Origin of the sequence: Faecalibacterium sp. AF10-46, from assembly GCF_003604105.1 — a bacterium.
Lineage (GTDB): Bacteria > Bacillota > Clostridia > Oscillospirales > Ruminococcaceae > Faecalibacterium > Faecalibacterium taiwanense.
The window spans coordinates 1-54688 of the sequence record NZ_QVGY01000014.1 but is presented as its reverse complement, the minus strand read 5'-3'; the positions used below and the strand labels follow the sequence as shown (position 1 = coordinate 54688).

63 protein-coding genes and 5 pseudogenes are annotated in these 54688 nt (G+C 49.9%); 16 read left to right on the top strand and 52 right to left on the bottom strand.

The genetic code is table 11. The annotated features are described in order from the left end of the window. Nucleotides 1-667: 667 nt before the first annotated feature. Genes DWV57_RS13245 through DWV57_RS13235 form a run of 3 tightly spaced genes read right to left on the bottom strand, consistent with a single transcriptional unit; the run spans nt 668 to nt 3084 of the window. Nucleotides 668-1402 carry an ABC transporter permease gene (locus DWV57_RS13245; protein WP_097779986.1) on the bottom strand — a complete coding sequence of 245 codons (735 nt, stop codon included), beginning with the start codon at nt 1400-1402 and terminating at the stop codon, nt 668-670. A 4-nt stretch (nt 1403-1406) separates the two neighbouring features. Beyond that, entirely contained in the window at nt 1407-2156 is a 750-nt protein-coding gene (locus DWV57_RS13240) for an ABC transporter permease (protein ID WP_120021017.1), read from the bottom strand. 1 nt (nt 2157) lies between these two features. After that, nucleotides 2158-3084: an ABC transporter ATP-binding protein gene (locus DWV57_RS13235; protein ID WP_120021016.1), complete on the bottom strand. Its 927-nt coding sequence runs from the start codon at nt 3082-3084 to the stop codon at nt 2158-2160. 165 nt (nt 3085-3249) lie between these two features. Between DWV57_RS13235 and DWV57_RS13230 the strand changes: the two genes are divergently transcribed. From DWV57_RS13230 to DWV57_RS14845, 7 genes and pseudogenes are all read left to right on the top strand, one after another. Beyond that, entirely contained in the window at nt 3250-3969 is a 720-nt protein-coding gene (locus tag DWV57_RS13230) for a response regulator transcription factor (RefSeq protein ID WP_120021015.1), read from the top strand. Next, nucleotides 3966-5330: a HAMP domain-containing sensor histidine kinase gene (locus tag DWV57_RS13225; protein WP_120021014.1), complete on the top strand. Its 1365-nt coding sequence runs from the start codon at nt 3966-3968 to the stop codon at nt 5328-5330. The genes DWV57_RS13230 and DWV57_RS13225 overlap by 4 nt, the downstream gene beginning before the upstream one ends. A gap of 616 nt (nt 5331-5946) precedes the next feature. Continuing rightward, nucleotides 5947-6102 (top strand): annotated as a pseudogene (locus DWV57_RS14605) (DUF6061 family protein); the annotation flags it as partial. A gap of 232 nt (nt 6103-6334) precedes the next feature. After that, a complete protein-coding gene (locus DWV57_RS13215) occupies nt 6335-6901 on the top strand; it encodes a hypothetical protein (protein WP_133303650.1) in 567 nt (188 codons plus the stop codon). Between the two features lie 370 nt (nt 6902-7271). Continuing rightward, nucleotides 7272-8213 carry a hypothetical protein gene (locus DWV57_RS13210; RefSeq protein WP_118528317.1) on the top strand — a complete coding sequence of 314 codons (942 nt, stop codon included), beginning with the start codon at nt 7272-7274 and terminating at the stop codon, nt 8211-8213. Nucleotides 8214-8232: 19 nt separating this feature from the next. Then, on the top strand, nt 8233-9999 hold the full coding sequence (locus DWV57_RS13205; RefSeq protein WP_118528315.1) for an AAA family ATPase: 1767 nt from the start codon (nt 8233-8235) through the stop codon (nt 9997-9999). After that, nucleotides 9980-10606 (top strand): annotated as a pseudogene (locus tag DWV57_RS14845) (UvrD-helicase domain-containing protein); the annotation flags it as partial. The gene DWV57_RS13205 and the pseudogene DWV57_RS14845, both read left to right, overlap by 20 nt. Nucleotides 10607-11137: 531 nt before the next feature. On the opposite strand, the gene DWV57_RS13195 reads toward DWV57_RS14845, so the two are convergent. From DWV57_RS13195 to DWV57_RS13150, 11 genes are all read right to left on the bottom strand, one after another. After that, nucleotides 11138-12646: a recombinase family protein gene (locus DWV57_RS13195; protein ID WP_120021010.1), complete on the bottom strand. Its 1509-nt coding sequence runs from the start codon at nt 12644-12646 to the stop codon at nt 11138-11140. Nucleotides 12647-12735: 89 nt separating this feature from the next. After that, nucleotides 12736-12912: a hypothetical protein gene (locus DWV57_RS14600; protein ID WP_165853706.1), complete on the bottom strand. Its 177-nt coding sequence runs from the start codon at nt 12910-12912 to the stop codon at nt 12736-12738. Nucleotides 12913-13045: 133 nt separating this feature from the next. Continuing rightward, nucleotides 13046-13249, bottom strand: a complete 204-nt coding sequence (locus DWV57_RS13190; protein ID WP_117851693.1) for a hypothetical protein — start codon at nt 13247-13249, stop codon at nt 13046-13048. 507 nt (nt 13250-13756) lie between these two features. Next, a complete protein-coding gene (locus DWV57_RS13185) occupies nt 13757-14179 on the bottom strand; it encodes a sigma factor-like helix-turn-helix DNA-binding protein (protein WP_015553874.1) in 423 nt (140 codons plus the stop codon). Nucleotides 14180-14619: 440 nt separating this feature from the next. Next, nucleotides 14620-15081 carry a hypothetical protein gene (locus DWV57_RS13180; protein WP_120021009.1) on the bottom strand — a complete coding sequence of 154 codons (462 nt, stop codon included), beginning with the start codon at nt 15079-15081 and terminating at the stop codon, nt 14620-14622. 7 nt (nt 15082-15088) lie between these two features. Continuing rightward, the gene (locus DWV57_RS13175; RefSeq protein ID WP_055186327.1) at nt 15089-15868 is read right to left on the bottom strand and encodes an ABC transporter permease; all 780 of its coding nucleotides are present in this window, start codon (nt 15866-15868) and stop codon (nt 15089-15091) included. Nucleotides 15869-15870: 2 nt separating this feature from the next. Beyond that, nucleotides 15871-16656, bottom strand: coding sequence for an ABC transporter permease (locus DWV57_RS13170; protein ID WP_024738632.1), 786 nt, complete (start codon nt 16654-16656; stop codon nt 15871-15873). Further along, on the bottom strand, nt 16649-17575 hold the full coding sequence (locus DWV57_RS13165) for an ABC transporter ATP-binding protein (protein WP_117476073.1): 927 nt from the start codon (nt 17573-17575) through the stop codon (nt 16649-16651). The genes DWV57_RS13170 and DWV57_RS13165 overlap by 8 nt, the downstream gene beginning before the upstream one ends. Before the next feature lie 134 nt (nt 17576-17709). Then, complete coding sequence (locus DWV57_RS13160; protein ID WP_117476074.1) at nt 17710-18627, bottom strand: HAMP domain-containing sensor histidine kinase; 918 nt, start codon at nt 18625-18627, stop codon at nt 17710-17712. A gap of 5 nt (nt 18628-18632) precedes the next feature. Beyond that, entirely contained in the window at nt 18633-19325 is a 693-nt protein-coding gene (locus DWV57_RS13155) for a response regulator transcription factor (RefSeq protein ID WP_120021008.1), read from the bottom strand. Then, complete coding sequence (locus DWV57_RS13150) at nt 19318-19506, bottom strand: helix-turn-helix domain-containing protein (protein WP_014080236.1); 189 nt, start codon at nt 19504-19506, stop codon at nt 19318-19320. Before DWV57_RS13150 ends, DWV57_RS13155 begins: the two co-directional genes overlap by 8 nt. A 147-nt stretch (nt 19507-19653) precedes the next feature. Between DWV57_RS13150 and DWV57_RS13145 the strand changes: the two genes are divergently transcribed. Beyond that, entirely contained in the window at nt 19654-20019 is a 366-nt protein-coding gene (locus DWV57_RS13145; protein ID WP_207666266.1) for a helix-turn-helix transcriptional regulator, read from the top strand. Between the two features lie 169 nt (nt 20020-20188). Here the strand turns inward: DWV57_RS13145 and DWV57_RS13140 are convergent, their stop codons facing one another. Beyond that, nucleotides 20189-21604, bottom strand: a complete 1416-nt coding sequence (locus DWV57_RS13140; protein ID WP_120021006.1) for a relaxase/mobilization nuclease domain-containing protein — start codon at nt 21602-21604, stop codon at nt 20189-20191. 79 nt (nt 21605-21683) lie between these two features. Further along, on the bottom strand, nt 21684-21974 hold the full coding sequence (locus DWV57_RS13135; RefSeq protein ID WP_005927606.1) for a CD1845 family protein: 291 nt from the start codon (nt 21972-21974) through the stop codon (nt 21684-21686). A gap of 188 nt (nt 21975-22162) precedes the next feature. Here DWV57_RS13135 and DWV57_RS13130 point away from each other — a divergent pair, with 188 nt between their 5' ends. After that, nucleotides 22163-22990: a hypothetical protein gene (locus tag DWV57_RS13130; protein WP_015553877.1), complete on the top strand. Its 828-nt coding sequence runs from the start codon at nt 22163-22165 to the stop codon at nt 22988-22990. Between the two features lie 47 nt (nt 22991-23037). Here DWV57_RS13130 and mobC read toward each other — a convergent pair whose 3' ends face one another. The 16 genes and pseudogenes from mobC to DWV57_RS13045 form a co-directional block, all read right to left on the bottom strand. Next, entirely contained in the window at nt 23038-23379 is a 342-nt protein-coding gene (mobC, locus tag DWV57_RS13125) for a plasmid mobilization relaxosome protein MobC (protein WP_012741672.1), read from the bottom strand. Beyond that, entirely contained in the window at nt 23379-23561 is a 183-nt protein-coding gene (locus DWV57_RS13120) for a DUF4316 domain-containing protein (protein WP_003500078.1), read from the bottom strand. Before DWV57_RS13120 ends, mobC begins: the two co-directional genes overlap by 1 nt. Before the next feature lie 12 nt (nt 23562-23573). After that, on the bottom strand, nt 23574-24164 hold the full coding sequence (locus DWV57_RS13115) for a hypothetical protein (protein ID WP_242985288.1): 591 nt from the start codon (nt 24162-24164) through the stop codon (nt 23574-23576). Between the two features lie 132 nt (nt 24165-24296). Beyond that, nucleotides 24297-24698, bottom strand: coding sequence for a cysteine-rich VLP protein (locus tag DWV57_RS13110; protein WP_117855345.1), 402 nt, complete (start codon nt 24696-24698; stop codon nt 24297-24299). Further along, a complete protein-coding gene (locus DWV57_RS13105; protein ID WP_005927616.1) occupies nt 24699-24896 on the bottom strand; it encodes a hypothetical protein in 198 nt (65 codons plus the stop codon). It abuts the gene before it with no gap. Beyond that, a complete protein-coding gene (locus DWV57_RS13100) occupies nt 24893-25540 on the bottom strand; it encodes a DUF4366 domain-containing protein (protein ID WP_117855348.1) in 648 nt (215 codons plus the stop codon). The genes DWV57_RS13105 and DWV57_RS13100 overlap by 4 nt, the downstream gene beginning before the upstream one ends. Continuing rightward, nucleotides 25527-25793 (bottom strand): DUF4315 family protein, encoded by a 267-nt coding sequence (locus DWV57_RS13095; protein ID WP_117506432.1) that lies wholly within the window; start codon nt 25791-25793, stop codon nt 25527-25529. Before DWV57_RS13095 ends, DWV57_RS13100 begins: the two co-directional genes overlap by 14 nt. A gap of 22 nt (nt 25794-25815) precedes the next feature. Beyond that, nucleotides 25816-27483: a CD1108 family mobile element protein gene (locus DWV57_RS13090; protein ID WP_120021005.1), complete on the bottom strand. Its 1668-nt coding sequence runs from the start codon at nt 27481-27483 to the stop codon at nt 25816-25818. Between the two features lie 279 nt (nt 27484-27762). Then, nucleotides 27763-30030 carry a VirB4-like conjugal transfer ATPase, CD1110 family gene (locus DWV57_RS13080; RefSeq protein ID WP_120021019.1) on the bottom strand — a complete coding sequence of 756 codons (2268 nt, stop codon included), beginning with the start codon at nt 30028-30030 and terminating at the stop codon, nt 27763-27765. A 79-nt stretch (nt 30031-30109) separates the two neighbouring features. After that, nucleotides 30110-30496: a PrgI family protein gene (locus tag DWV57_RS13075; RefSeq protein ID WP_021419855.1), complete on the bottom strand. Its 387-nt coding sequence runs from the start codon at nt 30494-30496 to the stop codon at nt 30110-30112. A gap of 44 nt (nt 30497-30540) precedes the next feature. Next, nucleotides 30541-31194, bottom strand: coding sequence for a hypothetical protein (locus tag DWV57_RS13070; protein ID WP_120021004.1), 654 nt, complete (start codon nt 31192-31194; stop codon nt 30541-30543). A gap of 9 nt (nt 31195-31203) precedes the next feature. After that, on the bottom strand, nt 31204-31845 hold the full coding sequence (locus DWV57_RS13065) for a septation protein SpoVG family protein (protein WP_120021003.1): 642 nt from the start codon (nt 31843-31845) through the stop codon (nt 31204-31206). Between the two features lie 42 nt (nt 31846-31887). Then, nucleotides 31888-32754, bottom strand: a complete 867-nt coding sequence (locus DWV57_RS13060; protein ID WP_005927637.1) for a VirB6/TrbL-like conjugal transfer protein, CD1112 family — start codon at nt 32752-32754, stop codon at nt 31888-31890. Between the two features lie 41 nt (nt 32755-32795). Then, nucleotides 32796-32879 (bottom strand): annotated as a pseudogene (locus DWV57_RS13055) (Maff2 family protein); the annotation flags it as partial. Nucleotides 32880-32969: 90 nt separating this feature from the next. Beyond that, entirely contained in the window at nt 32970-34640 is a 1671-nt protein-coding gene (locus DWV57_RS13050; RefSeq protein ID WP_055262334.1) for a recombinase family protein, read from the bottom strand. Further along, nucleotides 34641-34838, bottom strand: a complete 198-nt coding sequence (locus tag DWV57_RS13045) for a hypothetical protein (RefSeq protein ID WP_003533377.1) — start codon at nt 34836-34838, stop codon at nt 34641-34643. It lies immediately after the preceding gene. Here DWV57_RS13045 and DWV57_RS14990 point away from each other — a divergent pair. Then, complete coding sequence (locus DWV57_RS14990) at nt 34812-35051, top strand: hypothetical protein (protein ID WP_021682886.1); 240 nt, start codon at nt 34812-34814, stop codon at nt 35049-35051. The two genes, DWV57_RS13045 and DWV57_RS14990, sit on opposite strands and share 27 nt — an antisense overlap. A 28-nt stretch (nt 35052-35079) precedes the next feature. Here DWV57_RS14990 and DWV57_RS13035 read toward each other — a convergent pair whose 3' ends face one another. From DWV57_RS13035 to DWV57_RS13005, 7 genes are all read right to left on the bottom strand, one after another. Next, nucleotides 35080-36417 carry a virulence-associated E family protein gene (locus tag DWV57_RS13035; RefSeq protein WP_055149721.1) on the bottom strand — a complete coding sequence of 446 codons (1338 nt, stop codon included), beginning with the start codon at nt 36415-36417 and terminating at the stop codon, nt 35080-35082. Next, entirely contained in the window at nt 36386-37030 is a 645-nt protein-coding gene (locus DWV57_RS13030) for a CHC2 zinc finger domain-containing protein (protein ID WP_055149723.1), read from the bottom strand. Before DWV57_RS13030 ends, DWV57_RS13035 begins: the two co-directional genes overlap by 32 nt. A gap of 66 nt (nt 37031-37096) precedes the next feature. Further along, complete coding sequence (gene mobQ / locus DWV57_RS13025) at nt 37097-38677, bottom strand: MobQ family relaxase (RefSeq protein WP_055149725.1); 1581 nt, start codon at nt 38675-38677, stop codon at nt 37097-37099. A 184-nt stretch (nt 38678-38861) separates the two neighbouring features. After that, entirely contained in the window at nt 38862-39083 is a 222-nt protein-coding gene (locus tag DWV57_RS13020) for a DUF4318 domain-containing protein (protein ID WP_002596507.1), read from the bottom strand. A 317-nt stretch (nt 39084-39400) separates the two neighbouring features. Next, entirely contained in the window at nt 39401-39697 is a 297-nt protein-coding gene (locus tag DWV57_RS13015) for a DUF3847 domain-containing protein (RefSeq protein WP_055149727.1), read from the bottom strand. Further along, complete coding sequence (locus tag DWV57_RS13010; protein ID WP_055149730.1) at nt 39690-40031, bottom strand: DeoR family transcriptional regulator; 342 nt, start codon at nt 40029-40031, stop codon at nt 39690-39692. The genes DWV57_RS13015 and DWV57_RS13010 overlap by 8 nt, the downstream gene beginning before the upstream one ends. After that, nucleotides 40028-40216: a hypothetical protein gene (locus DWV57_RS13005; protein ID WP_025544156.1), complete on the bottom strand. Its 189-nt coding sequence runs from the start codon at nt 40214-40216 to the stop codon at nt 40028-40030. Before DWV57_RS13005 ends, DWV57_RS13010 begins: the two co-directional genes overlap by 4 nt. A gap of 483 nt (nt 40217-40699) precedes the next feature. On the opposite strand from DWV57_RS13005, the gene DWV57_RS12995 reads away from it, so the two are divergent. After that, complete coding sequence (locus DWV57_RS12995; protein WP_002584331.1) at nt 40700-41506, top strand: helix-turn-helix transcriptional regulator; 807 nt, start codon at nt 40700-40702, stop codon at nt 41504-41506. A gap of 118 nt (nt 41507-41624) precedes the next feature. On the opposite strand, the gene DWV57_RS12990 is transcribed toward DWV57_RS12995, so the two are convergent. The 11 genes from DWV57_RS12990 to DWV57_RS12940 form a co-directional block, all read right to left on the bottom strand. Further along, entirely contained in the window at nt 41625-42116 is a 492-nt protein-coding gene (locus DWV57_RS12990) for a hypothetical protein (protein ID WP_009266803.1), read from the bottom strand. A 51-nt stretch (nt 42117-42167) separates the two neighbouring features. After that, on the bottom strand, nt 42168-42545 hold the full coding sequence (locus DWV57_RS12985; protein WP_002584333.1) for a TnpV protein: 378 nt from the start codon (nt 42543-42545) through the stop codon (nt 42168-42170). Continuing rightward, nucleotides 42505-42867 (bottom strand): helix-turn-helix domain-containing protein, encoded by a 363-nt coding sequence (locus DWV57_RS12980; RefSeq protein ID WP_007887891.1) that lies wholly within the window; start codon nt 42865-42867, stop codon nt 42505-42507. Before DWV57_RS12980 ends, DWV57_RS12985 begins: the two co-directional genes overlap by 41 nt. A gap of 64 nt (nt 42868-42931) precedes the next feature. Continuing rightward, nucleotides 42932-43090, bottom strand: coding sequence for a Maff2 family mobile element protein (locus DWV57_RS12975; RefSeq protein ID WP_003500126.1), 159 nt, complete (start codon nt 43088-43090; stop codon nt 42932-42934). An 89-nt stretch (nt 43091-43179) separates the two neighbouring features. Beyond that, nucleotides 43180-45003, bottom strand: coding sequence for a VirD4-like conjugal transfer protein, CD1115 family (locus tag DWV57_RS12970; RefSeq protein WP_021425361.1), 1824 nt, complete (start codon nt 45001-45003; stop codon nt 43180-43182). Beyond that, nucleotides 45000-45470, bottom strand: a complete 471-nt coding sequence (locus DWV57_RS12965; protein ID WP_120021002.1) for a PcfB family protein — start codon at nt 45468-45470, stop codon at nt 45000-45002. The genes DWV57_RS12970 and DWV57_RS12965 overlap by 4 nt, the downstream gene beginning before the upstream one ends. A gap of 91 nt (nt 45471-45561) precedes the next feature. Further along, the gene (locus DWV57_RS12960) at nt 45562-46611 is read right to left on the bottom strand and encodes a hypothetical protein (protein ID WP_120021001.1); all 1050 of its coding nucleotides are present in this window, start codon (nt 46609-46611) and stop codon (nt 45562-45564) included. A 14-nt stretch (nt 46612-46625) separates the two neighbouring features. Continuing rightward, nucleotides 46626-47339, bottom strand: coding sequence for an antirestriction protein ArdA (locus tag DWV57_RS12955; protein WP_003500154.1), 714 nt, complete (start codon nt 47337-47339; stop codon nt 46626-46628). A gap of 4 nt (nt 47340-47343) precedes the next feature. Then, a complete protein-coding gene (locus DWV57_RS12950) occupies nt 47344-48429 on the bottom strand; it encodes a DNA cytosine methyltransferase (RefSeq protein WP_120021000.1) in 1086 nt (361 codons plus the stop codon). After that, entirely contained in the window at nt 48416-48772 is a 357-nt protein-coding gene (locus tag DWV57_RS12945; RefSeq protein WP_178105371.1) for a hypothetical protein, read from the bottom strand. The genes DWV57_RS12950 and DWV57_RS12945 overlap by 14 nt, the downstream gene beginning before the upstream one ends. A gap of 309 nt (nt 48773-49081) precedes the next feature. Then, nucleotides 49082-50461, bottom strand: coding sequence for a ParB/RepB/Spo0J family partition protein (locus DWV57_RS12940; RefSeq protein ID WP_117854410.1), 1380 nt, complete (start codon nt 50459-50461; stop codon nt 49082-49084). A 122-nt stretch (nt 50462-50583) separates the two neighbouring features. Between DWV57_RS12940 and DWV57_RS12935 the strand changes: the two genes are divergently transcribed. Continuing rightward, complete coding sequence (locus tag DWV57_RS12935; protein ID WP_207666265.1) at nt 50584-51144, top strand: 3'-5' exonuclease; 561 nt, start codon at nt 50584-50586, stop codon at nt 51142-51144. Between the two features lie 145 nt (nt 51145-51289). Here the strand turns inward: DWV57_RS12935 and DWV57_RS12930 are convergent, their stop codons facing one another. Continuing rightward, entirely contained in the window at nt 51290-51769 is a 480-nt protein-coding gene (locus DWV57_RS12930) for a flavodoxin (protein ID WP_120020998.1), read from the bottom strand. A gap of 438 nt (nt 51770-52207) precedes the next feature. On the opposite strand from DWV57_RS12930, the gene DWV57_RS12925 reads away from it, so the two are divergent. From DWV57_RS12925 to DWV57_RS12910, 4 genes and pseudogenes are all read left to right on the top strand, one after another. Next, nucleotides 52208-53239: a hypothetical protein gene (locus DWV57_RS12925; protein WP_243112363.1), complete on the top strand. Its 1032-nt coding sequence runs from the start codon at nt 52208-52210 to the stop codon at nt 53237-53239. A gap of 168 nt (nt 53240-53407) precedes the next feature. Further along, entirely contained in the window at nt 53408-53785 is a 378-nt protein-coding gene (locus DWV57_RS12920; RefSeq protein WP_207666264.1) for a hypothetical protein, read from the top strand. Continuing rightward, nucleotides 53728-53943: pseudogene (locus DWV57_RS12915) on the top strand (ABC transporter ATP-binding protein); the annotation flags it as partial. The gene DWV57_RS12920 and the pseudogene DWV57_RS12915, both read left to right, overlap by 58 nt. Continuing rightward, nucleotides 53939-54382 carry a hypothetical protein gene (locus tag DWV57_RS12910; protein ID WP_118528307.1) on the top strand — a complete coding sequence of 148 codons (444 nt, stop codon included), beginning with the start codon at nt 53939-53941 and terminating at the stop codon, nt 54380-54382. The pseudogene DWV57_RS12915 and the gene DWV57_RS12910, both read left to right, overlap by 5 nt. Before the next feature lie 105 nt (nt 54383-54487). Here DWV57_RS12910 and DWV57_RS12905 read toward each other — a convergent pair. Next, nucleotides 54488-54688: pseudogene (locus tag DWV57_RS12905) on the bottom strand (hypothetical protein); the annotation flags it as partial.

Sequence of the window (54688 nt, the reverse complement as noted above, 5' to 3'; positions counted from 1 at the left end):
CGGGGGTAAAGTTGTTTCCCATAGGCACACATCCTTTCTTCGGTGCTGCGGCTTATCCATGTGGTCAATTTGGCCACATGGATTTTCTCTGCTGCAACAGGTGGATAAACGTCCTTTGGGTTACGGCAAATCAATGTGGACAATTTGTCTACATTGATTTCTCCTGCCGCAACGAGTAGATAAACGTCCGTTTCACCTCATGTGCTCATTTTGACCACATGAGGTGAATTGCCGTTCTCCCTGCATGGTGTTCCTGCCCCCTTCCGGCGGCGTTTTCCGGCTTTCCCACTTGGGGGTCATCGCCGGGTATCCCATGCAGACGGTCATGCGGTTTTCAAGGTCCAACGCGGGCAAAACGGCAACAAAAAAGCCGTCACAAAACAGACCAGCCCTGCCTTCGCTTTTTCTGGAAGGTCATGCTAGTCGGTTATGTAACGGCTGAAAGCCAAAATGTTCAGCCCCGCAGGGTCTGAACGAATATGTAAAAATATGTTATATTCAATTGTTGGGATAGATTACCACAAAAATCGCAGTGTGTCAACAAAAAACTTTGAAGATGTGCTGATTTCGGCAGCTTGCAAGAAAAAACGAGGGAAACTTTGGCAAAAAGAGAGAGGGCTGGACGGTGCCAGCCCTCTTGACAGGAGCAGATACGCAGATTTCTATTTTATGCCCGCACATCCTCCCGGCGCAAAAGCAGCCATGCCAGAAGGAACATCGTCCCCAGCCAGAAGATGCAGCTGAAGGCAAACAGCCCGTAGCTGCCAGCCAGAGCATCCGCACTTTTGTTGGAGTTCATACCGAGTTGCATCAGGGAATAGGGCCACAACAGCCCATGCCCCTTGGAGCTGATAAAGATGCCGGTAATGCCGCCCAGAAGCCCCAGAAAAATGGGCACAGCAAAGCTGCGGATGACCATGGCCAGCACCAGCTGTGCGGCAATGACAGCCAACGCACCCAGCAGTCCCCGCAGTAAAAACAGAGGTAAGGTGACCGGCGGCAGCCCGGGCAGGTGGGCAAATACCTTGCCGCAGAACACGAACAGCGCGAACACAAAGCCGTGGGTCAGCAGCGCCAGCTTTGTCACCACCGCAAACTTTGCGGCAAACAGGTCCAGCGGCGGTACGGGGCTTGCCATGATCAGGTTCCAGTTGTGCCCCAGATGTTCCAGCCGCCACAAGTAGGCAGCATAGGTGGCGACCATGGCAGGGAAGAAAAGCATGGAATAAAACAGGGTGTGCTGGGTCCACAGGCTGTACCAGCCGTCGGTGAGGATCTCAAGATTTTGCAGATAATTGAAAGTACCGTAGGTGGCCGAAAGAATGGGCAGCACAAAGAACATTGCCCAGATGGGGGATGCGTGGAGTTTGCGGTTCTCCGCAAGAATACAGCGTTTCAGCATGGTTTTATACCTCCTCGTCCTGTACCTTGCGCCACGCAAGGGCAAACAGTACTGCGCCCAGCGCAAGGGTAAAGGCCAGCAGCCCCCAGTTGAAGGGGCGGGTGCCGTAGGTGACGGTGTGGGTGGCCTTGTCCCAGTTCGCCACTTCGTAGGCGCTCAGAGGGATGTAGTACCCAAAGGGCACAAAATAACTGGCAAGCGGCGGCATAAAAGCAGAGAACAGCCCCACCAGCGCCCCTACGATGCCCACGCAGAGCGCCGGCAGGGGATTGCCTACCCACAACATCAGCAGAAATTCTCCAAAGAAGAGCATTGTGTCCACAGTCAGCGTGCAGACGAACAGATAGCATAGCTGCCCAGTGGGAAAGGCTTCGGTATAACCATGGACACGCCCCAGCACCGGAACACAGGCCAGCTCCAGCACCGTGACCAACAGCACCTCCAGCACCCCAAAGACCGCCTTGCTTGCAAACAGGCTGCGGCGGCTCTGCAGGGTGTAGAGCAGCTTGGCGGTGTTGCCTTTGATCTCCATATCCCACAGCCGGGAGGCCAGCACTGCCATCATCACCGGCATCAGAATGGCTTCAATGACGGGCAGGCTGTAAAGCAGGGCGCTGTAACCGTTGGCAAGCTCCTCCGGGTCTGCCGGGGCAAGGCCGCCCACCCATAGCACGACAATGCCGGGGATGAGCAGGCAGAGAGCAAGGTCATGCCTACGGTGGGCTTTTTGCAGTTCTGCACGGAAAGCTGCCATCTTACGCCACCTCCCCGCTGGTCTGGGTCAGGCTGAGGAAGATATCCTCAAGGCTCTTTGTCTGTGCCGTCAGGCCAACCACACCCACGCCGCTTTCGGCAAGGGTACAGACCAGTGCCGCTAGCGCTTCGTCCGGCAGCGGGGGAAGCTGCAGGGTGTCCGGCTGGTCTGCCGGTGCAGCGGCTTTTACTCCCTGCTGCTGCAGGACGGCTGCGGCTTTGGGTGCGTCCAGCACCCGCAGCAGAATGCCGCCCCGGCTGTGCTTTTGCAGTTGCTGCAGAGAACCCTCGAACAGCAGCCTGCCGTGGTTCAGGATGCCCACCTGATCCACCATCTGCTCGATCTCGCCCAGCAGGTGGCTGGAGATCAGCACGGTGGCTCCGGTGGTCTGGGGCATGGAAGCAATCAGACTGCGCATCTCCTGAATACCCGCCGGGTCCAGACCATTCGTAGGTTCGTCCAAGATCAGCAGTTTGGGGCTGCCCAGCAGCGCCATGGCAATGCCCAGCCGCTGCTTCATGCCAAGGGAATACTGCCCCACCTTACGGTCGGCGTCTTTGGTCAGGTGCACGATCTCCAGCACCCGGCTGATGTCTTTCCGGTCCACGTCTTTCAAGTCAGCCACGATGGAAAGGTTTTCCCGGGCGGTCAGGTGCAGGTAACCGGAGGGGGATTCGATCAGGCTGCCGGTCTGCCGCAGCAGGGCAATGCGGTTTGCTTCGTTCAGGGTGTGTCCCAGCAGTTCCACACTGCCGCCGGTGGGGTGTACAAGCCCCAGCAGCATCTTCATGGTGGTGGATTTGCCCGCACCGTTAGGGCCTAAAAATCCGTAAACACAGCCCTCCGGGACAGTCAGGTTCAAATGATCCACCACCGGACGGCCATGGTAGCTTTTGCAAAGGGCATGGGTCTCAATCACAGGTTTCATAAATGGTCTCCTTTCGCATTCATGGTTTTCGGAACGATGCCAGAATACACCCGCTGCCTTAAACTGACCGGAAGGCCAGCTTAAATTCCCCTTAAATTTGCAGGTGTTTTCCGCTGCGGCGCAAAAAGTGTGGTATAGTAAAGGCGGGAAAGGAGAACTGCCCTTATGGATACCATTTATGATGCAAAGCTTCTCATCGTGGACGACAACGCCGAGCTGCTGGCACTGCTGTGTGAGCAGCTGCGGGGCGCAGGATATGGCCATATCAGGACGGCCCAAAGCTGCGCCGCTGCCCGCGCCTGTGTTGCGGCAGAGCAGCCGGAGCTGATGATTTTGGATATCAACCTGCCGGATGGGGATGGATTTTCGCTGTTCCGGGCGCTGCGGGCAAAAGCGGATGTCCCGGCGCTGTTCCTCTCCGCACGGGATGCGGATGCCGACCGTCTGTTCGGGCTGGGTCTTGGCGCAGATGACTACCTGACCAAGCCTTTTCTGATGCAGGAGCTGCTGCTGCGGGTGCAGCATATTTTGCAGCGGGCGTACCGGGCAGAGCTGTCCCGTACAAAACCGGCACCTTTGCAGCTGGGGGAGCGGTGCGTAGACCTGAATGATGCCATTGTTACCCTGCCGGAGGGCAAAACACTGACGCTGACCGCTACCGAGCTGGCGCTGCTGCGGAAATTGGCAGAGAACCGGGGACACATCGTTACCTACGATGCTCTTTGTGCGGCGGTCTGGGGCGCAGATTACTATGGCTACGAGAACAGTCTGGGGGTACATATCCGGCATCTGCGGGAGAAGCTGGAAGCCGAACCCGGTGCACCGCAGTTTCTGCGGACGGTGCGGGGCATTGGCTATAAGCTGACAAAGGGGGAAGAAGCATGAAAACCTTTGTGCGCCTGATTCGGCGGTATGTGCTGGCGGCGGTGGGCATCGTTCTGCTGTTGTTGTTTTCCGGTGTTGCAGTGCTGTGCTGGCTGGGTTGGCAGGAGAGTTGCCGCTTGCCGCAGCGGGAGTACTCCTCCAGCGAAATCGCGGATTCCATGGTGGAAACGGCAGAAGGGCTTGCCTTTGGGGCAGAACGCACCCCGCAGGAATGGATGAATGGCTACGAGTGGGCGATGGTGCTGGACGATGTGGGAAACATCCGCTGGAGCTACGGCCTGCCGCAGGATCTGAACCATGCCTACACTCCCGGCGATATCGCCAAATTTGCCCGCTGGTATCTGGCGGATTACCCGGTGTTCTGCTGGACAGAACCCTATGGACTGTTCGTCATCGGGCTGCCAAAGGGGAGCCTGTGGAAGTACAGCATTTACAGCTCACCGGACTTTGCCCTGAGCATGGTGCGGGTGCTCCCGGCGGCAGCGCTGGGAATGCTGCTGCTGGGTCTGGTTCTCTGCTTCTGGTTGAGCTGGCGGGGGGCAAAGCGGCTGGAGACCGTGGCAAACGGTCTGGATGCACTGGCGCAGGGGCAGACCGTCCGGCTGCCTACCGACGGTTTTGCCGGGGAACTGGCAGAAAAGCTGAACCAGACCGGGGCGCAGCTGCAAGCCAAAAATGAGATGCTTTCCCGGCGGGACAACGCCCGCACCCAGTGGATCGCAGGGGTCAGCCATGACGTGCGCACCCCGCTGGCTCTGATCTTAGGCTGGGCGGAGCAGTTGGAACAGGATACGCTTTTGCCGGACAGCTCCCGGCAGAAAGCGACCGGAATCCGCACCCAGTGCGAAAAGCTGCGCACCCTCATTGATGACCTGAACCTGACCAGTAAGCTGGAATACGGTGCCCAACCCCTGCGCCGGAAAGACCTCCGGGCAGGGCCGCTGTTCCGGCAGCTGGTGGCGCAGTTTTGCGAAAGCCCGCTGGCAGAGCGCTGCGAGGTCACACTGGAACAGGAAGAACCAGCAGAGCAGACAGTGCTTTCGGTGGATGAGGCGCTGCTGGCACGGCTGCTGGAAAATCTGCTGAACAACAGCGTCCGGCATAACCCAAAGCCGGTGAACATTACCGTGCACACCCGGCAGGTAGGGGAGCGCTTCTGCCTGACCGTGGCAGATGACGGTATTGGCTATCCGGCTGCCGTTCTGGTGGCACTGAACGCTGCGGAGCCTGCCGAAAATGCGCCTCATATCCTTGGCCTGTATGTAGTGCAGCAGATCGCCGCCGCCCATGGCGGCACGGCAGTGTTCGGGCAGAACACCCCCTGCGGGGCAAAAACAACGGTCTGGCTGCCGGTAAAATAAAAAATGTGAACCTTTTAGGTGTTTCCACCCAGAAAAGTCCACATAGAAAGAGCTGCTTTGGATTTATAAGAGATCGCAGTTGTCCAAATCCCTGCCATGAATCGTAGTTGTTGATGTACATTTGATGCTTAGTCTGAACAGGCAAGATTGTAGCTGCCGTGTCGAGCTTGAACCCGGCCGTTTTTCCGGCTTTGCATAAAAACTCAATGCCTGTTTAAGGAGCTGATTTTGGCTCTGCACATTTTTGCACACTTTTTGCACACCGGAACGGCTGGATAACGGATGCAAGAGGGGATAACAGGTGCAAAGAATGCAGCAGATGCAAAATGCAAATTTACGGTGAAACGATAAAAATAACGATTTTACGCAACTCTGGAAATTGACGATTGTTGCACGTTGGTTTCTCTTAATCAGTGGGCCCAGGGTTCGAGTCCCTGGAGGTGCACCACAACAACAAAATCCGAACTTTTTTTCGATAGGAGAAGGGTTCGGATTTTTTGTGTTCTTCGGAAAACAGAACGAATCCCTTGCTTCCATCGAAAAGCGTCCCAGACTTTATCATAAGAAAGCACGACAGACCACTGCAAGAGTGCCGTAAGGTAGAAAGGACACGAGTATGAAGTACGATGAAAGAACCTGCAAATTCAACATGGACACCGGCTGCGTGGAGCTGCTGCTCCGGGATGGGAGAATGATCTCCATTGACTGCACTGGGGTCGAGGATGGATTGGACGTGACCATGGCGCAGAGGTCAGAACTGGATTATCTTATACGAGGAAGAAGATTATGTTGATGAGAAAATGCTAGGATTGGTTCTCAAGGCTTTAAAAATTGATGAGCCAGTTCAATATATTCCTCGATATATAAGGAATATGAACGCTTTTCATGCAAATGGTACAAAAGTCGTTGTTGTAGATGAACTGCTGGAATATACACTTATATCGTTTCTTTTCACAATGTACTCACTTGAGAATAATAGAAGCGAGGAGAATGTAACTCGTTGCATGAAGAACTTTTACGTTCTGGAAGATTTGCAGAATGGAAAAAGAGAAATTGGGACACATAATGAAACGCAGCTTTATGAAATGTCTCTTCTCCCAGAAAACTTGATGCATACAGCAATGGATAACTACTGGACTATTTGGACTTTTTTGATAGGACATGAGTTATATCATGCTATTCATCCAGAAGATCGAAATGGAAAGGATACAGAATTAAGAGCAGATCAGTATGCCTATCGTTTGCTGATAAATTTAATAATGCAGCAGAAGAAAAACGAAGTGCCAGAAGAACTACAAGTGTTTTGGGAAGATCAATATTTATCACCGATAATACTATTTGAAATGTTTCGCTTGTTTGATGTGTATTCTGAACTAAAAGGGAAAAAGATTGTCTATCAAGATCATCCGACACCGAAAGAGCGACAGGATAATATTTTTTCGATGTTTAAAGATGACATCCCGGAAGAAATGAATACAGAAGAAGGAAACAAAGTACTGAACTTGATTCTGAACAGTAGCGAATACGCAGAGGACTGGCTTCGGTATAAAATTAGCAAGGGAAAACTTTGATAGTTAAAAAGTAACACTCGCCTAGATAAGAGAATTCTTCTCGACTAGGCGAGTGTTTTATTCTGTTAGAGTGATTTCATGTCAGAAAAAGCAAATTACAATGTCGAAAATTGCACATGAACCCATTCGAATATTGAAATAATATGGTAAATGTCAACAAATGTTGCCTTGATGTCGACGATGATTTATGGTATTATGAAAATATAACATAAAAACAATGGTGAATATGCTACTATAAGTGGTATGAAATCAAAATCGACAATTTGGTGAGTGCATTGAATCGTCCGAAAGTTGGTTTCTCTCAAGATAGTGTAATAAGAACAGCTTGGTTACTGATGCGTTGGTGTTTTTGAGATTATGGGATGTAAAAATGAAAAAACTAACAGAAAAAGAAAAATTTGAAGCAGGGAAAGCCCAGATGTATCAATATCTTGATAGTCAATATTTAGCTTGGCATATTGTTGCAGTAGAATCTATTAAAAAGTTGATACTCAATTTAGATGATTTCTATAGTGATATAACGGGAGAAAACCAACCATTGTCTATTGTGGAACATGAACAAATAAAAAACGAAGTTCGTATAGGGTGGATATTTGAAGCATTAAGTCATGCGGAACAAGCAATAGAGGATTTGTTCTCGTTTCTTATGTTATCAAAAAATATAGATACTTTTGTGAAGAATGTTGTAAATTATAATGCTACAGATGTTAAGCGATATATTTGGAATTTTAAGACAAATGATCCATCAAAATTTTTGGGAGAGTTTTTTCTTCCATATTTTGATTTGGATGATAGTTTGACATGGGCAGATCATCAAGATTGCTACATAGAATATAGAATAGCAGTTTTGAGAATGCAGACATATTTGACAGATTTAGTTTCTTTTCATAAAGAGCATTATCAAGATTATTGTCAATATAAGCATGGATTGGCAGTAGGATTAAGATATGGCAGGTATAGAAATGGAGAAACATTGACAAAAGGAGTACTGCAAACATTTGATAATCGCCCAATCAAAATTAAGAATAATACTACACCGGCTGCATTAATATTTACTCTGACACCAGAAACACAAGGGTGTTTAAGAGATTTATATAATGATTCTAACATGCTTCACTATTCACTTCACTCGTTGGATATTGATGAGATTATTAAAGTTACTGGAGAGGCCTACGAGTTGATTTCAGTGTTGCGACATAATTTAATAAAGAGGAGTAGATTGTCAGAACGCGATGAGTTTCATGAATGGGCTTTCCCATCTGGGCAGAGAGAAAAGATGATGCTTATGGGCTTCCCAATAGAAAAAGATTAGGGAGTTAGGAGAGAAAATTATGAGATTGGAAAAGGTTCGCATTAAAGGCTTCCGTAATTTTGATGATACAGAAGTCATATTCCAGAAAAAAACACTTATTATCGGAGCAAATGATGTGGGAAAGTCTAATCTCCTATACGCTCTAAGAATTTTATTTGACAAAACAATTAGTGAACATGATTTAGAATTGACAGAAAGCGACTATAATGCTTATTCTGGTACAGATACTATTGAAATAACAGCATATCTATGCGAAGTAACAGAAGATTGCTTGTTAAGTACATTTGGAAGTGCCGTCAAAGATGGAAAAGTGGTTATAAGATATACGAATCAAAAAAATGGTACATATAAAATTTTGACGGGGTATGATGTCTCTACATTGTCTGAACTTCAAACAAGACAATATATTAAGAGATTAAACATGCAATATGTTGACACAAATCGCAATCTTTTTTCTTTTTTGAGCCGTGAGAAAATCAAGATACTTCAGATTGCAAAGGAAAAGCTTTCCGAAGAAGCAACGGCGTCAGACAGTCAAAAAATTAATGAGATTCAAAATAGTTTGGATAAAATCAATGAGAGTATAAGTTCGTTACAATACATTTCTACATCACTTGCACAGGTAAATCGTGAATTAGGGGAACTGTCTGTTCATAATGAAGATCAAGCAGTCCGATTTGTTGCGGGAGAAAGTAAAGCTGATAAAATGCTTGATAACTTGGTTCTCGCATATTCCACAGGAGATACTCCGTTATCGATAGGTGGAGATGGACGCAATAATCAAATATTCCTCGCGACATGGATAGCAAAACAACATTTGCAAAACAACATTGACCATGTTACTTTTTATGCGATTGAAGAACCTGAAGCACACCTTCATCCACATCAGCAACGAAAATTATCGGCGTATATTCAGAATAGTTTTGACGAGCAAATTTTAATAACAACACATTCTCCCCATATTGCATCTAAATTTGAGCCTGCAAGTATTGTGAGATTATATTCAGAAAATAAGTACTCGTTTGCTTCTTGTGGTGGTTGCAGTGAATTACTAAAAAGTGTATTTGATGATTTTGGATATAGGCTGAACGCTTTGTCAGCGGAAACATTTTTCTCAGATGGAGTCTTTCTTGTTGAGGGAACTTCGGAGGTGTTGTTTTACACAGCACTGGCAAGAGAGCTGAAACTTGATTTGGACAGGCATAATATATCAATTCTTTCGGTTGAGGGAGTAGGATTTAAACCTTATGTGGCTATTTGCAATGCGCTAAATATTTCGTGGGTTCTGAGAACTGATAACGACATATTTTCAAAAACAAGTGTTACTCCGGTAAAAAAATATTATGCTGGAATATCACGAGGAATTGGGATTGTTAAAGATATTGGTGATAATAAAACTGGATTGATTGAATATTGGAATCAGCATAGCAAAGAAAATGAATGGCCAAAAGATGCTGAAATTCCCGAAGAGGCTAAAAAGTTGAATGAATATATTAGGACAAATATCAAAGATTTAGGAATCTTTTTATCTGATGTGGATCTCGAAAATGATCTTGCCAGTAGTGAATTAAAAGATACGCTGATGAACCACTATGGAAAAAGGGATCATGATGATCTCGTAAACGCAATGCAAAAGAAAAAAGCAGAAAATATGATGGAATTCTTGACTAAAAACCATAAAGAACTTTCTTGTCTTGAAGAGAGCAAAATTGTAGAGCCTCTGACAAGCTTGATTCGTATTACAACGGAAAGGACAAGACCGGACAATGGTGAAAGAACCAACTGAAGAACAAAGTAAGATACTTCAACAGAAGGGCAATATTGTGATTACTGCTAAGCCGGGATCTGGAAAGACATATACAATAGTCGAAAAGATTGCCAGAGTGATTCCAGATTTGCCAGAATATAAAGGAGTAATTGCAATTTCATTTACTAATAAGGCAAGTGATGAACTAAAAAGAAGGTGTAAGCAAAGGTGTGCAGATACGAAGCAATCTTTTTTTGGCACTATTGACAAGTTTTATATTTCACAAATTATTATTCCTTTTTCAAGCCATGTTACGGGGAATATTACAGAATATGAGATTGTTGATAACATAGATGAGAGTAGCAAGTATGCACTGTTATTAGAAGAGCCTTTTTCCTCAAAGAAAGAGAGCATTCTGGTTGAAGGGTTACAAGAAGGTAAAATCTTTCTAAAATATACTGGTGAAACTGCATTGTACATATTAGAGAATGTGCCAGGTGCGATGCAATATATCAAGGCTAGATATTCTCATATTATTATCGACGAGTACCAAGATTGCGGTGAGATACAAGATAAGGTCTTTATAAAGCTTGTTGAGAGTGGATTAACAGGAATTGCTGTGGGAGATATAAATCAAGCAATATATGGTTTTACAAAACGATTCCCAAAATATCTGATTGCTCTGATGAAAAGAGATGACTTTGCTCGCTTTGAACTTAGTAAAAATCATAGATGTCATCCGAGTATATCGGAATACTCACTGTGTCTTTTTGGTGCATCAAAAACAGTGCCTAGAGAGAAAAGGGTTTTTAAAGTCGATATTTCAGGAGATGAGAGGAGCATTGCTGCGGCAATAGATAAATACCTTAACCAAATAAAAGATAAATATGGAATAGTGAGAAATAATCAGGTCGCAATTCTTTGTAGAAGTAATAGTACAGCTTTTAAGGTTGGAGAAAACCTAAGTACACCATATAAAATATTTGAGGAAACAGTGCTAGATAGAGATAACTCTGAATGGGGAAGATTCTTTCGAGATTTAATTTCGGCACGTTTTGATGAGTCGGTTTTTGCTGTCGATTACGCGGAACAACTTTTTTCTGAAGAACTGGAAACATCGGTGTACAAGGGGTACAAACAAGATAAAATAGAAATGAGGGGCGATAGAGCGGAAATGTCAGATTTTCCACTCTATCTGAACACGGTCGCTGGTGGCCTTGATTGTAGAGATCAAACCATCGGCGGCTTTTCTTTTGTCGTCAAAATCTATGCTGTCCCAGTTGTCGAGATAATAGGATAACTTCTTTATCTGCTGGGGCGATATGGTTTCAACACTCAATTCGGCGATTGCCTTTGAAATGGTCTGGCGTCGGGTGTCCAGTTCTTCAATTTTTTTGTTGGCGTAGGAAAGCAAGGTCGCATTGGCTCCGGTCAGCGTATCCAGCAGCTTTTCAATTTCTGCCTCCACCTGTGCCAGCTCCACTTGATAGGCGGTCAGTTTCGGATTGACTTTTTCCTCTCTACCGTGGAGTATCTGAAAGTCTTTGAACTTTTCCTGCATGGCCGAGAAAATGAATTGCTCAAATTCTTCTTTGCGGATTTTCCCGCAGCCCGGACAGCCTTTGTTTTCCGTCCGTTTGGTACAGCGGAAATATCCGGTGCTGTTTGGTACATGGGTGGCTTTCAGCGCATACCCACAATGCCCGCATTTGATTTTTCCGGCCAGCCAAGTATTTTTCGGTTTCCGTCCCTGCTGGAAGGTGGTATTTGCCATAAGTTTTTTCCGGCATTTCAGCCATGTGTCAGAGGAAATGAGTGCTTCATGGGGAGCGATAACAAGTATCTGGTCTTTTAAGCACCTGTCCTTGTCCTCCTTCACATCCCGCCCCTGATAGAGATAGCAGCCGTTTGTTCCGGCAAAGTCGGAAGCGTCATTGACAATCGCTGCGCCCTGGCTCTTGAAAAATTCGTACAGCTCCAAATCGGCCTGTGCGTAAACGGGGTTTCTTAAAAGCTGGGAAAGAAATGTACGGAACATGGATTTGCCATAAATTTTTATGTCATGTTCCTCGAAGTATCGGGTAATATCTCCGAAGGAGGTTTCCGGTTCAGCGTACATTTCAAACATCAGCCGAACATGGTCGGCGGCTACGGGGTCGGCAACCATTTTCTTTGTGCGGATACCCTCTACCACAGTAGGCTCTAACTGATAACCGTATGGTGCCTGTCCGCTCATGTGAAAGCCTTTCAGGCACCGGGAATAGTAGGCGTCTGTGACACGCTTCTGAATTGTCTCACGTTCAAGCTGGGCGAATACAATGCAGATATTCAGCATGGCCCGGCCCATCGGGGTCGAAGTATCAAACTTTTCCGTGGAGGATACAAACTCCACATCGTACTCTTGAAACAGCTCCATCATCGTTGCAAAGTCCAGAATAGAGCGGCTTATACGGTCCAGTTTGTACACGATGACCCGCCGGACCTTTCCCTTGCGGATCTCGCCCAGCAGCTTTTGAAACTCCGGTCTGTCCGTGTTCTTACCGGAATAGCCTTTGTCCTTGAATACCCGGCAGCTCCCGCCTTTCAATTCATACTTGCAAAAGTCGATTTGACTTTCAATGCTGATACTGTCCTTGCGGTCTACTGACTGTCTTGCGTAAATACAATCTTCTCTGATAAATTCCATATTGGGCTCCTTTCCTTGTTGGAATGGAGCTACCAACCTTACAACTATATTATACCATCAGCAGCCCCGGACAACAATGTTGCGAATGATTAGGAAAATCTGTCCCTATATTTGCTGAACACCTCGTAAAGACAACGCTCAATTTCTTTTTTGCGCTGTTCTTTCTCCTTCGGGGGAAGTACCGGCGTGAGGCTTTCCAGCACAATGATCTTCCCTTGAAATGCGACAGACTTTGTTTCTCGTTCATAAGTGACAGCTTGCGTCATTGAAAACCTCCTTTGCGAAAGTGCGTGTATATGCCAGCCTTTCCCACTTGTCCCGTGGGGAAATGTCAAAAGACGGCACCCAGCAGGTGCCGCCCTTTGAGCTTTCTCCACTTCGGGTCAATGTGGCCCGAGGTCAGTAAGGACTGGAAAGGTACTTTTCTTTGGCGTCCTCCACGCTGTTGAGGTCGAATACTTCATAAAGCTGCCCCACAACACGCCGTATATCCTTCTTTGAAAATCCGCAGTCCTCCATTGCCATAATGACATAACCACGGCAGGCGTCATTGCTCCATTCGTCCGGTTCCAAGCCGGGGATCATTCCAAACGCATTTCCCATAAAGTGCTCCTTTTTTGAAAAGATGGGGAGCCACGCCGGATCGGTTGGCCTATCATCAGACAGCATTGCCGGGGGCTCCCCATAGGTTTTCACTTCATTTCAGACACACCGGACGGGCATAGGCTTCATGCCCCATAGTATTTCAACTCTCCCCATTCTGATGGCAAGGCGTTCTCATTGCCTGCGACGGCTCACGGCTTGCAAGGCCGCTTCAACGCTCGGACTGTGACTAAACGCAAGTATCCGGGTTCTGCGCCTGTTCCGGTGGAGCCAGCCTTGCCCCACCTATGGCATGGACCTGTTCGCTCGCTCAGTTTTACAAAGACTGTATTCTTTGAAATCCGAGGTCATGGCGGGTCTGTCACACAGCGCGTTTCCCTTCGTATCCGGGTGTCTTTTTATTCAATTTTCAATCTGCATGAGGCTTGTCTGAACCTCGGGCCATTGTGACCCGAAGTGTTTTGCCTCTCATAAGCCATTTCATTTTCCGGCCTAAATCGGTACGCCTTACAAAGAATTTTTCAAAATTTTTTCTAAGTGCCGCAGACCTCGCTCGATTGCGACACGAACCACTTTTTCATGGACGCCCTCTGCCCGGGCAATATCCTGTTTGGTCATGCCGAGAATGAAATGAGCGTAAATCCGTTTTGCCTGTTTGTCCGGCAGACTGGCAATCGCCGCATGAAGCTCCTGCATGGTCACTTTCCGCTCATACAGTTCATGGGGAGATAAGGCGACAAAGACAGCTTCATGCTCCAGCCCGTCATCCCGATCAAGGGAATAATAGGCTTTGTGGCGGTATGTACGCAGCCGGTAGGCAGCCTCTTTACGATCAAACTCTTTGAACATTTCTGCAACTTCTTCCGATACTTCCATGAAGCAATCCGATGTATAGAATGGGTAATAGTCCCGCAAATTGATAATAGCCATATTGACCTCCGTTTCGGTTGTTGGTTGACGAGTGACCGAAACGAAGGCGGCGGGGAGCGGCACCGGGGAATGACTTCGGGCCAACATGACCCGAAGCAGCCACATAAGAACACAAAAGCGCCCGGGCGGCATGAAGCCACACGGACGCATGAAATTACACATTCATTTATGTATCGTCTGATTTCACATTCATAACCAGACTGTCCCGGAGGGGGAGTTACGCTTTTTTTAACTGGTGCAGATCATGGATACTGCGAAAAAGAGAAAAGGACACGGCGAAATAACCTCCAATCGGCTACCGTGTCCCTGCAAGTCGTCATTGGTTTGTGCAAACGCAAAGAAACGGCGGCTCTGCAAATCAAAGCCGCCGCTTCATAGGCGCGTGGAAATGTGTCTGCTTTACGACGGTTTTTTTTCTTTTGCCGTCGTCCGGCAGAATGTTACTCCATATTCAATTCAATGCTTCCAGTGAAATTTTCACATTCAATGCCGATATAGTTTCCACCTTCAGGGAGTGTAATTGTATCACTATATGTTCCGGTTGTTTCAAGCAAAGTGACTTCTTCATCAGCTCCAGAAATCCAAAATACTTTTGCAGTTCCATCCGTAACCTCCAGCGCGCAGTCAATAGACAGATCCTTACCCGCTTCACGCTTTATGGAAGTTCCGCCGAACAAATACTCTGTATCTGAAAAATCCTCATAGTTGGCTGTATAGCTTCCTGTATAATCATCAATTCCTTTTTCTTTCGTACCTTGTAAGGATGAATTTCCGGTAAGTGCTATGGAACCAGCAGACTGAACGATATTATTATAATGATCGAGAATTTCATCTTTTGAACAGTCAGAAAGCATAAAACTTCCCAAAAGGACAAATGCCAATGCTAAAACTATTTTCTTCATAAAATCATCACCAGCCTTTCTTTGGAGCTACCTTTTTGGCCTTTTTCTTTGTTTGGGTTGCTTCTCGTTCTTTCATGCACAAAATCAAGATGGCAGAAATAACGACAGCAAGCGCAAGACTGCAAGAACAGGTTCCGATATTCCAGTTGACTGCGGTATCATAGCTACGGTAGCCTACCATTCCAAGACTTGCGGTAATCGGATAAAGGTTTGCTAATGTCATATTTCCTGCGGCAAACATCCCTCCATATCCATAGACAAAAGCAATGATTACACCGACTAAAAAGCTGCCTGCCCTCCGACAAGTAAGAGCGATAATCGGCAGAACCGCAAGATATAAAAAGAAATTAACCGCAGTAATCTGCAAGGTTGCTTTTAGAGCTAAGGAAATCTCAAAGCCGGGAAATCCCACAATCATTTCTGCTATGATTGTAAACAGACTGCATATCAGCCCGAAAATAATAGACAATACGCCGCACACAATCAATTTTCCGGTCAACAGTTTCTTAAAAGAAATCGGCACAGTCAGAATATTTTTCAATGTGTCATCCGTCTGCTCACGAGAAATCATATATCCAGCAATTAGGCTGATACACATCGGAAAAATCATGGACATATTGTTTTTGATGACCTGTTCTGTAAGATAGGCGAAATCCCAAACGGAACCATCATTCGCCATAGAGGTAAACAAGGTCAGCAGGACGGATAGGAGCATGAGTGCAACGCCCGCCCAAAGGATATGATACCTTTTCAATTTATAAAATTCTGTTTTTACAATGCGAACCATGTTTATTCCCCCCTCTGCTTATATAATCTGTCAATCAGTAAGAACGAAACGAATGCCATAATCCCAAGAATGAATACAACTTGAAATGTTGAAGGAATTAGCCCTGTCATTTGCTCCAAGTCCATTTTTATTCCATGAGCCGCCATATCTCCCGCACTCCAAAATGTAGTCAGTGGCGTGGGCAGAAGCCATAACATAGTTTTAGGCAGTGTGTCAAACAATGCCGTAGCACTCATGTTCAGAACGCTGTAAAAGACACACAACAAAATGGAAAAAACATAGGTCTTACTGAAAAAGACAACAAGGACAATCAACGGGAGTGTTCCTGCCGTAATGAAGATCCCCGTTTCAACCGCCAAAAACAGCTTATAACCAATTCCATAAACTTCTAATGTTCCAATTCCGCAAAGAATTGTTGCAATGGTAGAAGCCACGCAAAAAACAATTCCAAAGATAAAAAGGACAATAATCTTTGCAAGTACCATTTGCGTGCTGGTTACGGGAATTGTACGCAGATTTTTGAATGTATCGTTGTCGCGTTCCATAAAAAACAGAATAGCGGCAATCACTCCGATAATGCAGGGCAGTAAAAACTGGATACCATATCCCAACACCATGTTAAATAGTCCATCGAAAGCATCTGCCCGATCCGTATATCGCTCCATCATAGAGGGCGTTGTCATCAGATAAGTCAGCGGGATTGGAAACAGGAACGCAGCCAAAATAATCAGCGGAATAAATTTCTTCCGTTTCAATTTCAAAAATTCGCATTTGATTAGTTTAAGCAATTCCTTCGCCCCCTGTCACACGCTTGAAGTAATCTTCAAGACTTTCTTCACAGGTATGTGCTTCTGATACCTCCAATCCGTTTTCTACAAAAGCAGTTACAATTTTCCCCACAGACAGATCAAGGTTGTGCAGGCGCAGATTGTGGTCGTCTTGTATGGAAAAATGGGTTTCATGGAAATTGCGTTCCAAAATTCTTGCCGCCTGTGCAGTATCAGAGAGCGTAAACCGGATATGTTTACTGCTTTTTTGCTCCAACTCAGCAAGGCTTTCTTCTTCCAGCAATGCACCGTGGTCAATAATTCCAATATCGTCAGCCAGCAAGGAAATCTCCGAAAGAATGTGACTGGAAATCAAAATAGTTTTTCCTCTTGCGTCGCAAAGCTCCCGAATAAAGGAGCGTACTTCTGCAATACCGATGGGATCGAGGCCGTTGATCGGCTCATCCAAAATCAAAAGCTCCGGATCGTGCATAACGGCAAGGGCGATGGCAAGCCGCTGCTTCATACCAAGAGAATACTGTGAAAAGAGCTTTTTATCTTTGTAGGGCAGTCCTACCAGATCCAGAGCATCTTTGATAGCATGATTGTTTGGTACGCCCCGCAGAGTAGCAAAGATACGCAGGTTCTCTGTGCCGGTCAGATTGGGATAAAAACCGGGGGACTCAATCAGGCTTCCGATACGGGGCAGCAACTTCTTTTCATTCCCTTGCAAAGACTTTCCCCAGATTTTGACCTCCCCGGAAGTCGGCTTCGTTAAGCCCAACAGCATTTTCATGGTAGTGGTTTTTCCGGCTCCGTTTCTGCCCAGCAGACCGTAAATTCTCCCACGCTTCACATGGATATTTAAGTCAGCCACACTCTTTTGTGAGCCGTATTGCTTCGTCAGATTTTTTGTTTCAATGATATAATTTGTATCCATATTCAAAACCTCCTGTTCTGTAAGGTATTCTATCATGCCAACCTTGCATTAACCTTGCCGCAACCTTGCATTAACCTTGCAATTTGAAATCCAGTAAAATGACAAAGGCTCCCGCCATAAAGACGGGAGCCCGCTTAACTCTCCAAAGGAAAAAGCAACATAAATTCAGTTCCTTTTCCCGGCAAACTTTCAACTGTTATATTCCCATCCATCTTTTCTACAAGCTGATGGACAATAGAAAGACCAAGACCGCTTCCTTTTTCAGACCGTCCTTTGTCACACTTATAGAGCCGTTCAAAAATGTGTTTCAAATCTTCCTTCTCAATTCCCACTCCATTATCCGCCAGCAGCAGCTCCATGTTATTTTCCTTCTTCGATAGGGAAATTTTGATTTTGTCCGCATGGCTGTGAGCGATTACATTTTGAATAAGGTTATTGATGATCCTCATATAGCTATCCATATCCAATCTTACCCGGACAGGCTGTTCAGGAATATCAATGTCATACTCAACCTGTTTATCCTCAAAAATCGGTATCCAGTCAATCAGGATATTTCTTGTCAGCTCTGCGGCCTCAACGCTCTGGATTTCTAAAGCAAACTCGTTGGAATTTAACTTGAACCAGTCAAAGAGCACATCAATATATTCTTTCAGATCATGGGCTTTCCGGCGGGCGGTTTCAATATAATCATCCCGGTCTTTTCCTGTGACCAGTCCTTTGTGTGCAGCGTCAAGATACCCAAGCAGAGTAGTAAGGGGCGTTCGCACGTCATGGGAAAGGCTCGTCATAAGCTGGCGGTTGGTTTCTTCTGTCTGCCGTACAGTTGAAAGTCTGCTTTCATAGGCCACAACGATCTCATTGATTTCATAGGCAAGAGGTGCTGTCAGTTCATTTGTTGCAGATAGAATACGCCGGTTGCCATTTCCGTTTTTCACATCAACCAGCACATCGGTCATTTCTGCTATTTGTTTTTTTACACGCCGAACGAGAACGATGGAAGTCAATACAGCCACAACAGCAATCACAATGGACAAGAATACGATAATTTCCATGCTGACTACACCTCCTTATTAAACCGGTAGCCAATCCCTTTGACCGTTTGTATATACTTTGGGCTTGAAGGATTGACTTCTAATTTTTTACGAAGTCGGCTGATAATCGCCATAATGTTACTGTCATCATAGAAATATTCTTCGCCCCATACTTCCTCATAAATCTGCTGTTTGGTCAAAATTTTCCCTTGATGTTTTGCACAGTACAGGAGCAAATCAAATTCCTTTGGGGGCAGTTCAAAAGTGCCGTTTGATGTAGTAACAGAACGATTTTCAAGGTCAATTTGCAATCCATCAAAATCCAGTTTTTGCACAGCTCCGGCTTGATGATTAAAACGGGTGTAGCGGCGAATGAGGGACGCAATACGGGCAATCAGTTCGTCCATATCAAACGGTTTTGTCAGATAATCGTCCGCCCCGGCTCGTAAGCCCCGCACTTTAGAAATGCTGTCATTTTTGGATGTGAACATCAAAATCGGCAGGCTGTTCTCTTTGCGGATTTCTTCCAGCGTTTCAAAGCCATCCATACCGGGCATCATCACATCCAGCACTACAAGCTGGTATTCCTGCTCTTTTAATTTCTGTAAACCCTCTTTTCCAGTATTACAAAAATCAGCTTCTATGTTTTCTGCTTGTACGCTGCGTTTAATCAAAGCACACAGTTCTCTGTCATCATCTATAATCAGGATTTTATTCATGGCGCAACTCCTTCCCTTGTTTTGTCCTTCCGTCAATCGGCTTTTCTGTGTTCTTTGGGATCAGCCAAACACCAGCCATCTTCACAGCGCCGGGGATGCGCCCTCCGGCGCAATAATAATTTACCCTACGAGGTGTCACGCCCCACTTCTCGGCGGCCTCTTTCAATGTCATATAGTCCATTTCGCACCTCCACAGAGTATATTATAGTTCTTTATCTCGAACAATACAAGTTGGAGGCTGCATATTGATGAAATGAAATACTACCTTGTGTAAAATCTCATTACATTCTCATAATCCGACCCGAAATGTACAATGATATAGGGTGATATGAGAATGGACCAAGAAGAAAGAAGGTTTGACTTTCACGGCCTCGGGGCGGCTCTCAAACGAGCCAGAGAAGAAAAGGGATGGACACAAGCCTATGTTGCGGAATTAGTAGACCGTGACTCCCGTACCATTATGAATATTGAGAACAAAGGTCAGTATCCCAGTTTCGACCTTTTTGTTAAACTCATTACCATGTTTGACGTTTCAGTTGACCAGTTTATTCATGCGGACGGAGGGGCAAGGTTAAGCTCTTGCAGAAAGCACATTGATGTGCTCCTAAATTCTATGAATGAAAAAGAGCTTGTTGTAATAGAAGCCACAGCCGAGGGCATTAAGAAAGCCAGAGAAACGGAGGTTCCAGAATAAGGGCCTCTGTTTTTTTGCGCCATTTTAGGGGCTGTCGCTAAGTGGCAAGCAATGCCTCTGTGGCCACAAGTGGCACAAAGGCGGCTTGTTGGGGCTCGCCCCAAACCCGTATCTTCGGGCCAACATGGCCCGAAGTGTCAGCGTCGCTTTGCTCCTTGTTTTCATAACCTTAACGCTCCTTTTCCTGCTTTCTTCCCGGTTCGGTGTAGCCCATCAGAGTGTCAATGTTCGCTTTGATCGTGACAATCTCCTGCATATCCCGTCGTGCCTTTTGATATTCTCCATAGAGCTGTTTTTTCTTTGCTGTGAGCTTACGACCTTCTTCCTTCAGCACATCCATTTTAGGGAGCTTCGCCCCGCCCAGCAGAGAGCGCATTTCCGCTTGTGCAGCCCGGTACAGTTCAAGGTCGGCCTCATGCTCCGCAAGGAATTTCCGGCTGTACTTCGTCGCCTTATACTGCTCAAAGACTTGGCGGGTTTTGGCATACTGAACCGTTGCGGCCTTTAGCCCGGCATTGGTTTTCATGGCCTGTTCCGTCTGCTTGACCTGTTCGGAAATAACATGGAAACGGTCTGCCGCCTCGGTGGCTTTCTTCGCCAACTGCTCATAATCGGTCAGGTTATTGTCCTGTATATAGGCAAGAGCGGCGGCCATCTGCTTAATGTTAAATACCTTCGCCCAGCGTTCATATCCCGGCCCCTTACCGGCAGCCAGCTTTGCTTGAATATCCACCGCCAGACTGATTTTCCGCTCCGAGCGCCCGGGGCGTTTTTCTTTGCCCTCAATGGCGGACAGAACATCTTGCAAGTCGTAGCCGTCCCCCAGCGTGGAGGCACGCAGACGGGTGAAGCGTTCCTGTCCCTGCCCGGTCAGCCGGAAGCTGATACCGCCGCCCCGAACCGTCTTGACCTCATACCCGGCCCGCTTCATCAAATTGAGAAATTCATCCAGATCGGCGGGGCGTTCGGCCAGTGCGGTATCAATGGCAAGGCGCAGTCGGTCCTGATAGGAAAGCGGCCCTTTCCGGTCTTTCTGCCACTCCCCATAGTTCCGATACTTGCCCTTGCTCCGGGGCTTCGGGTTCTCCACGATGGACAGCCCGTTTTCAAGGCACAGCTTGTCAGAGAGCCGCCGAAGGGCGAAGCTGGAGCCCCAAAAATTTCGGAATTTCCGGGTGCAGTCAAGGGTGGTGGAGTTGTAATAAATGTGACAATGGATGTGCTGCTTATCGGTGTGCGTGGTAACGATAAAAGCGTGCCGCCCCTTTGTCCAGCGCATAGCCAGCTCATAGCCGATACGGTTCGCCTCCTTCGGGGTGATCTCGCCCGGATAGAAGGATTGTCGTATCTGATAGCACAGCACATTATTTTCTTTCTTCTGTTCCCGGCCCGTCATAGCGGCATAGCTGGCCTTTGCCAAAAGGAACTCGTCCGCCACGGTGGCCGGATCACATTCATAAGCGGAGATATACTTTCCGCTTTCTGTTTTCTCCGGGTCCTTGCCATAGTCCAGACAATCCCGGATAGCCTCAGCAATCGTTTCGCCTTCGCCCGCATGGCGCTGTAACAAAGTTGTGGTAGCCAAAAATCATTCCTCCTTTCCATGAGAAAGGGGCGGCCCATTCAGACCGCCCCGACTTCGGGCCAGTATGGCCCGAGGCTGCTTAACTTGCCAGAAACCGGTACAGAGCGGATTTGCCTCCGTCCAGCGCCCAAAGAAGGGAGCCCGCCGCCGCTTGCAGTCCATACGGCGAAAGAAGGAAGGCAAGAAACAGAAATACAATCCCGCCTATGGGCGTCGGCGTGAAAAAGAGAGCGACACCCAGCACCGTCAGGATCACAGAGGCAATCGTCAGCAGGACGGCACAAATATCAAATAGGAACACCAGCAGAGCCGCCAGAAGGGACAACGCTAAAGCAAAGGGAGCAACCAATATTTTCAGCAGTATCTTCATCTTCAAAACCTCCTTTATCTATCCTTCCTACCTCTATTTTATCATGCCTGCCCGGGGACATAAATGTTGCGAAAGATTAGTAAATCCTGTCCTAAAACTTCGGGTCATGCTGGCCCGAAGCTTGATGGTTTTATCTAAAAAGTTATGATATAATGAAATCAATATTTTGGTTAGACGAGGTGATGAACATGGGGAACAGCAGAGACGACTTTACTTCAGCAACAAAGGAATTACTGGCAAATCGGGTTGGTAGAAGATGTAGTAATCCTGCTTGCCGAAAGTTGACTTGTGGGGCAAATACCAATCCTGAAAAAATTACAAATATAGGGGTAGCAGCTCATATCTGTGCAGCGGCTCAAGGCGGTCCACGCTATGACGCTTCTATGACACCCGAAGAAAGAAAGTCGTTTGAAAATGGAATTTGGTTATGCCAGTCTTGTTCTAAATTGATTGATACGGATATTACTCGTTATCCTAAAGAACTGCTACAAAGTTGGAAGCAGCTTGCAGAACAGACAGCAATTTTGGAAGTCGAAACTACTTCTTCCACACCTGCCTTTGAAAAAGATAAAGAGCTTGTCCAATTTTATTTGGAGTGCTTTGATCGTCCAGCCTTTCAAGATGACATTTATCAAGAAGGTCGAATGGAGGATTTTGATAAAGCGATTGAAGATACGCTAATTGCCTTGAATACAGGGGTACTAAGAACTCGTGATGGCTCCATATTAAAACAGGCTGATGGAAAATCTTCTGTCCAAAACTCTTTATGGAGAGAAAAACTCTATACTATCACTGATATGCTAACAGCAATTCGCAGACGATTGAAAATAGCCAAAAAGGAAAAAGCCTATTCGACATATGGCACAGGCGAAGATGTCGCTTATTGTTTCTATGATCGTGAGCTTGCTGAATGGCTTAATTCTACACGAGAAGAAATACTAAAAATTCTATCGTCTATTTGTAAAGAGGCTGGACTTCGGGAATTACATTTTCGGAAACATAGATATAGATGGTAAAAAGAACAAGGCGGCAGGTCCCAACATCGGAACCTGCCGCCCTCGTCTTACTTTGCCACCAGCTCGGAAAGCTCCCGCAGCACCTTTGACACCTCGCCCCACAGCTTTTCATAGTCCCGCTTCAATCCGTCGATTTCCTCCGGGTACACGCCATAGGTATGTGCGTGTATGGCAACCTGATTGAGATTGTTAGAACAGCGCCGTTGCAGAGAGATCAACTCTTTTACAGGTGCAAGGTCGATGTGCAGGATATATCCATTCAGAGCCATTTTCCGCACATAAGCCCCGGCGTTGGAAATGCCCGCCTCAGCCATCCGTTCATGGATGGCTGCCAGCTCGTCCGGCGTTACCATAACGTGCAGATGGACATTCCGCTTGCGGTTCTCCATCAGCGTTCCAACTCCCGGCCTTTCCGGCGCTCTTTGGGCTCCTTTACCTTATCAAGCGGTTTTGCGTCCAACTCCGGGGGCGTGGGTGGGATAGGCGTGTTGTTGGGTACGCCGTCGATCATGTTGCAGTTCTGCTCCGTGGAGAGCTCGGCGGTTTTCAGATAGTTGTCTTTTTCGTGCATGGCGATCCTCCTTTATCGTTCCTCATGGTTTTTATGGCTCCGCTTCTGGCCGGGCTCCTTCGGGGGTTCCTGCCCTCTGGTTCCTTCTTTGAGCCGGGCGGTAATGGATGGGCGCACCCGGTCAGGATTGCCCGGTGCTGGTTTCAGTTCATAATCCTCCATCTGCTTTTCGGTCAGCGGCTTTGCGTAGGTCAGTTCGCCCCATGCCATCAGCCTGCCGTCTGCCACAGGACGCCGCCTGTCGTCATCGTAGTTGACGATGGAAAGAGGCTGGTTATCCGGCGGCTTCGGGTAGGTGCCTATGTCCACGGGCCGCTGGGTGGAATAATAGCGGTAAACGCCCTCCGGTCCCAGCTCGGTATGCTTGACCGCCGCATGGTAAAGCTGCTGATAGTCGTCCACCCGGCGGTCAAAGTCCCTCTGCGCCCACGCTTGACTGGTTCCATAGCGGCCCCAGTAGTAATCCCGATGGCCGTTTTCTCCCTTGGTAAACTGCCAGGTCACAAAGGGGCTCGGCGCTCCCGGATTATGCCCCAGCGCAAAGCCGTGTCCGGTTTCAAAGGTGGCAGCTTTCAAAATCACATATCCTTGTACTGTCTCCAAGAGATCCCTCCTTTCTGTGCCTCGGGCCAACATGACCCGAAGTGCTGGATGTTACGAAATAAGAGGGCAGACCGGGGAGGAATGTAATAAGATATTCCCACCCCGGAAACACCCTCCAAAAAGCCCGGAATGTCAAGCCTTTGGAAGCGGCAAATCGTAACAGCCGCCCGGCCTTTTCTCCCGCATTTTCCTCATGCGTTCCCGGCTTTTTCGGCGGTTCCCTTCGGCCTTGCAGGCGTCGGAACAGTAGGCTTGACGCCCCTCGGGCAAAAACGCCTTTCCGCAGACCGCACAGGCTCGCAGCTCCGGGGAGATGCCTTCCGTTGTCAACGACGCTTGAAGCTCCGGGTTAAGAGGCAGGACAGCCTCACGGAAATAACGGCAGTACGCCCCTGTCCAGCACTTGTGCAGCATATAGCAGGCACAGTCAAGAGGAAGGCACAGGCCGCTTTCCCGGTCATAGTTGGCGCACATCCCCGTGACCAGAGTGCGGATTTTCTTCTTCTCGTCACGGGTCAGCTCCCGGGCGTCCATTTAAGACTTCGGGCCACGATGGCCCGAAGGGCGGGGCTCCACGATCAGCGCCCGGAACTTCTTCCGGCACTGTTTTTTCTTTCCTTTGCACTCCTTGTAGTAACGGCATCCCTTACAAGGGTCGTCATTGTCCCAGCCGGGGTGCGGTACTTCCTTCATCATTCGTTCAAAAGGGCTGCTTGTAAAATTCATTCTCATTCCTCCGTATCTTCCTCCCACGGCGGGGTATCTTCGTCCTCGGGTTCCTCTGCGATCTCCTCCAGCTCCCCGTCCTCATATTCGCAGTAATCATCTTCCAAATCCGGGGCTTCATGCTTCGGCTTGTAAATCTTGAAATAGTAACCAATTCCACCGCCGGCCAGCACCACCGCACCGATCAGGAGCAGAGAGAGAAGGGGGCTGTCCTTTTTCTCCGGCTTGGGTTCCGGTACTTCCTCCACCGGTTCGGTGGGCTTTGGCTCTGGCTCAGGGGTCACTTCTTTGGGCGGTTCCTTACCCTGTTCAGCAAGAGGCAGAAGGTCGTCTGTGGTAACGGTATTGAGGAAATAGACGTTCTCGCTGGTTTTCTGTTTGTCGATCACCAGATAAAACACGCTCTCGTCTGCTGTGGTGATGGTGTAGAACTCCTTTCCATCCTCGTCGGTGGCGTTGTCCACCACGGTTCCCGTCCCGTCCGGGGTAAAGGGGTTCTGGGTTTCCGGCTCTGCTTCGGTTTCTGCCAGGGAGGGAGCTGTCTCCGGCTGCGGCTCGCTGCTCTGTGCATAAGCCGGGACCGTAAAGATCAGGCAACACAAAAGGCTGGCAGCCATCGCCGCCAGCCTGCGGTATTTAGTTTTTTTCATGGGCTGTGTCCTCCTTTTCGGGTGCCTCCGGCTTCGGGTCAGTATGGTCCGAAGCGGTAAGGCTGTTTTTGGGGTCATTCAGAAATGCCATCAGCTGGGCGGGCGTCAGTTTAAGGGAGCGCACCGCCTGCACGATCTGGCTGTTTTCTTCCTCCTGTTTCTGCTTTTCCAGCTCCCGGATTTTGGCCTGCCACTCGGCAGCCTTCTCCCGGGCTTTTTCCAGTTCCTTATCGAGCTTGTCGATCTTGTTCATGCAAGGACTCCTTTCCTCTGGCTCACAAACGCCCGAAGGCATAGAAATGTGTCTGCCAGTAGCTTGAATTGATGTTTGCGTATTGGATGGGCGAACCACAATGGAGCATCATCCCGTCGCCCACATAAATCCCCACATGGGACACAGGGCCGGGGCTGTCATAGGTTCCCGTGAAAAAGATAATGTCGCCGGGCTTTGCCTCGGAGGGGGAAATGATAGCGCACTGGTTATAAATGCCCTGTGCCGTGGTACGGGGCAGGTTGTGGACGCCGCTGGCCGTGTACACCCAGCAGACAAAGCCCGAACAGTCAAAGGAGGTGGACGGGCTGGAGCCGCCCCACACATAGGGCCAGCCGATGTACTTTGTGGCTTCTTCCATGAGCGCCGCAAAAGCCGGGTCATCCAGCGCCTCGCCGGGTATCTCATAGCTGGGGCCGGTATCTTCGCCGCCGTTGTAAATCCCCTCCCACAGATAGGGCTTGTTGCCTTTGAGCTGCTGCATAACGGTGTATATCTGCCTCTGCTGTTCGTCAAGCCTCGGCAGGATCACGGCGGGCAGCGTCTTGTTTGTGAGGGTCACATTTAAGATGTAATACTCATAGGGGACTTCCTCGGTGGTGGTTTCCCCGGTCTCCGGGTCGGTGCTGGTTTCGGTGCGGTAGCGTATCTCGACTTCCTCCGTCAAGGTCAGCTCATACTGTGCCTCGAAGATCTCCCGCAGCTCGTCCTGCACCTGTTCACGGAAATAGACATGGTACTTTGCCGAGAGATAGGACGCCAGCTCATAGGGGTTATGGCCGATCTCGTCCACGGAATAGCGGTACTCGTCATAGCCGGGATGGGTGCTTTCAATGTTCGCTACCGTCTGCGCCAGCTCGTTTTCCAGCGCCGTGTAGTCCTCGTCCACCCCCAGCAGGTCCGTATCCTCCGAGGCGTAGGAGGTGCCGGATAACGCATTGGCAAGGCCGCTGCCAAGCGTGGGAAAAATGGAACTTACCGCCGACACAAGAAAACAGAGCAGCAACAGCAGGAGCAGGATCAGCACCGCCACAGGATGACGGGTCACAAACTGTGCCGCCCGACGGGTCGCAGTTCCCGAAGCGGCAGCGGTTTTCTTTGCGGCCTTTGCGCCCTGTTTTGCAGCTGCCTTTGCTTCTTTGGAATACCGGCGTTTCAGTTTCCATTTCTGCTGCACACGGGAAAGCGGATTGCTGGCAAGCTCCGGGTGCTCGGAGGCCATCTTCTGAAAATCCATATTGACCCGGGCTTTTATGTCCTTCCGTTCCCACTTTGCCACCTTCCGGGCCGGGTGCTCCTGCCAGCGGCGTTTGGCATACCGGGCCAGTTTCCGGGCTCCGGCCTCGGCCACAAGTTCCGACTTATGGGCTCCTTCCACACCCACATTTTCATGCTCAACTTCGTGGATCTTGTTGTGGACATAGAACCATGCTTCTGTACGGGCTCCCCGGACAGCTTTCTTCGCAAGCCCCGGCGGCTTCTGCGCCGCCCGTTTCGCCTCGACCTTATCCAGCTTCTCCCGGGCCTTTCCCAGCTTTTCCCCGGCGCGCTCCGCTTTGGCCTGCGCCTTCTGGTACTTGTCCTTTTTACTCCCGGCCTTCTCGGCGGAGCCCTCCGGCTCCTGTGCCCTGCCGGTATCCTGCGGCCTGCTCGCTTCATCCTCCTGCCTCATGCGGTCAGAGGGACGGCTTTTGCGGCTGTCCTCTTGAAACTTGCCGCTTTTGGACTTCGGGCCATCATGGCCCGAAGGACTGTCCTGCCCGGCATCCTCGTCCTCAAACCGCAGACGTCGGGACGGTGCGGGGGAAGGTCCTTCCCGTTCTGCCGGTCCGGGGCGATTGTCCCCGGTATCCTCCGTCGGCCCCGGCCTTTGAAAATTCCGTTTGTCCGGTTTCTTTCCGATAATGTATCCCTCCTTTCCAAACCTCGGGCCATCATGGCCCGAAGTGTGTTACGCCCGGTTCATTTCCTGTTTTTTGTCCTCCGGGCGGGTGGTCATAATGGCGTACAGCTCGGTATTCTGCGGGAAGCGGTCAACAAACGGGATGGTGGTATTCCCGAAGAACAGCAGCCCTTCGCCGGAATTGGTATGGGTCACATAGGAAAGCTGGTGGGGGCTGATCCCAAGCTGTTTGGCTAAAATCTGCCGGTCCCCCTGTGCCTGCGAGAGCAGCACAAGGAAGTCCGAGTTTTCAAAGATGTTCTCGATCTCCGGGCTTGCCAGAAAATCCTTTACATTCTGCGTTAAAGCACTCGGAACGCACCCTTTTTTTCGCAGCATTTTCCAGATCGCCACACAATAGCTTGCCGTCAGACGGTCACGGAGCAGCACATGAAATTCGTCAAAGTAACACCATGTGGCGATACCGCGGAGGAAATTCATGGACACCTGCGAGTTTACCAAGTCCTGCATAATGAGCATGGCAATCGTCCGAAGCCCGGCCCCCAGCTTTTTTAAGTCAAGGCATACCAGACGGCGGTTTAAGTCCACATTGGTTTCATGGTTGAACACGTTAAGGGAGCCCGACACATAAATTTCAAGGGCCGTCGCCAGCCGCACCGCCTCGCCCTCCGGCTGGGAACAGAGCAGGTCATACAGGGTTTGGAGGGTCGGCATTTTGCTTGTTTCCGGGTCCTGCAAGTGTTCCCGGTACATCTGGCGCACACAGCGGTCAATGACGGTACGCTCCACCGGCTGCAAGCCGTCCTTGCCGCCGACGATCAGCTCCATCAGCGACAGGATAAAGTCGGCTTTCAGTGCCATCGGGTTTTCCTCGTCAAAGCTCAAATCAATGTCCATCGGATTGATGTGGTGGGGGCTGTCCGGTGCGATCTCGATGACCTGTCCGCCCAGCCGCCTGATAAGGGGCGAGTATTCGCCCATCGGGTCCACCACGATAATGCGGTCTTTTGTGGCAAGGAACACGTTCACAAGCTCCCGCTTTGCGGCGAAGGATTTACCGGAGCCCGGCACACCGAGGAACAGGCCGTTGGGGTTTTTGAGCTTTTTCCGGTTTGCCATGATGACGTTATGGGAAAGGGCGTTGAGCCCGTAATAGACGGCTTCGCCATCCATGCGGAGCTCCTGCGTCATAAAGGGAACGAAAATGGCCGTGGAGCTGGTGGTCATGCCGCGCTTGATCTCAATGCCGTTATGGCCCAGCGGAAGGCTGGAAAGAAAACCGTCCTCCTGCTGGAAGTCCAGCCGCTTCAAGGTGCAGTTGTATTTCTGGACGATACCGGACACCGTGAACAGGTCGTTGTCCAGCTCCCGGCGGGTCGGGGCCATGTTTACCACAAGGAAGGTCAGAAGGAACATTCTTTCATTCCGGCTCTGTAAATCTTCCAAGAGGGTCTTTGCGTCGTTGCTGTACGTTACAAGGTCAGGCGGGAGTATGTCCATGTCGTACCCTGACCGGGCTGCCTTTTTTTGTTCCTCCACTTTCATCTTGTCAATGTCGGAGACTTTGGCCTTGATGGATTTTACGGCGGCGGCCTGATCGACGGTCTGGATATGGAGGGTAATGGTCATTTCCGCATCCATTTCCAAAAGCTCCGCCAGCAGCTTGTCCGAGAGCTCCGAGGCCAAAATCTGCAAGTAAGAGGCAGCGCCCCAGGTCGTCCCCACCCGGAACAGTCGGCTGAAACGGAAATCGAAGCTGTCCGGGGCGATAAAGTCTTTGGTGGAAAGCCCGGTTTTGGGGATCATATCCCATGAAAACCGGAAGGGGGAGCCGCTGCCGGGGTGGAGTTGCCCGTGAAGAAGCTCCAGCCGTTCCAGCCCCGAAAGGGAACGGCACTTGACGCCCAGCTTTTTGAAGTTCCCGCAAATGTCCGCCTCTACACGTTCCAGCCTTGCCCTGGCGGTGGGAAGGTCGTCCACGTTCACGCCGAAGGTCAGGAGCTTTGTGCGGACAATGCCGTTGTTGCTTTTGGCGATCTGGTTCTCCAGCATTTCCACATACTCACGCCGGACGCTGTTGTAGTCGTCCTCCTGCATGGGGATGTTGACGCTGTACCGGCTGCCCGGGCGGCTCCGGTGGTTGAGGAAAGAAAGCTGAAACGGCAAGGAACTGTCAAAGTAGTTCAGGCAGGCGCTCCACCCGTCAAAGATGGCCGCCTGATCTTCGGTCTGGGCGAGCTGGTAGTTGATGTCCTCGTATTCAATGGTTTTGGTGTAATAGCGGTCCTCCACCCGGCACACCCCATCCCGGTACATTTCCCGGTAAGGGAGGGTTTGCTGGGCGGTGGTGGGAATGTCCTTTCCCTTTGTGAACAGGCCGAGAAGGCCCGTCTTGTCAGGCTTTTTGCCTGCGGGCTTTCCGGCCCTTCTGTTGTTTTGCAATCGGCTGCGCCTCCTTTCTGGCGCCAAGCAGCGCATAGAAGTTTTCGGTTTTGTAAGGCCGCACCCGGGGATAGAGGAACCGGGTGCGGATGATGTTTTTCAGCACCTTTTCCAGCGGCAGGCCGTCCCGCTCATACATGGCGAAAAAGAAGAACGGGAGCATGAGGCCGATCATCAGGAACATGGCGGCGCTGTTTCCGATACTGCCACGGGAAAACAGGTAGGCCGGAAGGCCCACCGCCGCCGCGCCGGAAAAACAAATAAGCTGGCGCTTCGTGAGATTGAAGGCCAGCTTTGTCTTGATTTTGGACAGGTCTTTGGGTACTGGCACATAGGCCATTTTGGTACACCTCCTTTATTGCTTCGGGCCAGCATGGCCCGAAGCTACCTTGCGGCCTCTTTGGCCGGGGCTGTGCTGCGGGCGGCTTCGGCGGCCTCCCGTCCGCTCTGCCTTGCCCGCCAGTATTCGGGATTGTATTGCCGGATGGACTGATTGAGGTTTTCTTCAAACCGATCTTTGTCCTTGATACGGTCGGGGATCTTCCAGAGCTTTTTGTCCAGCAGCTCCCGGAGCACCACACTTTCCTGTGCGTCCTCCTCATAGCAGATATAGCCCTTGTCCTTGAAACCGCATTTTTTCGCCGCCGGAGAGAGGACGGCGGCCACCTCGTTTGCCACCATCGTTCCGCCGTGGCTGGCGGTGGATACCAAAAACACGCCCGGACAGAGAACTTCACAGCTCTGCACCTCTCCCCACGGGGAGGTCCGGGGCGCATGGAACATCCCGCCCGTCCGGTTCCGGTCCGCCTGCATGAGCGCCGCCTTTTCCAAGATGGCCTTCAGCTCCGGGGAAAAGTAGGCGTATTCCCGCAGGACACGGGCGGCGTCCCCGCCGCAGGCGTTCATCAACAGGGTATAGGCGTCGCTGTCCGCTTTGGTACAGCGGCCCAGCAGCTTGCCGTCATAGTAGCAGGCCGCGTCATAGCCCGTCCGTTTGCGTGGCATTGGTTTCGCCTCCTTTCCGCTTCGGGCCAGCATGGCCCGAGGTCAACGCTCCGCACCACGGCTGGACTTTTCCTTCGGGGACTGTTCCGCTTTTGCCTGTTCGGCAGCCGCTTTCCCGGCCTTGAGCTGTTCGCTGATGGACGCACGCCCGGCAGAGCCGCGCTCCGCCATCTGTTCCAGCTTTACTTCATAGGCTTGCAGAACAGCGGTGTTGAGCTGTTCCCGGAACTCCTTCGTGACAGGATAGGCCATATCCCGGTAGCCGCCCTTGCCGTCCGGCTGGCTGGGCATCCCCACGAAAAGGCCCTTGCTGCCCTGCACGATTTTCAGATTTTCCACCACAAAGCAGTCGTTGAATTTCACGCTGGCAAAGCCCATCAGGTTTTTCACAGGTTCGATGACCCGCACGCTTACATCCAGCTTCAACGGTGCGGCGGGGGTGGTGTCCGCAACCTTTTCCTGCATGGTTTCCTCCTTTCCGGCGGGAACAAGGTTCCCGTCCTTGTAGTCATAGCCTTCCGCCCGGAGTGCCGCCAGCGTGTCCGCCGATACGCAGCCGGATAGTTTCAGATCGGTTTCCACCATAAAGCGCATGGTGTCTGTTTTAGAAAATTCCTCGGGGAGCTTTCCGTAGAAAGCCGGGTGCGGCTGTCCGTCCGCGCCCTGTTTGTAACGCCGGGGCATACCGCCTCCTTTCCGCTTCGGGTCAGCATGGCCCGAAGTCTCTTAATGGCAGCCGAAGATGGATTTTGCAAGGCTGCCCGTTTTGAACAGGGTAAAACACAGCAGCACCGTATAGCCCACACAGCCCCAGATCGCCCCGATGGGGTCGCCGTCGGTGGCGATACTCTGGATAAGCACCGCATAGATGGCGACACAGACCAAAATGAGCAAGCCTTGAAAGCCCACCGCAAAGAGGGAGCGGAAATAGTTCTGCCCCATGTGTCCGGTTTCCCGGTTGGGGACGGTGGCAAACGGGATGGGTGCCAAACTTGTGAGTAAGTAAATTTCAATCATACGGCCATATACGATAACGAAGATCACGATGTTTAAGGCAATCATGGTAAGCTGGATCAGGAATGACTGGAGCCAGAGGCCGAACAGAGGGCCTAACTCCATCGCTTCAAGCTCTGTCCGCAGACTGTCCAGCACATCCGGCGTGATTTCTGTCCCGTTCTGGATAATGCCCGCTGACTGCTGGATCACATGCTGGCTCACATCAAAGACCGCCAGCACGATATTGAAGGTATTCGTCAGGATCATCACAGCCACAAAGGTTTTGAACACCCACTTAAAAAACATCCATGTGTCAACTTCATGGAGGTTGTTGCGTTCTATGAGCATCTGTATCAGTTCATAGGTCATGACAAAAGTGAGGATGACCCCGGCGATTGGCAGAATGGCAGTTTCGGAGATCTGTCGTATCATGGAAAAGACCCCGGCGTTCCAGTCCGCCGGGGTCGTGCCTACCTGTGTGGCGATTTCGCCAACGCTCTGATTGACGTTATCGAAAAGGCCGTCCAGATTTCCCATGATACCATCGACGAGCAGACCTTTCAGCCATTCAACGATTGCGTCGATGATAAAGTCCATACATCAGCTCCTTTTCTGGAAAAAGGGACAACGGGTGACATTTAGCTGAACAGCCCGGACAGCAGAGGGATAAGCTGAAGACCGATCAGAACGACACCGCCGCCCGCCATCAGCTGTTTTATCCCCAATTAGGTGTAAAACTCTGCTCGATGGCGGGCGGCGGCGTACAAAAAATCTATATGGTGTTTTTTAGAGAACCGTCCCGGCGGGACAGGTCAGGCAGTGACCTGTTCCACCTCCGGGATGGGTTTGAGATTAAAATGAATTTCGATAGAAATGTGTCTTGTTTTATCTTCGTCAATGCGTTCATGCACGACGATTTCTTTGATTAAGCGGTTAAGGGTGGCTGCGTCCAGCTCTGTGATGTTGGCATATTCCTGAATGGCTTCCACCCATTGTTTTGCGTCATTGGCAAGCTGGACTTCATCAGACAGCCGCTTTCTGCCCTCGGACACTTTTGCTTTAAGCTCCGTCTGCTCGGTCTGTGTCTTTTCCAGCATGGTGTTGAAATTCTGCTCACTGATACGCCCTGCAATCATATCCTCATAAAGCCGCATGACCATTTTGTCCAGAACCTCAATCCGTTCCTCGTCCCTTGTAAGGGAGCGTTCCATTGCTTCCCGCTGTTCCCGCTGCTCTGCTTCACAGGTATTGGTCAGGCGGTCGGCAACCGCTTCCCCGTCCATCAGGGCAGCTCTGGCACATTCCCGGATTTTCCGCAGCACATGGCTGTAAAGGGTGTCATAGTCAATCCGGTGCTGGGTGCAGTGGTTCTTTCCAAAGGCGTTGTAGGTCTTGCAGGAATAAATCCGCTGGGGATGTTTTGCGTTTGTGTAGCGTACCGTCAGCGACTTCCCACACTCGCCGCATTTTAACAATCCGGCAAACAGGCTGATTTCATCGGTCTGCCCCGGACGCTGGCGGGATTTCAGCTTGTTCTGCACAATGTCAAAGCTCATGCGGTCAATCAGCGGTTCATGCTGTCCCTCCACCACAATCCAGTCCTCCGGCTTCTTTTCCCCAATTGTGCCGATTTTGAAACGGTAGTCTTTTTTCTGGGAAGCAATCGCACCGGTGTAGACGGGATTCATCAAAAGGTCTTTGATAACGGAGAAGTCCCACATATACCGCCCGTTTTCCGGGTCTTTCTTTTCCCATTTGGTTCGGGTGTTGCGAAGCCCCCGTTCCCGGTTCCACCATGTGGGGCAGGGGATTTTTTCTTCCTCCAGCCGTCTGCGGATATAGTTCGGACCATGACCGTTCAGGGCATATCCGAAAATCAGCCGCACAATCGGGGCGGTTTCCTCGTCAATGAGCAGATGGTTTTTGTCCTCCGGGTCTTTCCGATACCCAAACGGGGCAAGACACCCGGTAAACTGTCCTTTCTGCGCTTTCAGAAGATAAGAGGAATGGACTTTCTTGGAAATATCCTTGCTGTACATCTCATTCAGGATATTCTTGAACGGGGCGATGTCGTTGTTATCCCGCAGGGTGTCGATACCGTCATTCATGGCAATATAGCGGACACCGTTTCTTGGGAAAAAGTCCTCAATCAAATGCCCGGTTTGCAGATAGTTCCGCCCCAGTCGGCTGAGGTCTTTCGTGATGACAAGGTTGATTTGCCTGCGCTCAATAGCTCTCAACATCCTCTGTAAATCAGGACGCTCCATATTAAGACCTGTGAAGCCATCGTCCTGATAGACTGCCACAACCTCCCATCCCTGCTTTTCGCAGTATTTTTCCAGCATATCCCGCTGGTTGGCGATACTGGCACTTTCGCCTTGCAGGTCATCGTCCTTTGACAGCCTGCAATAGACCGCCGCACGATAGCCCCCGGCAAGTGCCGAACCGATTGTTCTGTATTCCATTTCGTTCATCATAGCCATTTACCCACACAATCCAGACGGTATCTGGCTCTTTTGAACCTCATCTTCATTATAGCCTATATCTTTCTTTTTAGCAAGATATTCTTTTGTATTTATTTTACCGTATTTCTGGGAAATCAGGCTGACGAACACATCGGTTGCGTCCAGTTCCCCGTCAAATACAGTGGTCACATGAATCTCTGTTTTGTTTTTTGCCATAGGCAGTTATCCTCCATACATGAAAATAGCCAGACAGAGGGTGTCGGCAACGAAGTCCGGCAACGGGCTTCAAAAGACCTTGCAAACAATCTCAATCTGGCGATGGTTACTATTTATACTTTTCTTTTATTTTTCTGTTGTTTTGGTTGTTATAAGGGAGAAAAGCCCGGAAATAAGGGGTTTTCCCCGGCAACCGGCTCGGCAACGGGATAGCAACAGGGGGTGCAACGGGCGGTCATTTTCAGAATGGAAGCTCCATCTGTTCTGTGACCTCCACAAAACCATCCATCGTTTTTTCAGACGGGTTGCCGGAGTCCGTTGCCGGGTTTTCACGCTCCCAGCCCTTTTGTCTGCCATATTCGGAAAACATTCTTGGGTTCGGGAAGTACCGCCAGCCGGTAATGCACTGGTTCATAATCTCGTTGATTTCCCGGATTTCCCATTGCTTCGGCTCGTCAAAGGTGTGGTTCAAGGCTTCCTTGTAAAGCTGCTTGGAACAGACCATGCTCCCGGTGTACTTATCAAGATACGCCTGTATCATTCCGGCTTTGGTGTCCTCCGGCATAAAATCCCGCTGGTGTTCTTTGAGATACCGCTGCATGGTGGGGCTGAAAGCCAGCTTGAACCTGCCGCTTCGGTAAATCTCCATAGCTTCTGCCCACATCTGCTCGATATAGGCTCTGGAAGCGGCTTCGTCCTCCAAAATGTGAACCTCCGCCTGCTCCGGGTACACCATGACCGGGATAAAACGGCGGTTGCCTGAACGGTCAAGGGGCAGGAAGTCAAGGGCATTGGAAGTGCCGCCAAACACGCACTGACGGGGGCGGTCTGCCGGGTGGGTTTCATAGGGTATCTTGTAAACCTCTTTCTGCCGGCTTAAAAACGACTTGATTTCCTCAATGCTCTTGGCGTTGGCGGTTGCCATCATTTCCGACATTTCGATAATCCAGTGACCTTGCAGCTTACGGTACACATTGTCATCGTCCAGCTTCCGCAAATCATCGGAGAACCACTCGTCCCGGACTGCCAGCAGACGGAAGAAGGTGGACTTGCCAGCCCCCTGACCGCCTACCAGGCAGAGCATGATTTCAAACTTGCACCCCGGCTGAAAGGCTCGTGAGATTGCACCCAGCAGGAACAGCTTCAATGCTTCATAGGTGTAATCGTCTGCGTCAGCCCCCAGAAAGTGCCGCAGGCAGAAACGGATTCGCTCTGTCCCGTCCCACACAAGGGTATTGAGATAGTCCCGGATGGGATGGTACTTGTTTTCATTTGCCACAATCCCGATGGCGTTATCAATCTTTTTCTCATTGGTAAGCCCGTAGGTTTCTTCCAGATAGAGAAGCAGATATTTCATGTCCGTATCGTTTAAGGCGGTGCTGTCCCTGTGGAAGCCGATGGGCTTTATGATGTCCTTGCGGTCGGTCAGGATGTTGTATGCGATAGCCCCGGAAAGCAGCGGGTCACGCTGGAATACGGTCAGGCAGTTCCGTATGCTCTGACGGACACCGCCTTTCTCGGTGGTTTCCAGCCCCGCCTTGATTTCCTCAATGCTCTGGGGCGGCTGCATGGCGTTCATGGTGTTTTTTAGTTCTTGCTGCGTCTGCGGCTGCAAGCTCTGCCATTCGCTGTTCAAGCTGTATCACATCCTTTCCGTATTCCGTAATCAAAGCCGCTTTTTCCTCTGTTTCCCCGAACAGCAGCACATCCAGCAGATATTCCACATGGTCTTGCTTCTGTAAGGCTTCCACAAACCGGGGATGAAAGACTTCCTCCGGGGAGTGCGGGGCATATTCCTTTCTCCACACTCGGAGTAGGTGGAGATAATCGGCAAGAATACGGAAGCAGCGGTTTTTTGCTTCCTGAAACTGTTCCTCCGGGGATTTCTGCCGGGGCTTGGGCTTTTTTGCTTTTCCCGGCGGTTTCCAGTCCTCATAGGAAAGCCCGAAGTCCTGTGCCAGTTGTACGGCGGCGTCTTTCTTTCCCAGCCCATACAGGGCGGCGGCAAAATCAATCACATCCCCATCCGCACCGCAGCCGAAGCAGTGGTAACGCCGATCCAGCTTCATGCTTGGGGTTTTATCATGATGGAACGGGCAGCAAGCCATCCCGTTCCGCCCTACATGGATTCCATAATGCTCCGCAGCCTGTCTGGTTGTGACGGACTGCTTCACAGCTTCAAATACATTCAAATCTATCCCTCCTTGAAAAAAGAAAAAAACACCTGACATTCTCTGATTGAAAATGGCAAGTGCCTGTTAAAGTTCCATATCCTGTTGTCTGTGTTTCGCCTGTGCCGGGGCGGTTCTTTGTGCTTTTTTCTCGTCAGTCTTATCCTGCAAGATTTCTTTGATAGGCTGTTTCTTGGGCGGCTCTTTACTTTCCTCTGTGCCGGGTGTGGCTTTCCGTACCCAGTAGCGGATGTCCCGCAGCTTCTTCAAATCCTCCTGTACCTCGGTCAGCGGTACTTTCAGCTCTGCGATTTCGCTAAGAAGCATTTCCTGCTCCTCTTGCAGCTCCTTTTGGGTACTGTCCTTATCGTCCGGGTGCTTGGCAAGATAGGCGGCGGCTTTCGCATACCGGGCAACCTCTGGGTGTTCCTGTTTGAATTTCTCCTTTGTTTTCTTAAAAAATATCTTCTGGTACTTCTCATAGACAGGCTTACATTCCTTGCAGTCTGTCCGGCTGGCAAGAATCCCGTCAATCACTTTGCTGCGGGCTTCCTTTGGCTTCATCTGATTGCGGTAATCTGCGGCTGATTTCCCGGAAGATTCCAGAAATGCTTCTAAGTCCTCCACAGTGGAAAGCCCCTTTTGCCGGAGATAGGATAGGGCTTCGCTGACTGCCTTTAAGTCCTGTGAAGTCCCCCGGTTCTGTCCAGCCCTTGTCCAGTCCTTCCGTTCTTCCTTTCGTATCTCCATATACTTCATCAGCAGATTGGGAAGAAGTGTTGCTTCCTCCGCCGCCTTTTGTGCAAGCAGCTCTTTCCGTTTTTCGCCCAGCTCGGTAATCCAGCCTTTGAGGTTTTGGATAAGCTGCCGGATGGACTTCATCAGATTGTTGGCAGCTCTGATTTCCCGGTTCAGGTTGCCGATATTCGTCTGGATACCTCGCTTTTCCATCTGCCGGACAGCAGCTCCCTCATGGACAGTAGGGACTATATCAAGCCCCTGTCTGGCATAGGAACGCAAGTCCACACGCTCCGGGCGGTCATTGGCTTCCAGATAGCGGTTCTGGATGACCTCCCATTCATGCCGCCAGATTTCACAATACTTCTGGTTGTTCCAGTCCACCGTATCTTCCTTGTGGCTTTTCAACCTGCCGGATGGCAGTTTTATCCGTTCCCCGTTCTCATCAAGGTCATAAACCTTGCGGCTTTTGGGAAGCCATTTCCCATGTTCGTCCATTGCCCGCATGGTCAGCAGGACATGGGCGTGGGGATTATGTCCCGGCGGATGGGGGTCATGGATAGCAAAATCAGCAATCATGCCTTTGGAAACAAACTGCTTCTGGCAAAACTCCCGGACAAGGACAGCGTACTGGTCGGGCGGTATTTCTCTGGGGATGGTAAGCACCCACCGCCTTGCAAGCTGAGAGTTCCATTGCTTCTCCACCGCTTCGGCGGCGTTCCATAAGGTATTGCGGTCTGCATATTCCTGTGGGGCATTTGCCGGGAGCAGGATTTCATTGTGGACGATACCACGCTTTTCTGGGTAGTGCTTCACTTGCTGGTCGTATTCACAGAACAGCTTTTCGCCACTCTGGTAAGCAGCGGCGGCAACCGCAGACTGCCGCTGGCTGCGCTGAACAATCGTGATTTCGTTGTGCGGACAGGGCATTTCGTGTCCCTCCTTTCGGTAATTGGTGGATGGGTGGGCGTTTTACCACCTCATTTTGGGCAGAAAAAAAGCAGGAGACCTTTTTCAGATTTCCTGCTCGGTGTGCCGCTGTGTAAACGGCGGGTATTTAGTTGTGAAAGTTCGGGACAAGTTGACCCGATGTGTGTAGAATAACAAACTGGATTTATTTTTCTTTACATTTTATGCCGTAATTTCCCCTACTACCATTTTCGTAGCCCCTATATATTTCATATCTTTTTCCATTTATCTCCACTTCGTCATCGTTAATAAATGTATAAGACTTACCATTTTCTTCACAATACTTTGAAATTGCTTCCATAGTTTTTGCAAGAGTTGGGTAATTGGCACTATCCTCATAAGGAACCCAAAAAGCTTTTTTAAACATATAAAATACCTCCTTCTAATTTGTTAAGTAATCCACGAATTTTCAAAGCGTTATAAAATAATAGTATCATACAGCTTCGCAAAAATCCACTTATAACTTCAAACTTGTCGGCTGGGAACAGCTTGCAACGCAAGGTGTCCCCAGATGGCAAGTCCACAAAAGGGTAGCTGGTGGTAGCCAGCGCAGGGGAAGCGTAGCGTCCCCTGTATGATTTGGAGCAGACCATGACTGCGGAAAATCACAGCCCTCCGGCGAGGAGCCTTCGGAGAACGCAATGCACCAACCTCTGGGTGGTGTATAATTGCGCCCTTAGTAAACTAAGGGGTTTCCGGCTTCTCCCGTTCCAGCAGCTTTTTCAATAGTTCCTGCGTGTCCTGCCTGTGAAAAATGAGTTTCAACAACAGCATGACATCATCATCTGTCAGGAGTTCCGGCTCTTGCAGAAAACTTTCCAGCATACCGCCACGAGTGCAGAGCCGGTGCGTCCGTTCCTTTCGGGTAAGCTGCTTCAACTGGTGCTGCAATGCCTTTTCATCATTGATGGCTTTCCGCAGTTTCTTTTCGCTTTTCTCCAGTTCCCGGTTGAGTTTTTCCAGCTTTGAGGTATCAGGCAAGGGCAGCGTCCTCCTTTCCCGGTATCAGCACATAAATTCTATTCGGTTCTCCCACGCCCTGACGCACCCGCATGATAAGTCCGGCGGTTTCCAGTTCATTCAGAGAACGCTTGACCGTCATGGGACTGCGGGACAGGACTGCGGCAATGGCTGTGACAGGGAAGCAGACAAACAGGATTCCGTTCTCGTCCTCCTGCCCTTTGGATAGTATAGCGTCCAGCATCCGGCAGTACATGACCTTTGCGGTGCTGCTGACTGGAAATCCTGTCAACGCTCTGGGAAAGGGCATACAGGGCGGCAATGGTGTGTCTATCGTCATAAATTCAAAATTCATTCGGTGTGTTCCTCCTTTTTCTTTGCTCGTTTGGATAAATAACGGGGGCAGTCAACCACAACCGCCCGGAAGCTCTGCTTGCACCCATGCTGGCATTTCCGGCATAATTCGTTGTAAGTGACACGCCCCCGGTCATTAAGGTAAAAGGAAAGCTCATGCTTCCTCTTTTTGCTCATTCTCGGCATATTGCACTTCCTCCCGTTTTAGTGTATGGTTTCGGGGCGATTTTCGGCAAAATTACAGCCATAGAGCCGCCTAAAATCTCCCGAAGTATCAGCGATAGGGTAGACTATCCCCCTATCAGATTGTCGTGTTTCGGTATCATTTCGGTATCAGTTCGCCAGTTCTCCCCGGTGTCGTTCCTCCCCTGAATCTCACAGCGGCGTATCGCTCCCTTTGGTACGCTCGTTTCGGTCAGGGTTCCTCCATATCCCTGCCAAAAGTCATGGCGCTACATCGCCGGGGAAGCATATCCCACACAGGCTGGTCATTCGATTGGAATAATCCATCGATGAACTACCTGTATCATAGAACATTTTTGTGCCCTGTGCCGTATGTCCACAAAGTAGGAATTAAGGGTAAAAATCAGAAATTTCCACGATTGCGGAAAGTATGATATAATCCAGTTAAGCGGCAGTAATGAAACCGCCGGAAAGGAGCGTGCGCCCATGAAAGGAGCGACAAGCATACAGGAACGCCTTTGGGAACTCCGCAAGGACAAAGGCTTAAATCTGGAAGAATTATCAGAGCTGACGGGCATTTCCAAATCAGCTCTTGGCAGTTATGAAAAAGAGGATTATAAGGAAATCAATCATGGCAACCTTATCACGCTGGCAGACTTCTATGGGGTTTCCGTTGATTATCTGCTGTGCCGGACAGAGAACCGGGAGCAGATCAACACGCCACTAACAGAGCTGCATTTGAATGATGAGATGGTGGCACTTCTGAAAGGCGGTCGGATTAACAACCGTCTGCTCTGTGAGCTTGCCACTCATAAGGACTTTATCAAGTTTCTTGCGGACATTGAGATTTATGTAGATGGGATTGCCACCATGCAGATTCAAAACCTCAACGCCCTTGTCGATACTGTCCGGCATGAAATCATTGAACGGTATCGCCCCGGCGAAGACGACCCGCATTTGAAAGTGCTGCAAGCCGCCCATATCAGCGATGATGAATATTTCAGCCACATGGTTCTTGATGACCTCAATCTCATTATCCGGGATATTCGGGAAGCCCACAAAAAGGACAGCGAGAGTGCGCCCCAGACCACCGTTGCCGATGAATTGAAAGAAAATTTGGAAGCGGTTGAAAATTTCAAGGGCAGTCGGGATGAAAAGCTGGTTGTCCTTTACTGCAAGCAGCTCGGCATCAACTATAAAAATCTGTCAGACGAAGAATTTCGCTGGCTCATTCGGATTCTACAAAAATCAAAGAAAACAGGAACTCCTATCAGTCAAAGGAAAAAACGGTAAAGAAAAACCGCTGTTGCATGGTTGTGTTTGCTTCCATGTAGCAGCGGTTGGTGCTATACTTATTCAGTTAAAATTTCAAAGCGATAAAGTGGAATTTATCTTAGAAATTACAGCAATGTTATTTTGATAAACTTTCAAGAATTGAAATATCATGCTTATCTTTATCTCTTAATTCATAACCTGAGTGGAAAACTCTTTGGCCTTTTAAGGATATACAAGGAATTGTTTTTCCTTCAAAAAAAGCACTACCAAAGTAATCTTTTTCAAACTCATACCAGCCACCCTCTAAATCAGCTTGTTTTGAAGTTCCGTCCTCATTTAAAACGAACGGGTGAATGTCTAAGTAACCAAGTTCATCACTATATAACTCTATTCTAACCGGTTTCCAGTCTGTATCAATTTTATAGCCCAGATTCAAAAGCACATTTAACAATTTTTCCGTATGTTGAGCATCAAAATTTATATCTATATCTCTATGAATTCTTGTTTGTTTACCAGCTAAAATATCTACACCCCATCCGCCATCCAACCAGTATGTAATTCCAGTATTTTCGAATAATTCTATTACTTTCATTAAATCTTCTTTTGTTGTTATTTCTTTTCTACCCATACAAAGTCTCCTTTACAACTTCTAATTTGTAATAATCATTCTACCATACCGTTATGAATAAATCATCTCATGTAAAACAATTTCTTCTGCCCGGTTGTGAATGTTATTGCAACGCTGCACCCATTCCATTTGACGGGTACGCTTCAATTCCTCGGTCACGCCCTCGGCAGCTTTCATCTGCTCCATGATGGTGTCTAACCGTTTCTGTGCCTGTTCGTTCAGGTCTGCAAGATATGTCCACAATTCCCCGGTCAGGGTCAATGTGTGTAATCTGGCTGGGCAGACTTCTCTTAAATATTCCCGGTGCATCCGTCCGTACTTTCCGATGGGGCGGTGTTCCTCCGGCAACTTCAAGTCCGGGATGTAGTAATCTCCAACAAGGATATAATCAATTCCGTTTTCTTTTATTCTTGGTTTCAATTCGCTCATGTTCCTTACCTCCTGTGGAAGCAGGCTCGTCTGGTACTAACTCAATCACATCGGTAATCTCACAATTCAGCGTTTCGCAGATACGGGCTAATGTATCCATGCTGATGTGCTTTCCCTCTTTGCTCATGTTGGCAATCATATTTGTTGTCATACCAGCAGCAAGCCTTAAATCCTCTTTTCTCATATCACGCTCTAACAGTGTGTGCCAGAGTGGTTTATAGCTGATGTGCATATTGTTTTCCTGCCTTTCTATCCATACCACCGGAGCGGCTGCCCCGGCAGGCACTTTTCTCTTATTATAGCACCAATCTTGTGAAATCACAATTTATTCTTGTAGCCTGCCGCTGATACCGTCTGGATTGGCTTTTCCTTTCTTTTTGTTCCCTTTAATTAGCCATGAACTGCTTAATGCCCTGGCTTTTTGCCGCAGGGTTGTCCGACCCGTAACCTTCCAGAAGGTTGATGACGCCCCATACCGCCAGACCGGCGCCAAGAGCCATGACCAGAATTTTGAGAATGTCGATTGCCTGATTGAAAAATTCCATATACGTTCCTCCATTTTGTTTGTTTGATGATTTTGGGTACAAAAAAAGCCGCCCACATCGGCGGCGCTTCGGGTCAACATGGCCCGAAGTTACACAAACTCGTCGCTGTCCAGATCATCGAAATTCAACAGGTCAGCTTCTTCGTCCGTGTCGGAGCCGTCCACTTCGTACACCGTGTATTCGTCCTCCGGCTTTAGTCTCAATGGCCGGTGGCGGAACAGGCTTTCCAAGCGGAAGGCGTTTTTCTTTTTATCAAATTCGGCTGTGTACTTGTAATTCGGGTGCTTTTTCAAGTCATACTTCGGAGACAGGAAGGGCGGGAGCCCCCGAAGCTGCAAGATACATTTATCCCCGGGCATGGTGGTGATCTCGCTGGTGGTCATCAGCTCCCGGCCAAGCCGCTGCATATTCTGGCTGTAACTTTCAGACTGCCCACGGCTTCGGCCCTCAGTCTGCATAGAGATGGTGGCCTTGCCCAGCCAGTTTTCCGAAATATCCTTTAGGGTGGAAGCCTCCCGGCCTCCGAGGAATACGATACTGTCCATGTTGCCCATGATGGTTTCGGAATGGTCTTTGTACAATGCCTTGCACTGGCTCATTGCCTGATAAAAAAGCGTCAGGCTGATCTCACGGGAGCGGATGACGGCCACGATCTTTTCCAGCCCCGGCACCTGTCCGGTGTTGGCTGCCTCGTCCCACAGCACCCGCACATGGTAGGGCAGACGCCCGCCATAGGTGTTATCAGCCCGTTCACACAGAAGGTTGAACATCTGCGAAAAAGCGAGGGCAACCAAAAAGTTGTAGGTGGTGTCCGTGTCGCTGATAAGAAAGAACAGCGCTGATTTTTCATCCCCCAGCTTATCCAGCTCCAGTTCGTCATAAGACATGATCTCCCGAAGTTGGGGAATATCAAAGGGAGCCAGTCTTGCACCGCAGGAAATCAAAATGCTTTTGGCTGTCTTGCCGCTGGCGAGCTTGTATTTCTTATACTGCCTCACGGCGAAGTGCTGGGGGCTGCGGCGTTCCAACCCGTCAAACATATAGTCCACCGCATTTTTGAAGGTTTCGTCATCCTCCCGGACTTCCATGCTGTTTATCATTTCCACCAGCGTATTCATGTTGCGTTCTTCCTCCGGCCCCTCAAAGACGATGTAGGCCACAAGGGCGCAGTACAAGAGGGTTTCAGCTTTAGTCCAGAACTCGTCGCCCTCCTTGCCGTCGCCTTTGGTGTTGGCAATCAGGGCGGTAACAAATTTCAAAACATCGCTTTCTGTCTTGATATAGGCCAGCGGATTGTAGTGCATGGATTTTGAAAAGTCGATACTGTTGAACACCCGCACCCTGTATTTCTCCCGTTGCAGAAACCGCCCGCACTGGTCGAGGGTGCCGCCCTTCGGGTCTACCACCACATACGAGGAATGGGCTTGAAGGAGCTGCGGGGTCAACCAGAACCTTGTCTTTCCCGAGCCGGACGAGCCGATGACACAGGCGTTTAGGTTCCGGGCATTGGCAGGTATCTTCGGACGGGTGTTCATGGTAAGGAACTCCGTCCCGGTCAGAATGACATTGTTCTGAAATTTAGGGTCTACAAACGGCTTTATATCCTCCTTTGTTCCAAAGCGGGCGGTGCCGTATTCCGCATCCCGCCGGAATTTTTTCGCCTGCCTGATCTTTGACTGTATCAGCAGATACACCCCAGCCGCACCGGCAAGGCCCACCAGCAGGTCAATACCGCCAAGCCCCGGCCAGTAGGTTTCAAAGGCTTTGGGGAAGGTATCGAGCATCCCCATGAGCTTTGTCCCGAAGTCTGTGCCGGGGGCGATCCGGTAGGCCGTCCCGATTTTGGAGAAAAACCAGAACACAAAGAGGTACGGCAGGTTTGGGAGCACATATTTTCTGATCTTGTCACTCAACGTCCGTCCTTCACCGCCTCTCTGGTCCGCTGCTTTTCCTTTGCCTGCGTCCTGATCTGCTCCGTGAATTTCCGAAGCTGGCCGAGGATGGAAGGCTTGTCCTGCTCTTTGTTCAGCACCTTTGCGCTGTACTTCTGGAAGGCCGCCGTGATGGCGTCCGCCTGATTGGCTTTGAAGAACAGCAGGTAATGGCCGGGGCTCACTTTATGGAAAGCGTAGTCCACATGGAACTCCTTCGCGATCCGGTCAAAATCCTTTGGAGCTCCCACATAGGGCATGGCACTTTTGCCGCCATAGTGGTTCATCAGCTTTTTCACGCTCTGGCGTCCCTGCGGGGTCAGCGCCTTCCGGTGGTGCTTTTGCAGCGCCCGAACCACCTTGCCAAGAGCGGCAGCCAGCACTTTTCCCGTGAGCTTCGTTGTCCTGATCGAAAGGGCAACCGTTTTTTGGTTTACTTCTTCCTGCATAAAACCTCCTTTCCGTCGGGGTTCCCGCTATCCGGGAGGCCCCCGTACAATCTCGGGGAACAGAAAACCTCGGGCCAATGTGGCCCGAGGCTTACCGCTCGGCATCTCTGCCGGACGGAGCTTTCTTTTCCGGCTCCGTCTGGACTTTTTCGCCCTGTTCCCGCATGGTCTGCAAGATAGAGGGCTTCTTTTGAAGCTGGGAGGGCTTTTCGCCGGACAGCGGCTTGATACATTCCAGACGGTCAGCCGCCCGGATGGCGTTGTCCGTGAGCTGCCTCTGCCATGCGCCTACACTGGGAGCCCAGCGGAAACCGCTGCTTTTCAGCTCGGCCCGAGTGTCCGCGTCAGGCTTTCCATCAAAAAACACCTGCAAGCGGTTGTCCTCCCGGTTCATCTCCACACGGCCCCCGTCGAACTCCCAGCCGGAAAACTCCCGCTGTGCCTGTTTGGAAAGCTGTTCGATACGGGCCTTTACCCGGCGGATCTCCGCATTGTTGTTGGTAAGCTGGTAGCTTTCAAAGGGCCTCGGGTCGCTTCGCCAACTTGACGCCATGCTTGCTTTCAGCTTTTCGATCTGGTCCGGCGACAGCAGCGCACAGCCGTCCAGCTTGCCATGCTTGCGGTAATAGGCGTTGACCTCCTTCATAATGAGCTGGGAGCGTTCCAGCCCGTCCAGCTTCTTCTGGAGCTTTTCAATCGCTGCCGGGTCATCGGCGCTGATCCCGCCCATGCCGGTGCTGCGTATCTTATCCAGCAGCCCTTGAATATGCCGCCATTCCTCCATGTTGCTGTCCCGCGCCCGGTTCTGTTTTTCCTTCTTTCCCACCGGGAAATTGGAAGGCCCGGCGATCAGCACAGAGGGAACCCTCGCGTCAATGGCAAAGCCTTGGTTCATGTTTTCGGCCAGCTTGCGGGCGTAGGTGTCTAACAGATGGTCGATCTTCTCATGGTACATGGGGTCCACCCGGGATTTCTGCTTTACCGCTATGGCGGCGGCCTTGTCCACCATTGCCCGGTATTCCGCCGTTGCGCTCCCTCCCTTGTAGTCGGAAAAGCTGTTCATTTCTTTTGCCCGGCGGGCGGCTCCTTCATTGATAGGGTAATAGTTGATGGTATGCACCTCCTTTATGCTTCGGGCCATGCTGGCCCGAAGTCTTACCGTTCTTCATGGGAAGGCCCCGCCTTGTCCTTTTTCGGAGCGGGTGGGGCTTCTTGAAACCGTTTGAGTGTAGCGAGAATGGAGTGGACAGGCTCGGCCTTTTCAGGATAAGCAAATATCCGGTGTTCCGGCGGAATGTCCTGCGGCCCGTGGTAATACTCCTTGAAGCCCTCCGGGACTGCCGACACATACCCACCGGGAGCGAATACGCCGCCCTCGTTGATACGCACATCCCGCCCGTATGCCTCATAATCGAAGTAGTTCTGAATGTGCTCCGGTATGTCGATAGTCCCAAGCTCGTCGGCGTAAAGACGGCCCAGCCCTTCATCATCGGAAATATCCGGGTAAAAGCGGTAAAGGTCAAGGTTCTGCGTCAGGTTTATCAAATCCTTCACGCTCCTTGTGTGGTTTCCCAAGACAAGAGCGGCTTCAAAGGTTTCCAGTCCGCCCTTATCCCGTACTTCCAGCAGGGCATGGCCCAGCTCGTTCAGCTCGTCGATGTTCTCACATTCGTAGAGATAATCGTAGAGTCCCAGCACATCACTGTCAAAGCTGGTAAAGAACACTTCGCTGTACCGTTTCCCGTCTATCCCGATTTTGGCAAGGGCGGCCTGCAACTCCTGTGTCGTCATGGGGAAATGTACCGTTGTCCCTACCTCGATCCCCATTAAGGGGTATAGGGCTGTATTGGTTATATAGGCTTCAAACATGGGCTCATTCCTCCTTTCCGGACCGGTCAGCCAGCACCTCATAAATCCCGGCCATAATGTAATCGGCGCAAGGGAGGGCAATCGCGTTTCCCAGTGCCTTGTAGCGTTGCAGAGGCCGGATCTCCACGCCGTCCGCCCCGTACTTTGTCCAGCCCTCTGGCAGCCCCATCAGCCGTTCGCTTTCCGTTTCCGTCAGAAAACGGATGCAGCCGCCCTCCGGGTCGCCCTCATACCAGAAGGCAAAGGGCGTTACATCACTGGCTAAAAGAGTGGGAAAAGGGTCAGTTGGTAATCCGAAGCTGTTTCGGAAGGCCGTTTCTTCCTGCCTTTTTGCCGCTCCCCGCATACGGAAGCACTGAAAGGGGTGGATGACTGGTATCTGCCGCCCTGTTTCAAAAGAAGCTGTTCGATCTCCTTCGGCGGCGGCCCACCCGCCCTCTCCGCAAGGCGGAGGAAGTGGGAGCATTGGACGGGGCTTAAATAGTATGTCTGCGGCACGTCTGCCTCCAAAATCCGCCACGACGAAAATCCGCTGCCTTCGTGCCAGCCTTCGGGAGCCTGCCCAATACTGGGCGTCCATGAGCCGCCAGCACACATCAGGCGTTCCCCCTCGCACCATTCCGGCGTTTCCCCATCTTCCCGAAGGAGGCATTGGAACTTCGGTGTCCGAGAAGGCGGATAGGACGGCTCTAAAGTCCATCCGGTCATTTGTAGAAAACGCTCCCATGACGTTTTCCCAAACAGCGATAGCTGGATATAGGTTATCAGTAGCATCCCTCATTTCCTGTATGATACGAAACGCCTGATAGAACAGGCTTGATTTTGCCCCGGCAAGGCCGGAGCGGTTGCCGATCAGAGAAAGGTTCTGACAGGGAGAGCCGAAGGTTATCACATGGACCGGCGGGATTTTCCCGCCGTCCACCTTCGTAATATCTCCCAAATGCGCCATATCGGGAAAGTGCCTTTTGGTTATGGAGATGGGCGCTTTTTCAATCTCGCTGGCCCATACCGGACGGATACCGCACCGGGAAGCAGCCAGAGGGAACACGCCGATCCCGTCAAAAAGGCTCCCCAGCTTAATGTCCGGCATAGCCCGGGGTGCCGTGTCCCTTCACGGCAAGCACCCCTTCCAGCGTTGTCGCCGCAATGCCCAGCCGCCCGGCAACCGCAATATCGTTTTTTACATCCTCGTCCACAACGCTGCCGCAGACGATCAGGGTATGGGAGCGCCGCAGCATATCCCGGCGCATATCAATCCCGGCCTTGTGTTCCTCGGGAACGCTGTCATTCAAAAACAGCGGCAGATACAAGAGCGGGCAGATTGGGGAAAAGCCCGCCTCATAAGCAAGGCGGCAGTAGTGGGCCGCCAGCTCCATATCAACATCCGGCTCGCCGCTCCATGCGGCGGTCAGGTACGCTAAAGGTCGTTTCATTGGTTGAGCCTCCATTTCTGTTTTGGTTTAGGGAAAAGCAAGGTATCGCCCAACCCCTCCGCCCCTTCCCCCGGGAAGGGGAACGGCTCTGGAGAATTTATATCCCCGTCGCTTGACCGGGAAAAAGCATAACCGGGAGAAATCCGTCAAGGGTGCCTCTGGCACCGCCTGCGGCGGCGCTGCCCTTGACTGATTTTCCCGGCTATGCTACGGAATAACTGGCGACGGGGAATGATTTATATCTCCAGAGCTTCGGGGCGCGGGGCAGAGCACCGCAATCCTCGGGCCATGTTGACCCGAAGTTTCGGCTTACTTTTCCTGTTCGTTTTTCTTCTCCGGCTTTTCGTGTTCCTTCTGCTGGCCCTTCCAGTCGTCCAGCAGCTTGATAATCTGGTCCTTCATTTCCCTCGGCGTAGTTTCCTTGCCGAAATACTTGCTCAGTTCCGCACCTGTCAAAATCACTTTGTCTACCTCCTTTTTGTCCTCCATCATAATGCCGTCGATCACATCCCCGTTGAGCAGCTTCTTTTCGTCCAGCTCACGCATACGCTTTGCCTGCGCCTGTGAAGGCGAGGACTGCTGGCTGTCAATGGCGACGGCGATATAGTTCTGGTTCTTCTTGCCGATATAGGAAAGCTCCACCGCCGTAGTAAAGCCCAGCTTTTTTTCATCCATCAGCTTCATCAGGTCGGGAACCAGCTCATTGAGCCGGATATACCGCTGCACCTGCTTGACCGCCATCTTATTGCGCTCGGCTACAATTTCGTTGGAGCGTTTTCCTGCGTCCTTCGGGTCAATCTGGCCCGAAGTGCGGGAGCCCTGGTGCTTGATGGCCTCAAGCTGCATTTTCAAGGCTTTGGCCCGCTCACTGGGGAGGATTTCTTCACGCTGGTTGAGATTGTCCTCGACCATCTGCGTGATGGCTTCATCGTCCGTCAGATTGCGAACAATACAGGGCATATCCGCATATCCGGCAAGCTCGCTGGCCTTCTGGCGGCGGTGGCCGGACACGATCTCATAGCCGCCATCCTCACGGGGACGGACGATAGCAGGCTGGGTAACGCCCTTGTCCTTGACGCTGGACACCATAGCCCGCATTTCGTCATCGTCTCGGACTTCAAAGGGATGGTTCTTGAAGGCGTGGAGCTCGTTCAGCTTGATATAGACGATCTGCTCCTTGCCCCGGCGTGGTGCATCCTTCGGCTTCTCGGGTCCCTTCGGAGCGGAAGCGGCCTGTACCGTTGGAGCTGCTTTTTTCTCCGGTTCCTTTTTGACCGCCTTTTCCGGTTTCTGTGCGGGGGCTTTGGGCTTCGGGGCTGCGGCCTTGTCCTTATCTGCTTTCGGGGGACGGCCCCGGCGCTTTGGCTGTTCCGGCTCTTTGGGTTTTTCCTCCGCTTTCTTCGGAGCCTCCGGCTGCTTTTCCGGTTTTTCCGTTTTTGCCGGGTCAGGCTTTTCCACGCCGGGAGCTGCCGCCCGTTCCTCGGCTTTCTTTTCCTTCATAATTTCAGTGAAGTTATAGACGGAAACCTGCGGGTTCTTTACCTCCGGTTCCGTCTTTTTTTCCGGCTCCGGGGAAACGGAAACCTTCTCCGGCTCTTTTGGGGGAGTAGGCGGTGTTTCTTTGCCCGGTCCGGTATCCGTTACCGGCTGTTCCGGCGTTTTTGTGGTTTTATCATCTGCCATAAGCATTTACCTCCTGTTTTTTGGCATGAAAAAAGGGGCTCAACTTTTCAGTCAAGCCCCCGTGGGAAGTTCCTCCTTTCTCCGCCATGATACAAAAATACCGCCCGTAGTCTCATTTGGGCGGTACTTTGTGTAAGATTGGCAGTCCATTATTAAGTTTTTTATTATGTTCCCTTTGTACACCGTTGCAACCTCAAAAATATAGAAAAGCACTCGCGCTGTGCCAAAGTATATTTTCGAATTCGTTCGATGATTTTTGCAATGCAGAGGATAAGATAAAAGAACTTGCGGGACTGGTGTACGCACAAAAGGAAACAAAAGTAGCTTTGAATAATCTTCATTCAGTGATAAGTGATCCGCATCAGTTGAAAAATTACGTTCCGGCACGTGAAAACGAACTTAATATTATGACATTGCACAAATCAAAAGGATTGGAATTTAATATTGTTTTTCATATGGATATGTATAAATGGATAATTCCTAACGAGTTTGGCGATGAGTCGTCGGTTCAACAAGATTTGAATTTGCATTATGTAGGACTGACAAGAGCAAAAGATGCCTGCTATATTATGAATGGCACCGCGCGTTTTAGAAATAAGAAAAATGATTATATTTTTGCAGAGCCATCTTTATTTCTTAGTAAACCAGGACTTGCGGAAAGAAGAAAGGATGTCCGGTGGGAAATGTGATATTATGAACAAAACTGTATGAAGGCTATGCTATAAGTATGACGTATAATTTACATGATGGGGAAGAAAACAACGACCTCATAGTTGAGAGGATTCGTAAATCTTCTCGGCTATGAGGGCGTTTCATTCTGTAGGAATGTGAGAGTTATAGGCTGAGGGTTTCTACCCATGCAGACAAATCTGCCTTGCTGGAATAGGAGTTGAACACCTTACCATGCAGTAACTTTGCACCAGTGTAGCTCGGCGCAAGTTTTTCATTGGTTTTGCCCATGCCGCTGCCGCCGGAGGTGGCAAAGGGGATGATGGTCTTACCTTTTAAGTTGTAGCTTTCCAGAAATGTATTGATGATGGTGGGAGCAACATACCACCAGATAGGAAAGCCGACAAAGATGGTGTCATACTCGTCCATGTTATCACGTTTGGCGGCGATGGCAGGGCGAGAGTTCGGATTGCTCATTTCGATGGTGCTGCGGGATTTCTTGTCCATCCAGTTCAGATCGGCCTTGGTATAAGGAACTTCTGGCTGAATCTCAAAAATGTCTGCACTGATGGCATCTGCCAGATTTTCAGCAACTTTTGCGGTGACACCGCTGGCAGAAAAGTAAGCGACAAGTCTTTTACTCATGATAATGCACTCCCCCTTGACAATTTTGTATAAGATAAGTATAGCACGACAGGAAAGTAGCATCAAGCGGTTGCCCATGATATAACATCAATAGAAATGTAATAACATGAACAATTTCAAAGAGTGGAATTTTCAAGCTGTGATGCGCTTTTTCTGCTAGTCTTAACTCTAATTTTGTATCTTAACTTAAAAAGAGTTATAATGCAGAAGAAAAGTTAAGATGATCGAGAATAGCCGATGGATTCTGATTGTGGAACGGGCAGCGTTGTCCATAATATAACATCAACGACAATGTTATATTATGGACAACTGTTCGTAAAAATTTAAGGATTTTGAGGGAGTTGCACAGCTTGATATGAGAAGCGATTTATGGTAAGATGAAAGTACAGTAAGAGTTTATACGCTCTTGTTGAATCTACTGCGAGGAAGTGAATGCCGATGGAAAAGCAGAACACGGTAGAAAATCAGCTGGCCCACACGATAACTCAGACGGAGTTTGATTCGGACTATGATAAGACTGCTAAAAAGCTGCTGGCGAACGAGCAGATCCTGGCGCAGATTATGAAGGGCTGCGTAGATGAATACAGTGAATGTTCCGTAGATGAAATTGCTGAAAAGTATATCGAGGGAACTCCAGAGGTTGGCACGGTTGGTGTTCACGTTGATGATACAAATAGACCTCCGAAGGCTCCCGAAATAATAACTGGAAGCAATAATGAGGATTCTACGCTGACTGAGGGAACGGTGCGTTATGACGTTCGCTTTGATGCGATTGCTCCAACGGCAGCGAATGATGCAGCACAGCAGGATGTGATTCGTCTTATTATCAATGTGGAAGCGCAGACTGCTTTTAATCCGGGATACCCACTGACAAAACGTGCAATCTATTATTGCAGCAGAATGATTTCTGCACAGCACGGGCCGATATTCAAAAAGTCTGAGTATGGAAAAATCCGAAAAGTGTATTCTATATGGGTTTGTACAAAACCGTCCGATGAATTTCAGAATACGCTTACGCGGTATTCGATTCGGCCAGAACAGTTGATTGGAAACGCTGCCGAGAAATCAGAAAATTATGATCTGATGAGCGTGGTAACGATTTGTCTGGGAAAACCTGATACAGAAAACTATACAGGCATTTTGAAGTTTCTGGATGTGCTGCTTTCTTCGTCAAGAGCAGCTACGGAGAAAAAGAAAATTCTCGAAGAAGAGTTTGGCGTTGCAATGAGCGAAGAACTGGAAAGAGAGGTGCTTATTATGTGCAATCTTAGTCAAGGTGTCAAGGCCGAAGGTAGAGAAGAAGGTATCGGTATCGGCAGAGAAGAAGGCATTGGTATCGGTGAGATGCGGATGTTGATTAAGCAGGTGAGAAAAGGCCGCGTGACGGTTGAAGAAGCTGCTGAGGATGCTGAAATGACGGTCGAAGAATTTAAGAAAGTAATGGAAAACACCCCGTTGCAGGCCGTATAAAGCAAAAATTGTATAGAGTATAGAGATAAGCCCTACAAGGCTCAAATTGGTTCAAAAACCGATTGAAAGCCTTGCAGGGCTTATTTTTTTTTTCGCTTTTTTCAAATTTATTTGTGAAAAAAGTTGTCCAAGACTTGACATCGGGCGGCAAAGAGTGAATACCGGAATTTGTGGATCGACGCTGCGACTCCGCTGGTAGGCGAGGACAATGCGGAATCGGCTACGGATATGCTGCTGGGAATGTGCATGGCAGAGCCGTATGGCGAGGAGGCTGTTGAAAAATATGCAGCAGATCCGGACAGCACGGCGTTCAACTGCTATTTTCTGGGCGGCGTGGAAAAATTCGTGATGAGTGGCGACACCATCACCGGTCTGGATGCGCAAGGACAGGAAGTGTTTGCACACACCTACCAGAAACTGGATGTGGACAATGAAAACAGATTCCTCTTCTACCAGAGCGAGGATGCGGATTCCGGGGAGTTTATTACGGCTGGATGGCAGTGTTGTTTGCAGTGCTGTCTTACCTTATTTACATTGCAGCGCTGATGTGCTCCCACCTGTCGGCGTTCCGGGTGGCGACCAATCTGCGGCTGGCGGTGTCGGAGCATTTGGCGGTGCTGCCGCTGGGCTTTGCCGAAACTTTTGGCAGTGGTAAGCTGCGCAAGATCATCCATGAGAGCACCGGAGCCGCCGAGACCTATGTTTAACAGAAAGAGCAGCTATGCGCTGAACAAGAAAGACCCCAACGCTATCGTTTACATGGATGCCAACGAAGCCATCATCCGCCTGACCCGCGAGGACTTTGCCCGCGAGGAAGAATTTCTGAAATGGAAGTCCCTGTCGGATGCAGACTACGAACACTATCTTATGGGCGAGATTGACCTGAACACCTACAAGGCGGAAAAGGCCGCGTGTAACGAGCTGCTGCTGAAAACAAAAAACGCCTATGCCGCAGTATTGGCACAGGCGAAACAGAAGCAGGACGAACAGGCACGGCAGGACAGCCGCAAGGAAGCGTCCAAGGCGATTTTCGATGCGGACACGCTGACCACCGAGCTGGCCGAGCTGTTGATCGACCGGGTGCTGGTATATCCCGATAAGCGCATCGAGATCGCATACAAAATCCAGGACATTTTTGATTGAGGTGGCAGTCATGAAAATCGCTTTCTATTGCAGAGTGGACGGACAGGGCTTTGGCTTTGTCCTCCCCGATGAAGCTGACAAGCTCCGCGAGTTTTTCGCCGAGCATCAGGATACTGCCTTGTCGTAGGCCGCAGCCGAAACTTCATCGATCAACGCTTCCATGTCGTTGACCTTGAGGGTCAGCTTGTCCAGCTTGTTCTGCTGGGCGGCAAGCTGCTTCTTTTGCTTGGCAAGGATGAAATCCTGCTTTTCCAAATATTTGCGGTTGCCATACTCCGCTTCTTCCTCCAATTCCAGACCATGCCG

Excerpts from the sequence above, each read along its gene's own strand:
- DWV57_RS13190 (WP_117851693.1), bottom strand. The coding sequence starts at position 13,249 with ATGGGAAATGCGTTTGGAATGATCCCCGGCTTGGAACCGGACGAATGG.
- DWV57_RS13045 (WP_003533377.1), bottom strand. The coding sequence starts at position 34,838 with ATGGCAAAAAACAAAACAGAGATTCATGTGACCACTGTATTTGACGGG.
- DWV57_RS13245 (WP_097779986.1), bottom strand. The coding sequence starts at position 1,402 with ATGCTGAAACGCTGTATTCTTGCGGAGAACCGCAAACTCCACGCATCC.
- DWV57_RS13095 (WP_117506432.1), bottom strand. The coding sequence starts at position 25,793 with ATGAACAAGATCGACAAGCTCGATAAGGAACTGGAAAAAGCCCGGGAG.
- DWV57_RS13235 (WP_120021016.1), bottom strand. The coding sequence starts at position 3,084 with ATGAAACCTGTGATTGAGACCCATGCCCTTTGCAAAAGCTACCATGGC.
- DWV57_RS13100 (WP_117855348.1), bottom strand. The coding sequence starts at position 25,540 with ATGAAAAAAACTAAATACCGCAGGCTGGCGGCGATGGCTGCCAGCCTT.
- DWV57_RS12925 (WP_243112363.1), top strand. The coding sequence starts at position 52,208 with ATGGAAAAGCAGAACACGGTAGAAAATCAGCTGGCCCACACGATAACT.
- DWV57_RS12940 (WP_117854410.1), bottom strand. The coding sequence starts at position 50,461 with ATGCTTATGGCAGATGATAAAACCACAAAAACGCCGGAACAGCCGGTA.
- DWV57_RS13210 (WP_118528317.1), top strand. The coding sequence starts at position 7,272 with ATGAAAAAACTAACAGAAAAAGAAAAATTTGAAGCAGGGAAAGCCCAG.
- DWV57_RS12910 (WP_118528307.1), top strand. The coding sequence starts at position 53,939 with ATGTTTAACAGAAAGAGCAGCTATGCGCTGAACAAGAAAGACCCCAAC.
- DWV57_RS13230 (WP_120021015.1), top strand. The coding sequence starts at position 3,250 with ATGGATACCATTTATGATGCAAAGCTTCTCATCGTGGACGACAACGCC.
- DWV57_RS13110 (WP_117855345.1), bottom strand. The coding sequence starts at position 24,698 with ATGGACGCCCGGGAGCTGACCCGTGACGAGAAGAAGAAAATCCGCACT.
- DWV57_RS13020 (WP_002596507.1), bottom strand. The coding sequence starts at position 39,083 with ATGTTTAAAAAAGCTTTTTGGGTTCCTTATGAGGATAGTGCCAATTAC.
- DWV57_RS13150 (WP_014080236.1), bottom strand. The coding sequence starts at position 19,506 with ATGGACTATATGACATTGAAAGAGGCCGCCGAGAAGTGGGGCGTGACA.
- DWV57_RS13075 (WP_021419855.1), bottom strand. The coding sequence starts at position 30,496 with ATGGCCTATGTGCCAGTACCCAAAGACCTGTCCAAAATCAAGACAAAG.
- DWV57_RS13035 (WP_055149721.1), bottom strand. The coding sequence starts at position 36,417 with ATGAACGCCATGCAGCCGCCCCAGAGCATTGAGGAAATCAAGGCGGGG.
- DWV57_RS12985 (WP_002584333.1), bottom strand. The coding sequence starts at position 42,545 with ATGAGCGAATTGAAACCAAGAATAAAAGAAAACGGAATTGATTATATC.
- DWV57_RS14990 (WP_021682886.1), top strand. The coding sequence starts at position 34,812 with ATGAATCTCTGTTTTGTTTTTTGCCATAGGCAGTTATCCTCCATACAT.
- DWV57_RS12995 (WP_002584331.1), top strand. The coding sequence starts at position 40,700 with ATGAAAGGAGCGACAAGCATACAGGAACGCCTTTGGGAACTCCGCAAG.
- DWV57_RS13130 (WP_015553877.1), top strand. The coding sequence starts at position 22,163 with ATGGGGAACAGCAGAGACGACTTTACTTCAGCAACAAAGGAATTACTG.
- DWV57_RS13120 (WP_003500078.1), bottom strand. The coding sequence starts at position 23,561 with ATGCACGAAAAAGACAACTATCTGAAAACCGCCGAGCTCTCCACGGAG.
- DWV57_RS13160 (WP_117476074.1), bottom strand. The coding sequence starts at position 18,627 with ATGGAAATTATCGTATTCTTGTCCATTGTGATTGCTGTTGTGGCTGTA.
- DWV57_RS13180 (WP_120021009.1), bottom strand. The coding sequence starts at position 15,081 with ATGAAGAAAATAGTTTTAGCATTGGCATTTGTCCTTTTGGGAAGTTTT.
- DWV57_RS13065 (WP_120021003.1), bottom strand. The coding sequence starts at position 31,845 with ATGCCCCGGCGTTACAAACAGGGCGCGGACGGACAGCCGCACCCGGCT.
- mobQ (WP_055149725.1), bottom strand. The coding sequence starts at position 38,677 with ATGCCCTGTCCGCACAACGAAATCACGATTGTTCAGCGCAGCCAGCGG.
- DWV57_RS13070 (WP_120021004.1), bottom strand. The coding sequence starts at position 31,194 with ATGCTGGCCCGAAGCGGAAAGGAGGCGAAACCAATGCCACGCAAACGG.
- DWV57_RS13090 (WP_120021005.1), bottom strand. The coding sequence starts at position 27,483 with ATGAGGCAGGAGGATGAAGCGAGCAGGCCGCAGGATACCGGCAGGGCA.
- DWV57_RS13240 (WP_120021017.1), bottom strand. The coding sequence starts at position 2,156 with ATGGCAGCTTTCCGTGCAGAACTGCAAAAAGCCCACCGTAGGCATGAC.
- DWV57_RS12990 (WP_009266803.1), bottom strand. The coding sequence starts at position 42,116 with ATGGGTAGAAAAGAAATAACAACAAAAGAAGATTTAATGAAAGTAATA.
- DWV57_RS13005 (WP_025544156.1), bottom strand. The coding sequence starts at position 40,216 with ATGCCGAGAATGAGCAAAAAGAGGAAGCATGAGCTTTCCTTTTACCTT.
- DWV57_RS13135 (WP_005927606.1), bottom strand. The coding sequence starts at position 21,974 with ATGAAGATACTGCTGAAAATATTGGTTGCTCCCTTTGCTTTAGCGTTG.
- DWV57_RS13175 (WP_055186327.1), bottom strand. The coding sequence starts at position 15,868 with ATGGTTCGCATTGTAAAAACAGAATTTTATAAATTGAAAAGGTATCAT.
- DWV57_RS13155 (WP_120021008.1), bottom strand. The coding sequence starts at position 19,325 with ATGAATAAAATCCTGATTATAGATGATGACAGAGAACTGTGTGCTTTG.
- DWV57_RS13165 (WP_117476073.1), bottom strand. The coding sequence starts at position 17,575 with ATGGATACAAATTATATCATTGAAACAAAAAATCTGACGAAGCAATAC.
- DWV57_RS13215 (WP_133303650.1), top strand. The coding sequence starts at position 6,335 with ATGAAGAACTTTTACGTTCTGGAAGATTTGCAGAATGGAAAAAGAGAA.
- DWV57_RS12960 (WP_120021001.1), bottom strand. The coding sequence starts at position 46,611 with ATGGCCCGAAGCATAAAGGAGGTGCATACCATCAACTATTACCCTATC.
- DWV57_RS13060 (WP_005927637.1), bottom strand. The coding sequence starts at position 32,754 with ATGGACTTTATCATCGACGCAATCGTTGAATGGCTGAAAGGTCTGCTC.
- DWV57_RS13050 (WP_055262334.1), bottom strand. The coding sequence starts at position 34,640 with ATGGCTATGATGAACGAAATGGAATACAGAACAATCGGTTCGGCACTT.
- DWV57_RS12965 (WP_120021002.1), bottom strand. The coding sequence starts at position 45,470 with ATGCAGGAAGAAGTAAACCAAAAAACGGTTGCCCTTTCGATCAGGACA.
- DWV57_RS13080 (WP_120021019.1), bottom strand. The coding sequence starts at position 30,030 with ATGTACCGGGATGGGGTGTGCCGGGTGGAGGACCGCTATTACACCAAA.
- DWV57_RS12945 (WP_178105371.1), bottom strand. The coding sequence starts at position 48,772 with ATGAAACGACCTTTAGCGTACCTGACCGCCGCATGGAGCGGCGAGCCG.
- DWV57_RS13205 (WP_118528315.1), top strand. The coding sequence starts at position 8,233 with ATGAGATTGGAAAAGGTTCGCATTAAAGGCTTCCGTAATTTTGATGAT.
- DWV57_RS12955 (WP_003500154.1), bottom strand. The coding sequence starts at position 47,339 with ATGTTTGAAGCCTATATAACCAATACAGCCCTATACCCCTTAATGGGG.
- DWV57_RS12950 (WP_120021000.1), bottom strand. The coding sequence starts at position 48,429 with ATGCCGGACATTAAGCTGGGGAGCCTTTTTGACGGGATCGGCGTGTTC.
- DWV57_RS13145 (WP_207666266.1), top strand. The coding sequence starts at position 19,654 with ATGAGAATGGACCAAGAAGAAAGAAGGTTTGACTTTCACGGCCTCGGG.
- mobC (WP_012741672.1), bottom strand. The coding sequence starts at position 23,379 with ATGGAGAACCGCAAGCGGAATGTCCATCTGCACGTTATGGTAACGCCG.
- DWV57_RS13225 (WP_120021014.1), top strand. The coding sequence starts at position 3,966 with ATGAAAACCTTTGTGCGCCTGATTCGGCGGTATGTGCTGGCGGCGGTG.
- DWV57_RS12975 (WP_003500126.1), bottom strand. The coding sequence starts at position 43,090 with ATGGAATTTTTCAATCAGGCAATCGACATTCTCAAAATTCTGGTCATG.
- DWV57_RS13010 (WP_055149730.1), bottom strand. The coding sequence starts at position 40,031 with ATGAATTTTGAATTTATGACGATAGACACACCATTGCCGCCCTGTATG.
- DWV57_RS13105 (WP_005927616.1), bottom strand. The coding sequence starts at position 24,896 with ATGAGAATGAATTTTACAAGCAGCCCTTTTGAACGAATGATGAAGGAA.
- DWV57_RS13195 (WP_120021010.1), bottom strand. The coding sequence starts at position 12,646 with ATGGAATTTATCAGAGAAGATTGTATTTACGCAAGACAGTCAGTAGAC.
- DWV57_RS14600 (WP_165853706.1), bottom strand. The coding sequence starts at position 12,912 with ATGACGCAAGCTGTCACTTATGAACGAGAAACAAAGTCTGTCGCATTT.
- DWV57_RS13185 (WP_015553874.1), bottom strand. The coding sequence starts at position 14,179 with ATGGCTATTATCAATTTGCGGGACTATTACCCATTCTATACATCGGAT.
- DWV57_RS12930 (WP_120020998.1), bottom strand. The coding sequence starts at position 51,769 with ATGAGTAAAAGACTTGTCGCTTACTTTTCTGCCAGCGGTGTCACCGCA.